Annotated in this window: 47 protein-coding genes and 1 riboswitch (2 of these 48 running past the window's edge); of the genes, 37 read left to right on the top strand and 10 right to left on the bottom strand. The window is 37.9% G+C overall.

Annotation, left to right across the window (positions count from 1 at the left end):
* The 3 genes from EV282_RS08920 to katA all read left to right on the top strand — a co-directional run.
* On the top strand, positions 1-770 hold the 3' portion of the coding sequence (locus tag EV282_RS08920) for a prephenate dehydrogenase (RefSeq protein ID WP_130295506.1). It extends 328 nt beyond the left edge of the window; 770 of the gene's 1,098 nt are visible here — the last part of the coding sequence; its start codon lies beyond the left edge, outside the window; its stop codon occupies positions 768-770.
* Between the two features lie 14 nt (positions 771-784).
* The gene (aroA, locus tag EV282_RS08915; protein WP_242611845.1) at positions 785-2,071 is read left to right on the top strand and encodes a 3-phosphoshikimate 1-carboxyvinyltransferase; all 1,287 of its coding nucleotides are present in this window, start codon (positions 785-787) and stop codon (positions 2,069-2,071) included.
* 283 nt (positions 2,072-2,354) lie between these two features.
* Positions 2,355-3,815 carry a catalase KatA gene (katA, locus tag EV282_RS08910; protein ID WP_130295505.1) on the top strand — a complete coding sequence of 487 codons (1,461 nt, stop codon included), beginning with the start codon at positions 2,355-2,357 and terminating at the stop codon, positions 3,813-3,815.
* A 64-nt stretch (positions 3,816-3,879) separates the two neighbouring features.
* Here the strand turns inward: katA and cbpA are convergent, their stop codons facing one another.
* Entirely contained in the window at positions 3,880-4,527 is a 648-nt protein-coding gene (cbpA, locus tag EV282_RS08905; RefSeq protein WP_130295504.1) for a cyclic di-AMP binding protein CbpA, read from the bottom strand.
* 621 nt (positions 4,528-5,148) lie between these two features.
* Here cbpA and abc-f point away from each other — a divergent pair.
* From abc-f to EV282_RS08875, 6 genes are all read left to right on the top strand, one after another.
* On the top strand, positions 5,149-6,768 hold the full coding sequence (gene abc-f, locus EV282_RS08900; protein ID WP_130295503.1) for a ribosomal protection-like ABC-F family protein: 1,620 nt from the start codon (positions 5,149-5,151) through the stop codon (positions 6,766-6,768).
* Between the two features lie 105 nt (positions 6,769-6,873).
* The gene (locus EV282_RS08895; RefSeq protein ID WP_130295502.1) at positions 6,874-8,415 is read left to right on the top strand and encodes an FAD-dependent oxidoreductase; all 1,542 of its coding nucleotides are present in this window, start codon (positions 6,874-6,876) and stop codon (positions 8,413-8,415) included.
* 539 nt (positions 8,416-8,954) lie between these two features.
* On the top strand, positions 8,955-10,694 hold the full coding sequence (locus tag EV282_RS08890) for an ABC transporter ATP-binding protein (RefSeq protein WP_130295501.1): 1,740 nt from the start codon (positions 8,955-8,957) through the stop codon (positions 10,692-10,694).
* A complete protein-coding gene (locus EV282_RS08885) occupies positions 10,691-12,469 on the top strand; it encodes an ABC transporter ATP-binding protein (protein WP_130295500.1) in 1,779 nt (592 codons plus the stop codon). The genes EV282_RS08890 and EV282_RS08885 overlap by 4 nt, the downstream gene beginning before the upstream one ends.
* Before the next feature lie 480 nt (positions 12,470-12,949).
* Positions 12,950-13,708, top strand: a complete 759-nt coding sequence (locus EV282_RS08880; protein WP_130295499.1) for a tryptophan-rich sensory protein — start codon at positions 12,950-12,952, stop codon at positions 13,706-13,708.
* A 25-nt stretch (positions 13,709-13,733) separates the two neighbouring features.
* Positions 13,734-14,171, top strand: a complete 438-nt coding sequence (locus EV282_RS08875; protein WP_130295498.1) for a hypothetical protein — start codon at positions 13,734-13,736, stop codon at positions 14,169-14,171.
* Between the two features lie 46 nt (positions 14,172-14,217).
* Here the strand turns inward: EV282_RS08875 and EV282_RS08870 are convergent, their stop codons facing one another.
* Positions 14,218-15,546, bottom strand: a complete 1,329-nt coding sequence (locus EV282_RS08870) for an oligosaccharide flippase family protein (protein ID WP_130295497.1) — start codon at positions 15,544-15,546, stop codon at positions 14,218-14,220.
* 135 nt (positions 15,547-15,681) lie between these two features.
* Between EV282_RS08870 and EV282_RS08865 the strand changes: the two genes are divergently transcribed.
* From EV282_RS08865 to EV282_RS08840, 6 genes are all read left to right on the top strand, one after another.
* The gene (locus EV282_RS08865; RefSeq protein WP_130295496.1) at positions 15,682-16,953 is read left to right on the top strand and encodes a M24 family metallopeptidase; all 1,272 of its coding nucleotides are present in this window, start codon (positions 15,682-15,684) and stop codon (positions 16,951-16,953) included.
* Between the two features lie 95 nt (positions 16,954-17,048).
* Positions 17,049-17,546 carry a GNAT family N-acetyltransferase gene (locus EV282_RS08860; RefSeq protein WP_130295495.1) on the top strand — a complete coding sequence of 166 codons (498 nt, stop codon included), beginning with the start codon at positions 17,049-17,051 and terminating at the stop codon, positions 17,544-17,546.
* A 100-nt stretch (positions 17,547-17,646) separates the two neighbouring features.
* Positions 17,647-18,387 carry a CBS domain-containing protein gene (locus EV282_RS08855; RefSeq protein WP_130295494.1) on the top strand — a complete coding sequence of 247 codons (741 nt, stop codon included), beginning with the start codon at positions 17,647-17,649 and terminating at the stop codon, positions 18,385-18,387.
* A 382-nt stretch (positions 18,388-18,769) separates the two neighbouring features.
* Positions 18,770-21,724, top strand: a complete 2,955-nt coding sequence (gene fdhF, locus EV282_RS08850; RefSeq protein WP_130295493.1) for a formate dehydrogenase subunit alpha — start codon at positions 18,770-18,772, stop codon at positions 21,722-21,724.
* Positions 21,717-22,271: a DUF1641 domain-containing protein gene (locus EV282_RS08845; protein ID WP_130295492.1), complete on the top strand. Its 555-nt coding sequence runs from the start codon at positions 21,717-21,719 to the stop codon at positions 22,269-22,271. Before fdhF ends, EV282_RS08845 begins: the two co-directional genes overlap by 8 nt.
* A 12-nt stretch (positions 22,272-22,283) precedes the next feature.
* A complete protein-coding gene (locus EV282_RS08840; protein WP_130295491.1) occupies positions 22,284-23,543 on the top strand; it encodes an L-lactate MFS transporter in 1,260 nt (419 codons plus the stop codon).
* 300 nt (positions 23,544-23,843) lie between these two features.
* Here EV282_RS08840 and EV282_RS08835 read toward each other — a convergent pair whose 3' ends face one another.
* A complete protein-coding gene (locus tag EV282_RS08835) occupies positions 23,844-24,746 on the bottom strand; it encodes a LysR family transcriptional regulator (RefSeq protein WP_130295490.1) in 903 nt (300 codons plus the stop codon).
* A gap of 138 nt (positions 24,747-24,884) precedes the next feature.
* On the opposite strand from EV282_RS08835, the gene gltB reads away from it, so the two are divergent.
* From gltB to EV282_RS08800, 7 genes are all read left to right on the top strand, one after another.
* Positions 24,885-29,441, top strand: a complete 4,557-nt coding sequence (gene gltB / locus EV282_RS08830) for a glutamate synthase large subunit (protein ID WP_130295488.1) — start codon at positions 24,885-24,887, stop codon at positions 29,439-29,441.
* 25 nt (positions 29,442-29,466) lie between these two features.
* Positions 29,467-30,945: a glutamate synthase subunit beta gene (locus EV282_RS08825; RefSeq protein WP_130295487.1), complete on the top strand. Its 1,479-nt coding sequence runs from the start codon at positions 29,467-29,469 to the stop codon at positions 30,943-30,945.
* A 105-nt stretch (positions 30,946-31,050) separates the two neighbouring features.
* The gene (locus EV282_RS08820; RefSeq protein ID WP_130295485.1) at positions 31,051-31,980 is read left to right on the top strand and encodes a manganese-dependent inorganic pyrophosphatase; all 930 of its coding nucleotides are present in this window, start codon (positions 31,051-31,053) and stop codon (positions 31,978-31,980) included.
* A 108-nt stretch (positions 31,981-32,088) separates the two neighbouring features.
* Positions 32,089-32,195: riboswitch (TPP riboswitch) on the top strand.
* 92 nt (positions 32,196-32,287) lie between these two features.
* A complete protein-coding gene (gene tenA / locus EV282_RS08815) occupies positions 32,288-32,995 on the top strand; it encodes a thiaminase II (protein WP_130295483.1) in 708 nt (235 codons plus the stop codon).
* Positions 32,988-33,569 carry an ECF transporter S component gene (locus tag EV282_RS08810; protein ID WP_130295482.1) on the top strand — a complete coding sequence of 194 codons (582 nt, stop codon included), beginning with the start codon at positions 32,988-32,990 and terminating at the stop codon, positions 33,567-33,569. Before tenA ends, EV282_RS08810 begins: the two co-directional genes overlap by 8 nt.
* 14 nt (positions 33,570-33,583) lie before the next feature.
* The gene (locus EV282_RS08805) at positions 33,584-35,053 is read left to right on the top strand and encodes an ABC transporter ATP-binding protein (protein ID WP_130295480.1); all 1,470 of its coding nucleotides are present in this window, start codon (positions 33,584-33,586) and stop codon (positions 35,051-35,053) included.
* Positions 35,031-35,828 (top strand): energy-coupling factor transporter transmembrane component T family protein, encoded by a 798-nt coding sequence (locus tag EV282_RS08800; protein WP_130295478.1) that lies wholly within the window; start codon positions 35,031-35,033, stop codon positions 35,826-35,828. The genes EV282_RS08805 and EV282_RS08800 overlap by 23 nt, the downstream gene beginning before the upstream one ends.
* A 32-nt stretch (positions 35,829-35,860) precedes the next feature.
* Here the strand turns inward: EV282_RS08800 and EV282_RS08795 are convergent, their stop codons facing one another.
* Both EV282_RS08795 and EV282_RS08790 read right to left on the bottom strand, forming a co-directional pair.
* A complete protein-coding gene (locus EV282_RS08795; RefSeq protein WP_130295477.1) occupies positions 35,861-36,157 on the bottom strand; it encodes a hypothetical protein in 297 nt (98 codons plus the stop codon).
* Positions 36,158-36,268: 111 nt separating this feature from the next.
* Entirely contained in the window at positions 36,269-36,889 is a 621-nt protein-coding gene (locus EV282_RS08790; protein WP_130295475.1) for a DUF2238 domain-containing protein, read from the bottom strand.
* Between the two features lie 92 nt (positions 36,890-36,981).
* Here EV282_RS08790 and EV282_RS08785 point away from each other — a divergent pair, with 92 nt between their 5' ends.
* From EV282_RS08785 to EV282_RS08775, 3 genes are all read left to right on the top strand, one after another.
* On the top strand, positions 36,982-37,851 hold the full coding sequence (locus EV282_RS08785) for a chemotaxis protein (RefSeq protein WP_130295473.1): 870 nt from the start codon (positions 36,982-36,984) through the stop codon (positions 37,849-37,851).
* Positions 37,852-37,918: 67 nt separating this feature from the next.
* Complete coding sequence (locus EV282_RS08780; protein WP_130295472.1) at positions 37,919-38,452, top strand: DUF6944 family repetitive protein; 534 nt, start codon at positions 37,919-37,921, stop codon at positions 38,450-38,452.
* Positions 38,453-38,480: 28 nt separating this feature from the next.
* Positions 38,481-38,945 (top strand): aminoacyl-tRNA deacylase, encoded by a 465-nt coding sequence (locus tag EV282_RS08775; protein WP_130295470.1) that lies wholly within the window; start codon positions 38,481-38,483, stop codon positions 38,943-38,945.
* A gap of 63 nt (positions 38,946-39,008) precedes the next feature.
* Here EV282_RS08775 and EV282_RS08770 read toward each other — a convergent pair whose 3' ends face one another.
* Positions 39,009-40,112, bottom strand: coding sequence for an AbrB family transcriptional regulator (locus EV282_RS08770; protein WP_130295468.1), 1,104 nt, complete (start codon positions 40,110-40,112; stop codon positions 39,009-39,011).
* Positions 40,113-40,197: 85 nt separating this feature from the next.
* On the bottom strand, positions 40,198-40,836 hold the full coding sequence (locus tag EV282_RS08765) for a YczE/YyaS/YitT family protein (RefSeq protein ID WP_130295466.1): 639 nt from the start codon (positions 40,834-40,836) through the stop codon (positions 40,198-40,200).
* Between the two features lie 159 nt (positions 40,837-40,995).
* On the opposite strand from EV282_RS08765, the gene aac(6') reads away from it, so the two are divergent.
* On the top strand, positions 40,996-41,439 hold the full coding sequence (gene aac(6') / locus EV282_RS08760; RefSeq protein ID WP_130295465.1) for an aminoglycoside 6'-N-acetyltransferase: 444 nt from the start codon (positions 40,996-40,998) through the stop codon (positions 41,437-41,439).
* A gap of 276 nt (positions 41,440-41,715) precedes the next feature.
* Here aac(6') and EV282_RS08755 read toward each other — a convergent pair whose 3' ends face one another.
* Positions 41,716-41,988, bottom strand: a complete 273-nt coding sequence (locus EV282_RS08755; RefSeq protein WP_130295463.1) for a hypothetical protein — start codon at positions 41,986-41,988, stop codon at positions 41,716-41,718.
* A gap of 257 nt (positions 41,989-42,245) precedes the next feature.
* On the opposite strand from EV282_RS08755, the gene galT reads away from it, so the two are divergent.
* From galT to EV282_RS08705, 10 genes are all read left to right on the top strand, one after another.
* Positions 42,246-43,232, top strand: a complete 987-nt coding sequence (gene galT, locus EV282_RS08750; RefSeq protein WP_130295461.1) for a galactose-1-phosphate uridylyltransferase — start codon at positions 42,246-42,248, stop codon at positions 43,230-43,232.
* Positions 43,233-43,359: 127 nt separating this feature from the next.
* Positions 43,360-45,036, top strand: coding sequence for a DUF6044 family protein (locus EV282_RS08745; RefSeq protein WP_130295459.1), 1,677 nt, complete (start codon positions 43,360-43,362; stop codon positions 45,034-45,036).
* Positions 45,037-45,055: 19 nt separating this feature from the next.
* On the top strand, positions 45,056-46,093 hold the full coding sequence (locus tag EV282_RS08740; protein ID WP_130295457.1) for a glycosyltransferase family 2 protein: 1,038 nt from the start codon (positions 45,056-45,058) through the stop codon (positions 46,091-46,093).
* Positions 46,047-46,475 carry a GtrA family protein gene (locus EV282_RS08735; RefSeq protein ID WP_130295455.1) on the top strand — a complete coding sequence of 143 codons (429 nt, stop codon included), beginning with the start codon at positions 46,047-46,049 and terminating at the stop codon, positions 46,473-46,475. The genes EV282_RS08740 and EV282_RS08735 overlap by 47 nt, the downstream gene beginning before the upstream one ends.
* 7 nt (positions 46,476-46,482) lie before the next feature.
* Positions 46,483-47,058, top strand: coding sequence for a hypothetical protein (locus tag EV282_RS08730; RefSeq protein WP_130295454.1), 576 nt, complete (start codon positions 46,483-46,485; stop codon positions 47,056-47,058).
* A 167-nt stretch (positions 47,059-47,225) separates the two neighbouring features.
* Entirely contained in the window at positions 47,226-48,788 is a 1,563-nt protein-coding gene (locus EV282_RS08725; protein WP_130295452.1) for a phosphodiester glycosidase family protein, read from the top strand.
* A 29-nt stretch (positions 48,789-48,817) separates the two neighbouring features.
* Positions 48,818-49,753, top strand: coding sequence for a DUF6454 family protein (locus EV282_RS08720; RefSeq protein ID WP_130295450.1), 936 nt, complete (start codon positions 48,818-48,820; stop codon positions 49,751-49,753).
* Between the two features lie 127 nt (positions 49,754-49,880).
* Positions 49,881-50,645: a MerR family transcriptional regulator gene (locus EV282_RS08715; RefSeq protein ID WP_130295449.1), complete on the top strand. Its 765-nt coding sequence runs from the start codon at positions 49,881-49,883 to the stop codon at positions 50,643-50,645.
* Positions 50,646-50,756: 111 nt separating this feature from the next.
* Entirely contained in the window at positions 50,757-51,944 is a 1,188-nt protein-coding gene (locus tag EV282_RS08710; protein WP_130295448.1) for an alanyl-tRNA editing protein, read from the top strand.
* A 34-nt stretch (positions 51,945-51,978) separates the two neighbouring features.
* Positions 51,979-52,506, top strand: coding sequence for an AAA family ATPase (locus EV282_RS08705; RefSeq protein WP_130295446.1), 528 nt, complete (start codon positions 51,979-51,981; stop codon positions 52,504-52,506).
* A gap of 157 nt (positions 52,507-52,663) precedes the next feature.
* Here EV282_RS08705 and EV282_RS08700 read toward each other — a convergent pair whose 3' ends face one another.
* Positions 52,664-54,067 (bottom strand): hypothetical protein, encoded by a 1,404-nt coding sequence (locus EV282_RS08700; protein WP_130295445.1) that lies wholly within the window; start codon positions 54,065-54,067, stop codon positions 52,664-52,666.
* A gap of 173 nt (positions 54,068-54,240) precedes the next feature.
* Entirely contained in the window at positions 54,241-55,263 is a 1,023-nt protein-coding gene (locus tag EV282_RS08695) for an acyltransferase (RefSeq protein WP_130295443.1), read from the bottom strand.
* A gap of 224 nt (positions 55,264-55,487) precedes the next feature.
* Here EV282_RS08695 and EV282_RS08690 point away from each other — a divergent pair, with 224 nt between their 5' ends.
* A protein-coding gene (locus EV282_RS08690) for a hypothetical protein (protein WP_130295442.1) crosses the window boundary here: on the top strand, positions 55,488-57,671 show its 5' portion. Its footprint extends 1,119 nt past the window's final position; the window shows 2,184 of its 3,303 coding nt (coding positions 1-2,184); it begins with the start codon at positions 55,488-55,490; the stop codon falls past the right edge of the window.

Here is a 57,671-nt window from a genome sequence, read left to right as displayed (position 1 = left end):
AAAATGACATTGTTTTTATCGGCGGCCATCCTATGGCAGGGTCACATAAAACCGGTGTAGAAAGTGCTCGACCACATTTATTAGAAAATGCATTTTATATCTTAACACCTAGTTCTATTGCTTCTGCAGCAAAAATTGAAGAAGCGAAGGACTGGCTAAAAGGAACGCATGCAAAATTTATAGTGGCTGAACCAAATGAACATGATTTTCTTACTGGTATTGTAAGCCATTTTCCTCATCTCATTGCATCGAGTCTCGTAAGACTTGCACAAAAACATGCCAATGACAATCCGCTAGTTCAGCAGCTCGCAGCCGGGGGCTTTCGTGATATAACGCGCATTGCATCAAGCTCTCCAAAAATGTGGAGTGATATTGTCAGCCAAAACAAAAACCATTTATTATCACTTTTAACAGAGTGGAAAGAAGAGATGGATCAAGTTATCAGCTTTGTAGAAAATGGTGATCAAGATCAATTGTTTGACTACTTTAATGGAGCAAAATTATTTCGTGATGGGCTCCCGGTTCGTTCCAAAGGTGCTATACAGGCGTTTTCCGATTTATACGTAGACATTTTAGATACAGCAGGTGCTTTGTCTAGAGTTACAACACTCTTAGCAGAATCCCAGATCAGCATCATAAATATTACCATTCTGGAAGTAAGAGAAGGTCTTAATGGGGTGCTGAGGTTAAGTTTTCAAAACGAAAATGATCGGGATCAGGCACAACAGCTATTACATCAAGAAAACTATTTAACTCATATCACAGTATAAAGGAGGCACTTTTTATGAAAAAACAATTCATGCCTATTCAAAGCTTAAATGGAAAAATCAAAGTGCCAGGTGATAAATCCATTTCTCATAGAGCAGTCATGTTTGGTTCTATAGCAGAAGGAAAGACAACTATAAATGGTTTCTTAACTGGTGAAGATTGTCTTAGTACAATCTCTTGTTTTAAAAAGCTAGGTGTTAACATTGTCCAGAAAGATGAACATGTAACCGTTGAAGGCAGAGGGATATCAGGGTTGCGGCAGCCATCTGAAGATCTGTATGTTGGAAACTCTGGGACGACCATCCGTTTAATGCTAGGAATTCTTGCCAACACTCCTTTTACTTCCGTGCTTACAGGTGATGATTCTATTGCAAAAAGACCGATGAATCGGGTTACAAAGCCATTGAAACAGATGGGTGCAGAAATCAAAGGCAATGAATCAGGAAATAAGGTTCCTCTTCACATAAAAGGAGGGAACGCCAAAGGAATACATTATCATTCTCCAATAGCAAGTGCTCAAGTAAAATCAGCTATTATTCTTGCAGGTCTGGAAGGTGAGGGAACAACTTCTGTAACTGAGCCTCTAAAATCAAGAGATCATACCGAACGGATGCTAGAAGCTTTTGGAGCTGAGGTGAAGTCAGAAGCATTAACAGTATCCATTGAAGGAGGACAACAGCTAAAAGGCACACATATTGAAGTTCCTGGCGACATTTCTTCTGCAGCCTTTTTCTTAGTTGCTGGAGCTATAGTTCCAGACAGCATGATTACGCTTCAAAAAGTGGGACTGAACCCAACCCGTACCGGTATTTTAGATGTTTTAAATGATATGGGAGCACAGATTTCATACCAAAATGTTAATAAGGAAGCTTCTGAACCCTATGGCGATCTTGTCATTAAAACTTCATCATTAAAGGGGACTGTTATTAAAGGGGATGTCATTCCAAGGTTAATCGATGAAATCCCGATTATTGCACTGGCAGCCACACAGGCTGAAGGGCAAACAATCATACAAGATGCACATGAATTACGAGTCAAAGAAACAGACCGTATAGAAACTGTTGTAAATGAGCTTAAAAAAATGGGAGCGGAAATAGAAGCTACAGAAGATGGTATGATCATTAATGGTAAAACACCTTTAAAAGGGGCATCTGTTCAAAGTCATGGGGATCACCGGATCGGAATGATGTTAAGCATAGCCTCTTGTGTTGCAGAAGGTGAAACTTCACTTGATCAAAGTGAAGCTGTAGCTGTTTCATATCCATCTTTTTTTGATCAATTGAATCGCCTATCCGCTCATTAATGAAAAACACTCTTTTAGCAAGGTTGATGCTTTTAATTTAATTTTCCATAGACTCACTGGAAAGTTGATTGGAGAGGAAATCAACTACTTACAAGAACAAAATAGTTTACGGAAAACCAGCATCTATCCCAGATGCTGGTTTTTTGTATATGATATTCTACCATTCGACAGATTATAACATTTTTCATATTAGAATTATTATAAAAAAGTATTGATTATCCATTGAGAAGTGATATCATTAAAGTTGTACAAGAAAACTAATAAAATAATGAGGTGATTTAGTTTGAGTAATGGAAACAAACATCTTACTACCAACTGGGGAGCACCTGTAGGGGACAACCAGAATTCTATGACAGCAGGATCAAGAGGTCCAACATTGATTCAGGACGTTCATCTTTTAGAAAAGCTAGCTCATTTTAATAGGGAGCGTGTTCCAGAGCGTGTTGTACATGCGAAAGGAGCTGGGGCTCACGGGTATTTTGAAGTAACGAATGACGTGAGAAAATATACAAAAGCAAACTTCTTATCTGAAGTAGGGAAAAGAACACCCTTGTTTGTAAGGTTTTCTACAGTTGCCGGAGAGAATGGTTCTGCTGATACAGTGAGAGATCCCCGCGGATTTGCTGTTAAATTTTATACAGAAGAAGGAAACTATGATCTTGTTGGTAACAATACACCGGTCTTCTTTATCCGAGATGCTATTAAGTTTCCAGATTTTATTCATACTCAAAAACGTCATCCTCAAACACACTTAAAAAATCCGAACGCAATCTGGGATTTTTGGTCATTATCGCCTGAATCTCTTCATCAGGTAACGATCCTTATGTCTGACCGTGGTATTCCTGCGACATTCCGCCATATGCACGGCTTTGGAAGCCATACCTTTAAATGGGTTAATGCAGAAGGTGATGGAGTTTGGATAAAATACCACTTTAAGACAGAACAGGGCGTAAAGAATCTGTCAAACGAAATAGCTGCAAAGATTGCTGGAGAAGACCCTGATTATCATACAGAAGATCTTTTCAATGCGATCGAAAATGGCGATTTTCCTGCTTGGAAACTCTATGTACAGATTATGCCTCTAGAGGATGTGAATACTTACCGGTTCGATCCGTTTGATGTTACAAAAGTCTGGTCACAAAAAGACTATCCTCTAATTGAAGTAGGCCGTATGGTTTTAAATAAGAATCCGGAAAACTATTTTGCAGAAGTCGAACAAGCTACATTTTCACCTGGAACATTAGTACCAGGAATTGATGTATCTCCTGATAAGATGCTTCAGGGACGCCTTTTTGCTTACCATGATGCACATCGTTATCGTGTAGGAGCAAACCATCAAGCACTGCCGATCAATCGTCCACGCCATGAGGTAAATAATTATCAGCGAGATGGCCAAATGCGATTTGATAATAATGGGGGAGGATCTGTTTATTACGAGCCTAATAGTTTCGGTGGCCCTAAAGAATCTCAAGAAAGTAAACAAGCTGCATTTCCAGTCACAGGGGTGGCGGACAGTGTAGGCTATGATCACCATGATCACTACACACAGCCTGGAGATTTATATCGCCTGTTAAGTGAGAAAGAACGTTTACGGCTAGTAGAAACCATTGTTGGCGCCATGAAACCGGTCGAGCATGATGAAATAAAACTGCGCCAGATACAGCATTTCTATAAAGCAGATCCAGACTATGGCACGCGTATAGCAAAAGGACTTGGGTTAGCCGTCCCGCAAGAAGTTAAATAAATCACCATAAAAAATACGTTCCCCCAGATGGCGGGAACGTATTTTAATATTGCTAGTTTACAATTTAAACTTTCGCAAAAGTTCTTAGGTCTTCTATATCCGCTACTTTAAATCCATTAGCCTCAACACGATGGACCAACTCATCGATTTCTTTGCGCGTAACACTTTTATTAAATGTGATGACTACTCTGCGCAAAAATTGCTTTCCAGCGTCCTGTGTAAACACACCTTCAATATTGTATTCCTCATGGATGGCCGTGAATAGTTTTCTAAGCGAACCTTTTCCTTCTGTAGTTGAGACAGTTAAAGAATAGCCGCCATTTTTAATTCCATATGAATCTTGCAAAATGTCCATTACTTTAGAATGAGTAATAATTCCTAAGAAATTATGTTCATCATCGACAACCGCCATGAAAGGAAGACGGCGGATCGAGAACAGCACTTTAAAATAAGCTGTATTTTCATGGATGAAGGCATCTGTTTCTTCTACAACCCTGCTTACATTGTCTTTAACAGAGCCTACATTATCAATGATATAATCGGATGTTGTCTCCTTAAAAAGCAAGCCCACAAACTTTTGTTCTTTTTCATCTAATACTGGAATACAGCGGTATCCAGATTGAATGATTGTATAACGGGCTTCACTAATTGACATATTTTCTGTTACATATGTTACTTTGGATTTGGATAGATAATTAGATTTTACTTTCATAAGACACACCCTTTTCAGAATTATATAAATATTTAAAACTAATTCGCTATAAATTGCAATATACCTGCTTTTCTCTTCGATTTACTGCAACTTTTTTCCCTGTTTGCACATTTGAAAATTCTGTCATATAATAAAATAGAAATTATTTTACATAACTATGTAAGGAGGTGTAAGGAATGCTTAAAGGTGTACAACTGTTTAGCTGGCTGGTCGTTTTTCGTTCAATTACTTATGTGATTTTTCGTAATTGGTGGAGTCTGTCCAAATTCAGCTATTCAAATATTGTACTTCGATAAGTAACCTTACCCTTTCCTTTTTCAATGTTAAAGATAAAACCATGGGCAGGTACTATTTGCTCATGGTTTTTTTATTGAAGGCTGTTTTCGCAAACTTTGTTGTTTTGAAAGTAGTTGATTTACGTTCCAGGTCGCTCGCTTTCCGCGGGGCGGGCGGTGAGCCTCCTCGCGCTTTGCACGTTTAGGAGTCTCACCTGTCCCACTCGTCCCGCAGGAGTCTCGCACCTTGCACTCCAATCAACCTATCAATGTAGCAACAGTCTTTTAGAAAAGTGCCTTTTTGAAAAAGGACAGTGGCATAACTTGATTTAAGGAGACATGTAAAATGATTATATGCACTGTTCAAAACCTAAAGAAAATGTACGGCGGAAATGAGATACTTAAAAATATATCGTTTGAAATACACGAACAAGATCGAATTGGCATTGTCGGTCAAAATGGTTCAGGAAAGACAACTTTATTTAAACTGTTAAGCGGTTTGGAGCATAGTGACTCAGGTTCAATTTTTATTAAAAAGGATGCAGCTGTAGGATACCTTGCCCAGCTGTCTGATCATGATGTTCATTCCACAGTTTACGAGGTTATCTCGGCAACATTTCAAGAAATTAAAGACATTGAAAAGAGGATCGAAGAAGTAAACCTGCAATTAAGTGATCCTTCACAAGGAGATCGGCTTGAAAAGAATTTAAACAAACTATATAAACTTCAAGAACAATACGAGAATTTAGGCGGCTATGCAATAGAATCAAAAATAAATGGTGTTTTAGTGGGGCTTGGTATATCTCATCTTACAAATCATCTATTTAAGCAAATAAGTGGTGGTGAACAAACAAAAGTGGGGTTAGCTTGTCTGCTTCTTCAAGAACCAGAACTTCTTCTGCTGGATGAACCTACTAATCATTTAGACATTGATACAATAAACTGGCTGGAAAATTATTTGCAGAAATACAAAGGTGCAGTAGTAATTATCAGTCACGACAGATATTTTTTGGATAAGGTTACTAGGAAGACGATTGATTTCGAAGATGGGGAATGCACCGTATATCACAAATCTTACTCTGGATTTGTAAAAGAAAAAGAAAACAATCTCTTGCTGGAATTTGAGAAATATCAAGAACTGCAAAAAAAAGTAAGGAAAATAAAAGAATCAATCAAACAATTGCGGGATTGGGGAGCGCGTTCAGGAAATGAAAAGTTCTTCAAACGAGCGAGAAGTATGGAAAAAGCACTTGCACGTATTCAAAATATGAAAAGACCACAGCTTGAACGTAAAAAAGCAGCTTTTGAATTTAATGTGAATAAAAGAAGCGGTCAGGATGTTGTTGTTTTAGAACAAGCAAGTAAGTTAATCGAAGATCGTTTGATTCTTGAAGATATTGACCTTCAGGTAAGGCACGGAGAAAAGATTGCTCTCATCGGTAAGAACGGTTCGGGTAAAACTACATTAATAAACTGTCTGCAGCATAACGATTTTGATTTTGGTGCTGTTAAGCTTGGATCCTCCGTTTCGATTGGATATCTATCACAAAAAGGACTCGAAGCAGAAACTGATTTGACCGTACTTGACATTTTTCGAGATAAAGTAACTATGGAAGAAGGCGAGGCCAGACATCACTTGGCAAAGTTCTTATTCTATGGTCCTTCTGTTTATAAAAAGGCTAGTGATCTAAGTGGAGGCGAAAGAACAAGGTTAAGACTCGCACAACTTGTATATGAAGGGTTTAATTTTCTTATACTTGATGAACCTACGAATCATTTAGATATTGATTCACGCGAAGCGTTAGAAATAGCTTTAGAAGAATTTGAGGGTACCGTAATGGCTGTAACACATGACCGTTATTTTATGAATAAGTTATTTAATAGAACGATATGGCTGGATAATGGCAAGATCGAAAACTATACAGGAAATTACGATTATGCTCTTGATAAAAGAATGATCAAGTAAATTTGGAACAGGCTAAATTTTAGCCTGTTTTTTCTTTTTGGGGTTGTGACTATCACATACTGGGAATAATGGATAAAAACATTGTTTAAATATAGGAGGTACTCCGTGAATAGTTTCGAACAAAATTTGCCGCAATACCCTGAACCACTTTGGAGGGATAATGTCGATTTGCCCCAATATCCTGCATTAAAAGGAAATGAACACACAGATGTTGTTGTAGTAGGCGGAGGAATCGCAGGTATAACAACTGCTTATCTGCTAGCTAAAGAAGGACTTCAAGTAATATTACTTGAAGCTGGAAAAGTCTTGAACGGAACAACAGGCCATACAACGGCAAAAATCACATCTCAGCATGGTGTCATTTATGACCGTCTCATCTCTCATCTAGGGCTAGAACGGGCAAAAATGTATTATCAATCTAACGATGCTGCAGGTCAGTTCATTCATAATTTCATAAAGAAAAATGGGATTCACTGTAACTATGAAACTCATGATGCTTATCTTTATGCGAATACAGAACAAGGAATAAACAAACTCCAAAAAGAAGCTCGAGCATATGAACAGCTTGAGATTGACGGTGATCTAACTGAAAACATGCCTTTTGATATCCCTCATAAAAAAGCACTTGTAATGAAAAACCAAGCACATTTTCATCCTGTTAAATACTTGATTGCGCTATTAAAAGAAATGGAATCACTTGGTGTAAAGATTTACGAAAATACAACAGCTTCTGATATACAGGAAGATAAGGAAGATAAAAAAGCAATCGTAAAAACAGAAAATGGAAATGAAGTGAAAGGAAATTTTGTAGCTTGCTGCACACATTTTCCGTTTTTCGATGGAATGGGTTTTTATTTTACAAGGATGATGGCAGAACGTTCTTATGTCTTAGCGGTTAAAACGAAAGATAAATTCCCTCATGGAATGTATTTGAGTGTAGATGAAACTGTAAGATCGTATAGATCCATTCTGCAAGATGGAGAACATGTAGTTCTTGTTGGCGGTGAAAGTCATCAGACTGGACAGGGAATTCCAACACATCAGCATTATGAAGCATTATTAAAAGAAGCAAAAAAATCACTTAACCTTGATAGAGTATTGTACCGCTGGTCAGCTCAAGATCTTATCACACTGGATAAAGTTCCATTCATTGGTAAGTTAACACACAAGCATGATCATATCTTTGTAGCTACCGGATTCAGAAAATGGGGGATGACAACTGGTACACTAGCTGCCCATATCATCCGGGATCATATAATGGATAGAGAAAACGAGTTCGCCGATCTGTATAAACCACAGCGTTTTCAAGCAGACCCTTCAGATATAAAGCAGTTTGTTAAAGAAAATTCCGATGTAGCAAAGCATTTTGTGTCAGGAAAGTTAGACAAGCCGTCTAAGAATCCTCGGAGCCTTAATAAGGACGAAGGCGGTGCAGTAACTGTTGACGGAAAACGATGCGGAGCATATCGAGATGCTAATGGTGAGTTGCACGTTGTTGATACCACGTGTACACATTTAGGCTGTGAAGTGGAATGGAACAGCGGTGAAAGAACGTGGGACTGCCCTTGTCACGGATCCCGCTTTACTTACGATGGAGCAGTAGTAGAAGGCCCAGCCACTAAACCCCTAAAACGTGTAAATCCTTAAACCCCAAAAATCACTCAAAAAGACGATACCAAACAGTTGCAATATAAGCGACTTTTGGTGTTGGTCTTTTTTTGTTTTTGTTCGTTATTTCTTTTTAAGAATAGGAACTATTATTAATTAGCTCTTCTCTTTAAAAGCTCTTCTCTAAAAAATTGTTGCTGGAGGCACTTTGTTCAATTCTCTTCGTAGATAAGTTGATTGGAGCGTGCAAGCTACATGAATAATCATCTCGAAAGGCATGCGACGAGGAAGCCACATCGACAGGATTTGCATGTAGACGCAGGAGCACAAATGCTTCATTGTACATAAATCTTGCGCTAGGAGGTTCACCGCACACCCCACGGAAAGCGAGCATCCTGGAGAGGAAATCAACCACTTTCAAAGAGCTACAAAGTTTATACCATCAATTTTTTTATAATTGATTAAATAAATACTTCATATATTTTTCTTATATTGAAAAAAATAACAAGTAAAAATAATGATAATTTTTAGAAAATGGTTTAAAATAAAGTGCTTAGGAGCGAGAGGGGGAAATAAATATGAAGCTTTTAAGAGAGACACTTAAGCATTTTAAACCTTATTGGAGGGGGCTTCTGCTTGCTTTTGGTTGTTCACTAATCGGAGGTGCTTTTACGGTAATACCTCCTATATTAGCCGGAAAGCTAGTGGATGAAGTGCTTCCAAATCAAATGACAGATATGATCGGCTGGCTTGTGGCAGGAGTACTGTTTGCATTTTTATTTAAAGTGGTTTTCGAATCACTTCAAGAATATATTCAGGTTCAGATTGGCTTGGATGTGATTACTGATATGCAGATGAGAGCTTTTGGACGATTGCATCGTACACCTATGTCATTCTTTACGACTACGCCTCGCGGGGATATGCTTTATCGCCTTACGCATGATGTAGAAGCTGTACAAAACTTGAATAACACTGTTGTACCTCGATTTGTCCAGCAGGTGGTCAGTGCTGTAGCTGCATTTATCGCAGTATTTGCTCTATATTGGCCTGTGGCGATCGTTATGTTCTGTGTATTCGCAATTTATTTATACCCATCATTTAAACTTGGAAATACGATGAGAAAAATGAGTGCAGTGCAGCGTGATATGCGTGCTGACATCTATCATCATCTTCAAGAAAGTATCGAATCCACAAGACTTGTTCGTACATTCCAAACACAAGAACGAGAAGTACATACACAAGATAATAAACTTACGGACTGGAAAAACTATTCGATTCGTGCTGCCTTGATCGGTAAAGTAAACTGGAGACTGGGTAATCTATTCAATATTGCAACACCTGGTGTCGTTATGTTAGTAGGAGGAATGGCTGTTTGGAACAATACCATATCAGTGGGGACGCTCGTAGCATGTCTCGGCTTTATTCCTACGATGTTTTTCCCTATTCGTTCTCTTGCAGAGAATGCATTAATCATCCAGCAGGCAATACCTGCCCTGCAACGAATCTATGAATATTTTGACCTCCCGGTTGAACATGAAGAGAACCTGCCAAAAATGAACGCAATACGTGGGGATATAGACGTTAATAATCTATGGTTCCGCTATCCTGGAAATGATGAATATGTTCTTAAAGGTGTGTCTCTTAGCATGAAATCCGGTCAGCACATAGGAATAGTCGGAACGAGCGGCGGGGGAAAATCAACTCTTATACAATTACTGCTTGGTCTATACGAACCTGAAGCAGGAACCATCGAAGTAGATCAGCAAAATCTATTTGATTACAACCGCAATTCTTTCCGTCAGCAAGTCGGAGTTGTGTCACAAGAAACTTTTCTATTAAACAACACACTTCGCATGAATCTATTATATGGAAGAAAAAATGCGACTCAGGAAGATTTAGATGCAGCATGTGCAGCATCGGGACTAACGGAATTTATTGCTGCACTCCCCAATGGATATGAAACCATAGTGGGAGAACGTGGTCTTAAACTATCAGGAGGTCAAAGGCAACGTGTTGCTTTAGCAAGGGCCATCTTAAGACATCCAGCTCTATTAATCTTTGATGAAGCAACTTCTTCTCTTGATGGTGAAACGGAAGAACGTGTTCAAGCTGCTTTAGAGAACCTTATCCCTGGCCGAACAACAATTACCATTGCTCACCGTCTCGTTACAGTTCGAGAAGCGGACAAAATTTTGCTCTTGGATAAGGGCATTGTTGCAGAACAAGGAACTCATGAGGAACTTCTTGCACAAAGAGGACAGTACTATGAACTCTATATGGCCCAATACAGTGAATTAGAAAAGGAGAGAGCGATATGAGCCAATTAGCGGCCAAACCGAAAAACCGTGACGGCAGGCGCGTTCTTGCCTTTTTAAAACCACATAAAAAATGGGTGTTCGCAGATGCTTTTGTCATTGCAGTAAGCCAAGTTTTCTCTGCGCTTATTCCAACACTGGCTCTTGGATGGTTAGTTGATACAATCCTACCTGGAGAGTCTAATAAGCTTTTATGGGGATTAATGTGGCTCCTCGTCTTTGCAGCTGTTGCTGACTTAATCTTAATGGTAATTGATGAATACTTTTGTCACCAGGTTGCTAAATCGGTAACGAACTGGCAAAAACTTCGTTTGTTTAAACATCTGCAGATCTTGCCGTTCTCTTTTTACCAGAACAATCAATCTGGGGAGATGATGGCAAGGGTATCTGACGACCCTGATACCCTACACAATTTCCTTGCATGGGAAGGTTCTACCTTCATGGCTTCCGTTCAAGGAGTAATCCTTTATAGCATCGTTTTGCTTTGGATTCATCCATACCTTATGATAACAAGCGTAGTGTTAGGGGTTATCTTCTATTTAACATCTAATGCAGTGGGGCAAAGAACACGCCAAGCATCAGCAAACGCCAGAAAAGAAGCATCTCGTTATCTTGAAAGACTTCGTGAGTCTGTTACAGGCATCCACCTATCAAGAGTTCTTGGTGTTTCTGACGGAGAAGTGCAAAGTGTTGCTGAAATCCGCAAATCGTTCATAAAAGAATCTCGGTACGAATTAAAAGCACGTATGCAATCAATCGTCGTTATCGGGAGTTATAATGGACTTGGTTTAGCGGTTGTTTATGGGCTGAGCGCTTATTTAATCTGGAATGATAGATTGACTGCAGGTGAGATGCTTACAGCTGCTGGCCTTGTTGCAATTGCTGCAAATGAAATGCAGAAAATGCTCAGAAACTGGCTATCTGTAAGAAGGACCGGGCCAGCTCTCGATCGTTCTGAGATTTTATTAAGCGAAAAGACTTCAAATGCAGAAACCGAAAAAGGTATAACCTTGCCTCAAGTAGTGGGGTCGATTGAATTAAGGGATGTAGCGTTTGGCTATCCTGAAAAAGATGAACAAGTGCTTAAAGGCTTATCATTTATCGTACAGCCTGGTGAAGCGATCGCACTTGTCGGTCCTAGCGGTTCCGGGAAATCTACGATCGTCGATTTATTACTCCGTCTATATGAACCAGACAGCGGTTCTATTCTTTTAGATGGCAAAGATATTTCATCTATTAATGCTGGGTGGCTTCGTTCACAGATCGCTATTGTTTCACAGGATGTTCAGCTGCGGAACGGTTCACTTGCTGATAATCTCCGGATAGCGAAGCCTGATGCTACTGATGAAGAGTTATTAAGTGCAATAAATGACAGCGGTCTAGGAGATTTTATCCAAACACTGCCTGAAGGCTTAAACACATTGGTAGGAGAGCGGGGAAGTTTATTATCTGGCGGTCAAAAACAAAGATTGTCTCTTGCCAGGGCTCTTGTGAAGGATGCGGCTATTCTTATCCTGGATGAAGCAAGTTCTGCACTTGATCCTATTACAGAGGTTCAGGTTAATGAAGCGATCAACAAGAGAAAATTGAAGCAAACTGTTTTTATCATCTCACATCGATTATCAACGGTCCTTGCTGCAAATCGCATTATCGTTATTGAAAACGGCAGAATGATTGAAACCGGGAAACATGAATCACTGCTTGAATCAGAACATGGTGTTTACAGCCGCTTATTCAAACGTGAAGCAGAAATTGGCACTCAGGCATTTAGCAATTAACCTTCTGGAAAGGCAGTCCAAATAAGGATTGCCTTTTCTCATAAGGCTCATTTCTAAAGCTTGTTGTTTTTGAATGATTCTTTTCTCTACCTATGCAAGTTGATTGAAGAGCAAGGTTGCCGACTCCTCGAAAATGGAAAGTCACATTTTCTTCGTAAGATGTTTCGCTGCCGAAGCCTTCCTTGTCCTATGGGACGAGCGTGCCTCCTACTTGAGTATTCTTCTCGCAAGGCATCCGACGAGGAACACACTTCGTCAGAATTTACTTTTAGACGCAGGAGCACAACAACTTCTTTGAATGTGAGACTCCTAATGGCGTGTAGCGGCAGGAAGCTCACCGCACGCCCCATGGAAAGCGAGCCAACTGGAGTGGAAATCAACTACTTACTAGAGCAACAATGTATAAAAAAACAGCCTCTCATAAACAATCTCTAAATGGGGTATATAAGATTAAAGAGATCCTATTAGGAGGTACAACAGATGTCCGAAAAGTTTAGAGCGTATTGTAATATATTGGCTCTAGGAGCAGTTATTTTAGTTAATTATCTGGCAAACGCGTTACCGTTAAACGGGAATACAACAGGTGCACTGTCAGCTAAGTATAATGTCCTTATTACACCAGCAGGATATGTATTCTCGATTTGGGGATTAATCTATACGTTGCTGGCTATATGGGTATTTTATCTAGCCATGCCTAAACATATTAATCAACCTGCTTTCAAAAAAATAGGTTATTGGTTTGTTATTAGCTGTTTATTTAACTGCCTTTGGATTTTTGTGTGGCACTATGAAAAACTGATTTCCTCACTTATTGTAATGATAGGATTACTGCTTTCTTTAATCATTATTTATTCAAAAATCCAAAGCGATGAGAATCGCCCAAGATTTGTTCTGGCTCCTTTTTCAATCTATCTAGGATGGGTAAGTGTAGCTACTATCGTTAATACTTCCGTTGTACTTAAATATTCGGGATGGAATGGTTTCGGGCTTTCTTCAGAAACTTGGACGATTACTATGCTTATAGTTGGAACGATATTAGCCATTGTTTTTGCTTTTAAAAAGGATGATTTCATTTATCCGCTCGTTTTCGTTTGGGCGTTTATCGGTATTGGTATAAGGCATATGGGTGATCTAGATATCATTGCTAATTTAAGCTTCTCTTTAGCTGTATTGCTTTTGTTATTCATTATTTGGAGAGCATCAAAACGGACAAATATTTTAAGACCAATGCGTACTTAATTTATTTAAAAATTGGGGGATTAGTATGGTGAAATTATCAATGCCAGCCGGCTTATTACTTGAAGCTGCAATTGCTGGAGGGGTTGACGGAGATCATTTGGTAGATGTTATTAGACAAAAAAATATTAGTGCTTTGCGTCATATAGGTAAAGAAGAAGCTAGCTTGCTCAACTTCTTTCAATACGCTGAAGAGCATTGGGAGGATATTGTACACGCTATTCATAATGGCTATATGTTTAAGTTTATTACAATTAGAGGGTTACAAAATTTGCTTCAGACAAGATTTTCTTTCAAGGAAGAGGAACATTTTAAGATCGGTGACTCATGGCTTGAGCTAGGTTTGAACGAATCACAGCTTGAATTTTTACAATCTCGTATTCCTAATCAATGGGCGTTCGTAAAACAAGAAAATAGCCCTTATAACTTTCGCGCAGTCCTTGCTCATACTCACAAAGTTGTCTGATAAAAAGCATCTCTTAAGGAATTTCCCTTTAAGAGATGCTCTTTTTTTATTCTTGAAAATTGTTCCTTGCACTCAGCCAAAAGGTAATTCCGATCGCTTTGCAGACTGAAAAGTAATGAAGCAGCATAAGAAGAACGGAACCTGCATTCATACCAATGATAACACCGTGCATTCCAAATGAAGGCTGTGAACCAAGTAAATACATAAGAAAAAAAGAAATAACTGTTGACCATATAGACTGGATAAAAGCAGTAGTGATCAATCCTAGACCAATTAAATATGCCTGAAGAGGGATTAAAAAAAACGTAAATAAAAAGCATGGCCATAATAGCTCAAGATAGACTGCAGCCGAAGCAGAGTGAAAGAACATCACCGTCAATTTCTCAGAAAACAAAAGAAAAATGATAACTGCAGGAAAACCATAAGCTGCAGTAATTTTCATAACCCTTATTAGAAGCATTTTCAAAGTATCTACATCTTTTTTTGCAGTCGCTTCTGAGACAGTCGGGATTAAGACCACGAGCAAAGAGTGTGCGATAAATGCAGGAAAGAAACCAATCGTGATAGCAACACCTGCAAGAAGCCCGAACTGTTCAGTTGCTGCCACATCAGATAGTCCGGTCAACGTAAGTGAGTATTTAATCAAAAAAGGCTGAACTGCATTTGTAAATGCATGAAAAAGCCGCAGTCCTGTCGTTGGGATTGTCACGGCCATTAAACTTTTTGTAACTTCACCTGCACTTAAATCTTGGTTCGATTGATATTTCATTTTCCTGAATTGCAGCAAATAAGCGGTAAACAAATAAACAAAGACAACAAGTTCACTGCCAACGAAAGTAGCTAATGCAATTAAGATAGCTGTTTCTCTATCAAAAGAGAACAATTGATAAATACCTGCCAGCAATACGAGCTGTACAAATTTACGAAATAAATTTGAAAAAGCGAGTTTTCCCATCTGCTGTTTCCCCATGAAAAATCCTCTTGCGATCGAGGTCAGTGAGATAAGGGGAATTAATAACACCATCAACCATCTTACAAGCGGATGATAACTGTTGAACACTGGGATATAAGGCAGTATAAATACAGCAATAATAATCATAGCTGCCGTTAGAATAAGTGTTAGCTTAGTCGCATGCTTCAGCATACTGTAATGCTGATTTTCTTCTTTTTCGGCTACAAACTTAGATATGGAGATCGGCAGCTCTAGACTCGCGATGATAATAATTAGAATCACAGTTGGAAAAATTGACATGTAATGTCCTAATCCTAGTTCTCCTAACTGACGTGCAAGTATCATATTCACAATGAATTCTATGCTTTCTCCCACTAATGCAGCAGCTGCAAGTAAAAGGACTCCCCGAAAAAATATATTCATATCATGGTGCATCTCCTTGTACACTTTGTCCTCCTATTCATATGCATCAAATTATAAAACAAGACCACGAAGGACTTTGCATAGAGAAAGGAGAACAGTGTAATCAGACATTGATAGAGAGGACTGAGAATTATCGTGACAATCCAAGCAGATCAAAGAACTTTTAAAATAAAATCCCTAATTGAAAGAGATAAAATAACAGATGAATGGCTGCTCACAAGGCTAGAGGATCTATTGCCTGTTCTAATGAATAAGCATAAATTTGATATGTGGATTACACTAGGCAGAGAATATCATGAAGATCCAGTAGCTCTTACTCTTTTTCCTTCCTCAATAGACAGCTCGAGGCGTTTAACGATATTTGTATTTATTAGGGAAAAGAAAACAGAAAAAGTAAAAAGACTGGTAATTTCATCAAATAAACGATTTGAACCTTATTATACCTGCTGCTTAGGGATGAAAGGTGAAGGTCCGTTTGAAATACTCCGAAAACTAATGGATACCTATCAGCCAGATCAAATCGCGGTAAACGTTTCTCCCTATTATTCATTCTGTGATGGGTTAAGCCATTCCTTTTATCAGACGATGACAGATACGATTGGAAAGGAGCACTCATCTAAATTAGTGTCTTCAGCACCATTGGCTATTGATTGGCTTCAATTACGAACAGAATCTGAACTGGAAGCATTTAAAGAACTGGCGTCAATTACCCGTGAAATAGCTAAACAAGCTTTATCTGATCAAGTGATTACCCCAAATCAAACTACAACTCGAGAAGTAGTGGAATGGATCAGGCAAAAAACCTTTGATCTTGGATTAAAAACTTCTTTTTATCCTACAGTTGACATTCAAAGAAAAGGGTCCTCTGCTGACAGGATTGAAGACACTATACAGCCTGGCGATATTGTTCACCTTGATTTCGGCATTGAATACTTAGGTCTTTGTTCCGATACACAGCAGTTAGCCTATGTCCTGTATCCAGAAGAGCATGAAGTTCCAGAAGGACTCCGGAAAGCTTTAATCATAGCTAATAAATTTGAAGATCTCGTTATGGATACGGTAAAACCTGGAATGTCAGGTAATGAAGTCTTTGAAAAAATAATAAAAAAAGCTGTTGCCTGCGGCATTTCACCCATGCTATATTCTCATCCAATTGGTTACCATTGTCACGCCGCAGGTCCATTAATAGGGTTATTTGATAAGCAAGAATCCATTCCTGTTCGTGGAGAATTAGAGATTTTGAATAATACGTGTTATGCATTAGAGTTTAACATTAGAGAATTTATACCCGAATGGAATAAGGATATTCCTATATACCTTGAGGAATCAGTGTGTTTCAAAGGTCGTAAATTACATTATCTAACAAAAAGGCAGACTGAATTTTATGTGATACCTTATCAATCTTAATGGCAGGCAACAATTTACAATTGAAATATCTCTTTACCTTTAGTAAAATGGGAAACTGTGTGTTTCTGTAAAAGTAATCTAAAGGGGGGAATTACATGTTGCTGCTTGGACTTGAAAAAGAAACAGAAAACAAACTTGACCGGAATGAACTAGAGTTTCAACTTCTTCGATTACAGAACGATATGAAACAAATAGCGAAAGACTACAATGTAATCGGTGTTGACCAAACAAAAGAGGATAACCTTGTTATCGTATATAAAACAGAAGAAATGGATCAGTGCAAAATCATGCTAAACGATTGTGAATCAAGATATGATGGCTGGGATTTTGCCATTGATGCGATTTATGAAGATGATCATACACTGCATATTGGTGATATTAAAGGACCCGCTAATAAAGGATATGGATCGATCTGCATGGAGTATTTAAAAGAAACTGCATCAGATAATAATATTCCAATAATTAAAGGTTACATTGCTAAAAGAGATTGGGATCACGTTGACCGTTTAATTCACTTTTATGAGAAGCATGATTTTGAAGTAGAAATAGATGTTGAAAACAAATGTGGAAAAATTGAATGGAAAGATTTTTAGAAAAAGTTGTGTATCCTGTGATGCGCTTCTTTTTTTTTGTTTATAAAATAGCTGTTTGCGGGTAGAAAGAGTGTAGTGGATATATAAGGAGAGATAGAACATGACCGTGACCCATTTAAAACCCAATAAAGAAAATGCTTTGTCAGAACGTTTTGAGATCGCATTTAATCAAATTCATAAGTGTCTTATAGATAAAGTTAAGGATATAACGGATGATCGGTTTAAAAATTTAGTTGAAGTTGGAATGAAAAAACATTCTCTAATCAGGTCGTTTTATAATGAGCTTTGCCAGTTTGCGAAGCTTCGTAATGCGATCGTTCACGAAAAAGTTGATCATGATTATTATATTGCAGAACCGCATCTTGATATTGTGGAGCGAATAGAAAAAATAGCAGGTTACTTTCAAAAGCCCGAAACCGCACTAAGTATTGCTACAAAAGATGTTCACCATTTTAAAGAAAGTGACAAATTAGCAGATGTACTAAGCTGCATTAGAGAAACGTCTTATTCACGATTCCCCGTATATAATGAAAAGGGTGAATACCTTTGGCTGTTAACTGCAACCTATTTATTAAATTGGCTAAGCGACCGGCTGGCAGATCAGGTTATTGATCTAAGCAATGCAAAAATATCTGATATCACAAGAAAAAAAGGAAAACAGCTAGTGGCATTTATTTCAAAAACATCAAGTATCTTTAAGGCAGAAGAAATATTTGAAACGTTCCATAAAGAGGATAAAAAACTTGAAGCGATCATCATCACACTAAACGGGAGTGAAAATGAAAAACCGCTTGGGATCGTTACTTCTTACGACTTAATCGAAATTGATTTAGATAGCTGAATTACTTAGACACTTCATAGGTGTCTTTTTTTGGCGTTTTTCGTGAACTTTGTTGTTTTAGAAAGAGGTTGAATTTCCGCTCCAGGTTGCTCGCTTTCCGCGGGGCAGGCGGTGAGCCACATTCGTACGTTTCACTTTTAAGTGTCTCACCTGACCGCCAGTCCCGCAGGAGTCTCGCACCTTCCACTGCAATCAACTCTTCAATGAAGAACTTCAATGCTCATTGTAGTAACATCTTTTAGAAAAGAGCCTTTTTTGTGTTTATATCGCACCACAGGATTTGAATAACAGAATTTGTTTAAGGAGATAACGATTAGGGAATCGGCATTTTTAGATGACTGAATTTTTTGTAAGTAACTTTTATTGAAAGGGTGAATTCATTTTGTCCGATTATTCGATTAGAATTAATGGTTCTGAAGTAAAAGCCAACAAAGATCAAACCATTTTAAACCTTCTTACTGACAGTCCTGATCAAGTTCCTCATGTTTGCTATCATCCTAGTTTAGGACCGATTGAAACCTGTGACACTTGTATTGTAAAAGTAAATGGCGAGTTTGTCAGAGCTTGTTCCACCACCGTCAAAGATGGAGACGAGGTTGATACGAACTCTGATGAAGTGAAAGAAGCTCAAGTTATCGGGATGGACCGGATCCTATTTAACCATGAATTGTATTGTACAGTTTGTGATTATAACAATGGGGGATGCGAAATACATAATACCGTTAAAGAGATGAAGATTAACCATCAAAGTATTCCTTTTGACCACAAACCCTATGAAGTAGATCATTCCAATCCATTCTACAGATATGACCCTGATCAATGTATTTTGTGCGGACGATGTGTTGAAGCATGTCAAGATGTGCAAGTAACTGAAACCCTTTCTATTGATTGGGACCGTGAAAGACCTCGTGTAATCTGGGATAAAGATGTGCCGATCAACGAGTCTTCATGTGTTTCTTGTGGACATTGTTCAACGGTATGTCCTTGTAATGCCATGATGGAAAAGGGAATGGAAGGCGAAGCTGGCTACATGACAGGCATTAACCGGGAAACCTTGCGTCCTATGATAGAGATAACAAAAAGTGTAGAAACCGGTTATGGCTCTATATTAGCTATTTCTGATATGGAAGCGGCTATGCGTGAACAGCGCATTAAAAAAACAAAAACTGTGTGTACATATTGTGGAGTTGGATGTAGCTTCGATGTGTGGACAAAAGGAAGAGAAATCTTAAAAGTGGATCCTCAGATCGAGGCTCCGGCTAATGGTATTTCTACATGTGTAAAAGGCAAGTTCGGCTGGGATTTTGTAAACAGCGAAGAGCGCTTAACAAAACCCCTCATCCGTGAAGGAGATTCATTTAGAGAAGCTTCTTGGGATGAAGCATTGAATCTTATAGCATCCAAGTTTACAGAAATCAAAGAAACATACGGCTCACAAGCATTAACATTTATCAGTTCTTCTAAATGTACGAATGAAGAGTCCTATTTAATGCAAAAATTGGCGCGTGGTGTTATTGGAACGAATAACATCGATAACTGCTCACGATACTGCCAAACACCTGCGACGATGGGATTGTTCCGTACCGTAGGACATGGAGGAGACTCAGGTTCCATTAAAGATATTGAAAAATCAGAGCTTGTAATCGTTATCGGATCCAATACATCTGAGTCCCATCCTGTACTCGCTACAAGAGTTAAACGTTCTCACAAGTTAAATAGCCAGAAACTGATCGTCGCGGACCTCCGTAAACATGAAATGGCTGATCGAGCTGATCTGTTTATTCAGCCTAGGGCAGGTTCCGATCTAGTATGGCTTTCAGCTGTCACAAAATATATTCTTGATCAAGGCTGGGCTGATAAAGAATTTTTAACGAATCGTGTAAACGGTTTAGAAGATTTTAAACAAAACCTTGAAAAGTACACGCTTGAATATGCCGAAAAAGCAACTGGTCTCACTCAAGAAACCTTAATTAATATTGCAGAAACGATCCATCAATCAAAAAGTGTTTGTGTACTTTGGGCGATGGGTGTTACACAGCATATGGGCGGAAGTGATACGAGTACAGCTATTTCAAACATGCTGCTTGTTACAGGAAATTATGGACGTCCCGGAGTAGGATCTTATCCACTTCGCGGTCATAATAACGTCCAAGGCGCAAGTGATTTTGGAAGTATGCCTGACCGTCTTCCATCTTACGAGAAAGTAGCTGATGATAAAGTTCGAGCGAAATATGAGCAAGCCTGGGGTGTGAAGATTCCTGAAGAGCCTGGTCTGAACAATCATGAAATGGTCACTGGCATTCATGATGGACATGTTAAAGCAATGTATTTAAAAGGAGAAGACATGGGGATAGTGGATTCTAATATCAACCACGTCCATGATGCCTATGAAAAGCTTGATTTCTTCGTCGTGCAAGATATTTTCTTAACGAGAACTGCTCAGTTTGCAGATGTCGTGCTCCCAGCAAGTCCAAGCTTAGAAAAAGAAGGTACCTTTACAAATACTGAACGAAGAATCCAACGTCTATATCAAGTGTTGGAACCATTGGGTGATTCAAAGCCTGATTGGCAGATCATCCAGGACATCGCTAACCGTTTGGGGGCAAACTGGAACTACACACATCCAAGTGACATCATGGATGAAGCTGCACAGTTGGCACCGCTGTTTGCAGGTGTTTCTTATGAAAGACTTGAAGGATACAAAAGTCTTCAATGGCCGGTTGCTCCAGATGGGACAGATACCCCGATTTTATTCACAGAAGGGTTCCCGTTCGATGACAGAAAAGCTAAATTATACCCTGTTGATTGGACGGAACCGAAGGAATTTGGTGAAGAATACGATATCCATGTTAATAATGGAAGACTTTTAGAACATTTTCATGAAGGAAATATGACGTATAAATCAGAGGGGATCACATCAAAGACTCCTAATACGTTTCTTGAGATCTCACATGAACTTGCTGATGAAAGAGGAATTAAAGACGGGACTCTCGTACGTCTATCTTCTCCATATGGTAGTGTTAAAGTTCATTGTTTGATCACAGATCGAGTGAAGGGCAAAGAAGTTTATTTACCGATGAACGACAGTGGAGAAGCAGCGATAAATCTATTAACCAGCAGCTATTCAGATAAAGATACTGATACGCCAGCTTATAAAGAGACAAGTGCAAAATTAGAGATCCTGCAAGAAGAAGGTGTTAATCCTCTTCCAAAAACAAACTTCAGATACGGAAACCCTCAACCCCAGATCGGTGTAGCAGTTGAAAAGAAATGGGCAAGAAAAGATTATATATTCCCTGGAGATGTTGTGAAAAAGGAGCGAAACCAACATGGCTAAGGCGATTAAGAAAGTCCAAAAATTTACCGTATCAGAAGAAGAACAGCGAACGAAAGATTTAAGGGAAGTGGAAGATGCTCTAGTAAAAAATAAACAAGCGATTTTGCAAACACTCGAGATAATGAATCATATGCAGGACAAGGGAATCCTTTCGCTGTTAAACGGGTTGTTTGGGCAAGGTGATAAAGTACTGGATATTGCCGTAAAAGCAATGGACAAACCTGAAAACACAAACACGATGAAAAATCTTCTGCTGCTCTTGGGTACGCTTGGGATGATCAACGTGAAACAACTCGAACCATTTTTGTTGAAGATCGATGCTGGAATAGCTCGGGTAGCGGACTATAAAGATACAGAAGAGAAAACCGGTTATTTTGATCTTGTTAAATCACTAAAAGACCCCGAAATAAATAGAGCGGTCACCATTCTGATGCAATTTCTAAAAGGCATGGGTCAAGAAACGGAACCTTATGAAAAAACAACTCAAGATACACCTGAAAAACGAGCAAATCAAACAAAAGAGAAAACGTTAGAGAAAAATGAGTGAAGGAGCTAAACAATGGCGAATAAAGTGAAGAACCGCTGGTTGATTGCTGCGGCTGCAGTTGGAATTCACATATCAATTGGTTCCGTCTATTCCTGGAGTGTATTTACGAATCCACTCCGGGAAAAACATGATTGGGGACTTAGCGAAATCTCGTTAACTTTTAGTATCGCAATCTTATTTTTAGGTCTATCTGCTGCCTTTATGGGACATTTTGTAGAACGTTACGGCCCTCGAATATCAGGTATGATTGCCTCTGCTTGTTTCGGGGCAGGTCTTTTAGGAGCAGGGTTTGCTGACAGTATAGGTTCCTTATATATGCTTTATTTCTTTTACGGAGCACTTGGGGGAATAGGACTTGGAATCGGTTATATTACACCCGTTTCATCTCTCGTTAAATGGTTTCCTGATCGAAGAGGACTTGCTACAGGATTAGCGATCATGGGCTTCGGTTTCGCCTCGCTGATCGCGAGTCCTGTCATCGCGAAACTGATAAATGGAATAGGCATTTCAAACACCTTCTATCTATTAGGCGCCATTTATTTTGCCCTTATGTTTTTATCTTCACTCTACCTCGCCCCGCCTCCAAAGGATTGGCAGCCTGAAGGAATGAAGGATCAAGATCAAAAAGAAGAAAAGAAAACAAAAGACCTAGCGCAGCTAACTGCCAATGAAGCAGTAAAAACAGTTCGTTTTTGGGCACTTTGGTCAATGCTCTTTATAAATGTAACTTGCGGAATAGCTGTTATTTCGGTAGCCTCACCAATGGCCCAGGATATTGCCGGTCTGAGTGCTGGAGCAGCAGCTACCATGGTGGGAATCATGGGTTTATTTAATGGATTTGGAAGAATTGGATGGGCCACAGTTTCAGATTATATCGGACGTCCTAATGTGTATACCACTTTCTTCGCATTACAAACCGTTGCATTTTTGCTGCTGCCAAACGTTACAAATGCGTTTGTATTTCAGATCTTGATTTATTTAATCCTTACGTGTTACGGAGGCGGATTTGCTTCCATACCGGCATACATTGGTGATCTATTCGGAACAAAGCAGCTTGGTGCAATCCACGGATATATATTAACAGCATGGGCGGCAGCTGGTCTTGTCGGTCCATTAGTAGTCTCATGGATTCGAGAAACAACGAACAGCTACTCGCTTACACTCTACATCTTTACAGGTGCTTTTGTGGCAGCATTGGCTATATCACTATTAATCCGTATTAATATCCGCAACATCAGAAAAGCGAATAATAGAACACAAGCCGCAGGATGAAATAATAAGAAAGAGTGACCCAAAATATTCGTTTTTGGGTCACTCTCTTTTTAAATAGAAGCATGATTAGACAGATTAGGCTAACGCCAATACAGATACATTTGTTTAGTGATGCCGCGAAGGGAGGAATAGCTATGATAAAAAGCTTAGTTAACCGTAATTCCACAAAAAAACAGTCATGAGTCCACGAGTTTTGGTATCGAATCCAAAAATTTTAGGTCTGAATCCAAAAGTTTAGACTCTTTATCCACGAGCCTACAATCCTCGACAAATTTCGATCTCCGCCCGTTCTCTATTTTACTATTGATACTGTTCGAGCACAGAGAAGAATTTAATAACAAATTCATAAAACACTTGCTCAGCCGGTGCAAGTTCTCTGCCACGGGGTGTGATGATTCCTACTGTTCGTTTTACATCTGGAATCTCTATAGGGATTTTAACCGTGAAACGAGGTTTCGTTTCATAAAAGGAACTATCGGGTAAAAGGGTTACACCCATACCAGCTGTGACTAAACCTTTTATCGCATCAAGATCTTCACCTTCACAAGCAATTTTGGGTATGAAGCCTGATTCTTTACATGAATTCACAACAACTTCTCGTAAAATGTACCCATCAGGAAATAGAACAAAATCATCATTTCTTAAATCACTTAATAAAAGAGTTCTTTTTTCAGCTAAAGGGTGCTGTTCGGGCAATAATGCAGAGATTTTTTCAGTGAACAATATAAAGCCTTCCAAATCAGGATCATTCGTAGGTACAGGGCCAAGAAAAGCTAGGTCAATGTCACCGTTCTTAACACTTTCCGTTAAAAATCGATACGATCCTTGTCGTAGATGAAAGGCAATATTCGGATGTTCTCTTTTAAAAGCAGAAACTACTGTCGGAAGCAGGTGACCGGCAAGACTAGTCGGAAATCCAATCTTAATCGTACCTCTTTCAGGATCCAAGTATTCATCTATCTGTTTTTTGGCATGTTCGATCGCTTTCATAGCAGTCTTTGCATGTGTTAGAAACAATCGGCCTACAGGTGAGAGTTTGATATTTCTGCCTTCCCGCTCAAACAGTTCGACACCTAATTCTGATTCTAAATTTGCTATCTGACGGCTTACGGCAGACTGTGCAACATGCAATGCAAGTGCAGCTTCTGATACGTGTTCTCGTTCTGCAACTTCAATAAAATAAGCCAATTGACGAATCTCCATAACATTCCCACAACCAATCATTCTCAATTTGAGATTGTTTTAATCTAAATTATATATTGTTTCGATTAATTATAAACCTTAAACTAATTGAAAGAAAGTTTTGAACATTAAGTTGAAAACGTGAAGGGGGAGTAACCGATGACCTACAGTCAATTTCCAGAACCACAAGGGTTATATAGTCCGAACTTTGAACATGATGCTTGTGGAATTGGTCTATACGCTCATCTTAAAGGGCATGCTACCCATCAAATAGTAAAAAAAGGACTTCATATGCTATGCCAGCTTGACCATCGCGGAGGACAGGGAAGTGACCCGTTAACAGGTGATGGAGCTGGCTTGATGACTAAATTGCCGCATCTTTTCTTTAAAAAAGTAACTGACTTTGATTTACCGGAACAAGGCCGATACGGTGCTGGAATGATTTTTTTTCCTAACGATAAAGAAGCTCAAATGAAACTCGAAAATCAAATTAATTATTTTATTGAACAAGAAGGACAGAAACTTTTAGGCTGGAGAACTGTGCCGATTGATCGTTCTTCAATCGGCGAGAAAGCTCAAGATACATGTCCGGTTATCAAGCAGGTGTTTATTGCTTGTGATGACTCCATTATTGATGACCTTGTTTTTGAACGGAAACTTTTTGTAATTCGAAAACAAACAGAACACTGGGCAAGACAAAACGGTCTGCAAACCTATTTTGCAAGTTTGTCTACACAGACCATCGTCTATAAAGGACTTTTAACACCACAGCAAGTTGATACTTTTTATATTGACTTGCAGGATGAGGATTTTGTGTCCCCATTTGCTTTAGTGCATTCCCGTTTTAGCACAAATACATTTCCAACTTGGGAGCGCGCACATCCAAACCGTTATATCATTCATAACGGAGAGATCAACACTCTTCAAGGCAATATGAATTGGATGAAAGCACGTGAAAAACAGTTTGTATCTGAAGCATTTGGTGATGATATCCAAAAGCTTCTTCCGATTTTAGATGCTGATGGAAGTGATTCTTCTATTTTAGATCAGGCATTTGAATTTTTTGTACTTGCAGGAAGAAAGCCTTCACATACAGCTATGATGCTGATACCAGAACCATGGAGTGAGAATCCGCATCTCGAACAAGAAAGACGTGCCTTTTATGAATACCACAGTTGTTTAATGGAACCGTGGGATGGACCTACAGCCATCTCATTTACAAACGGTAAACAGATAGGAGCGATCCTCGATAGAAACGGATTACGTCCAGCAAGGTATTACGTAACTAAAGATGATTATATTATCTTCTCTTCAGAAGTAGGTGTCATTGATGTTGAAGAAGAGAACATTCTTTACAAAGAGCGTCTAAGTCCTGGAAGAATGCTTCTTATCGACATAGAAGAGGGACGCATCATTACAGATAATGAAATAAAGACAGAAATGACAAATGAGCAGCCTTATGAAGAATGGCTGACAAACGGGTTACTTCAATTAGAAGATAACGGGGAAGAACCTGTTGTTGATTTAGATGATATTAGAAGAAAACAAAAAGCTTTTGGATACACGTATGAAGATATTCATAAATATTTAATTCCTGTAATTACAGAAGGAAAAGACCCAATAGGATCAATGGGCAATGATACACCTCTCGCTGTGTTATCAGACAGACCACAATCATTATTCAACTATTTTAAACAGCTATTTGCACAAGTGACAAATCCGCCAATCGATGCGATTCGAGAAAAAGTCGTTACTTCAACGATGACATTACTGGGTGGAGAGGGTAATCTTCTGCATCCTGGACCGGAGAACGCCCGCAGAATTCAATTGGATTCTCCAGTATTGACAACAAATGAATTTAATCAAATAAAAGAAAATAACATTACTGACTTTAAACCCGCTATATTGCAAACACTTTTTTCAGAAGATTTGGAAACCGATTTGATCTCTTTTCAAAAGAAAGCAGAAAAAGCCATTTCCGATGGTGCAAGTATCCTTATCTTATCGGATCGAGATATGAATCCTTCTCAAACACCAATGCCGGTCCTGCTTGCGGTGAGTTCTTTACACCATTATCTTGTACAGAAAGGCTTACGTACAAAAGTTAGCTTGATCGTTGAAGCTGGTGAGGTAAGAGAAGTCCATCACTTTGCTGCCTTAATTGGATATGGTGCAGATGCAATCTATCCATATCTGACTTATAAAACGTTTGAAGAAGCAATTGAAGAGGGGCATATTAAGCTCTCACTTCAAGAGACAGTAAAAAAGTATAAAAAAGGTGTAACTGACGGAATTGTTAAAGTGATGTCAAAAATGGGTATTTCCACTGTTCAAAGTTATCGAGGTGCTCAAATCTTTGAAGCGGTGGGTATTGGAAAAGAAGTAATTGATCGTTATTTTCCTGCAACTGCCTCTCAAATTGATGGCATCACACTGGCTGAGATCCAAAAAGAAGCCCAGCTGCGACATCAAGAAGGGTTTATGGAAACGATTGAGGACACTTTAGATTCAGGAAGTGACTTCCAATGGAGAAACTCAGGTGAACATCATGCCTTTAATCCAAAAACGATTCATACCCTGCAATGGGCTTGCCGTAAGAATGACTACTCATTATTCAAAACGTTTTCTAAACTAGCCGATGATGAGCGAACAACATTCTTAAGAAACTTATTTTCGTTCAAACCTGAAGTGAAAAGTATTCCTCTTGATGAAGTTGAACCTGTAGAAACCATCGTTAAGAGATTTAAGACCGGAGCGATGTCATTCGGATCACTGAGTGCTGAGGCGCACGAATCACTAGCGATTGCCATGAACCGGTTAGGCGGCAAAAGCAATAGTGGTGAAGGCGGAGAACATCCAGCCCGGTTCATCCCAGATGAGAATGGAAACCACAGAAGAAGCAGCATCAAACAAGTTGCTTCAGGAAGATTCGGAGTGAAAAGTCATTACTTAGTGAATGCAGATGAACTGCAGATCAAGATGGCTCAGGGGGCTAAGCCTGGTGAAGGAGGTCAGCTGCCTGGCAACAAAGTTTATCCTTGGGTTGCTGACGTTCGTGGTTCAACTCCTGGTGTCGGTCTGATCTCACCACCGCCGCATCATGATATCTATTCGATTGAAGATATGGCTCAGCTTATACACGATTTAAAGAATGCAAACCGCGCCGCAAGAATCAGTGTAAAACTTGTAGCAAAATCAGGTGTAGGTACGATTGCTGCAGGTGTAGCAAAAGGCGCTGCTGATGTTATCGTAATCAGCGGTTATGACGGAGGAACAGGTGCATCTCCTAAAACGAGTATCAAGCATACTGGACTTCCATGGGAGCTCGGTCTTGCTGAAACTCATCAAACGCTTATGTTGAACGGACTTCGTGAACGTGTGACGCTAGAAACAGACGGTAAACTAATGACTGGTAAAGATGTAGTACTTGCTGCTCTACTAGGGGCTGAGGAATATGGATTCGCGACTGCTCCGTTAGTTGTCTTAGGATGCGTGATGATGCGTGCCTGTCATCTCGATACTTGTCCGGTCGGAGTCGCTACACAAAATCCAGAACTTAGAAAGAAATTTATGGGTGATCCTGATCATGTTGTGAACTACATGATGTTTGTTGCAGAAGAGATCCGTGAAATCATGGCACAGCTTGGATTTAGGACAATGGATGAAATGGTTGGCCGCACTGACGTATTAACTGTTGGTGAGCGTGCGGCTGCACACTGGAAGGCAAAACACTTGGATCTTTCAAGACTTTTATATCAGCCTGAAGGTGTACGAACTTGCAAGACTGTTCAAAATCACAAGATTGATCAATCATTAGATATACAAGAAATACTTCCTAAACTAAACCCTGTACTTGAACAGCAAAAAGCGGTATCTATAAACCTTCCAATAAAAAACACAAACCGTGTTGCCGGTACGATTGCAGGCAGTGAGATTACTAAACGATTTGGAGAAGAAGGATTACCTGAAGATACAGTTACCCTTAACTTTACCGGATCTGCGGGACAAAGCTTTGGTGCATTTATTCCGCGCGGGATGTCTCTATACCTGAATGGAGATAGCAATGATTATTTTGGGAAAGGTCTGTCAGGCGGAAAGATGATCGTTGCTCCTCCAAAAACAGCAGAATACCTTGCGGATGATAATGTGATTGTAGGTAATGTTGCGTTCTATGGCGCAACGAGCGGAGAAGCTTATATCAATGGTCTGGCTGGTGAAAGGTTTGCTGTCAGAAACAGCGGCGCAAACATTGTCGTTGAAGGTATTGGCGACCATGGCTGTGAGTATATGACAGGCGGAAATGTCGTAGTTTTAGGAGATGTGGGCAAAAACTTTGCAGCTGGAATGAGCGGAGGGATCGCCTATATTTACACTCATCAGCCCCTTATGTTTAAGAGGCTTTGCAATAAAGAAGGTATTGAGTTTGAAAGACTGGTTGACCATCATGAGACTGAATCAGTTAAACAATTAATTTTAAACCACTTTTCATATACACAAAGTAGAAAGGCTGCAGCAATTCTAGAGAACTGGAAATCAGCTCAATCACACTTTGTAAAAGTAATACCGAAAGATTATAAGGAAATGATTAAGAGAATCGAGGATGAGAAACAAGCCGGTTTATCAGATCAGGAAGCTGTTATGAGTGCATTTGAAGCAAGATCTGCTGCTAAAACACCAGCAGGGAGTCCTGGTCCAACAAAATTGATTCTAAAGTAAGCATAAGATGAAAGGAGAGATAATCATGGGTAAACCAACCGGATTTTTGGAATTCCCGCGAGAAGATACAAAAGAGAGAAAACCTCTCCACCGTCTGAAGGATTGGAAAGAATATACAGAAAAACAGCCGGAAGATATGCTTAAAAGACAAAGTGCAAGATGTATGGATTGCGGTACACCATTTTGCCATATCGGTATTGAAATCAACGGGGCAGCATCAGGCTGTCCCATCAATAATCTGATTCCTGAATGGAACGATCTTGTATACCGCGGAAAATGGAAAGAAGCACTAGAACGTTTAATAAAAACAAATAACTTCCCTGAATTTACTGGACGAGTTTGTCCTGCTCCTTGTGAAGGATCATGTACGGTCGAATTAGCGGGGCCAGCCGTTACTATTAAGAATATTGAACGAGCTATTATTGATAAAGGCTTTGAAAATGGGTGGATTAAACCGAGAATTCCTAAAAAACGTACAGGAAGAAGAATTGCTATTGTCGGCTCTGGACCAGCTGGACTTGCGGCTGCGGATCAGTTGAACCAGGCAGGACACGCTGTAACTGTTTTTGAGAGAGATAACCGTGCTGGAGGCCTTCTCACGTATGGTATTCCAAACATGAAGCTTGATAAAGATATTGTGAAGCGTAGAATCACACTTTTAAGACAAGAAGGCATTGATTTTGTTCTGAATACGGAAATCGGAAAAGATGTTATGCCCGAAGATCTTCAAGCTGACTTTGATTCAGTAATTCTTTGCACTGGTGCTCAAAAACAAAGAGATCTGGATCTTGAGGGAAGAGAAGCAAAAGGCGTACACTTTGCCATGAAATATTTAACTCAATCCACTAAACGATTATTAAATGATAAAATCAGCGAACCGCTAATAGACGCAAAAGATAAAAATGTTATTGTAATCGGCGGCGGTGATACTGGTGCAGACTGTGTCGCGACTGCTTTACGCCAAAAATGTAAAAGTGTTGTTCAATTCGGAAAGCATCCTAAGTTACCGGATGTAAGAAGCAAAACAAACATGTGGCCAGAACAGCCTTATATCTTCACGATGGATTACGCTTATGAAGAAGCAACTGCACAATTCGGATCAGATCCAAGAGAATATTCGGTTCAAACAAAAAAATTGGTTGCTGATGAAAATGGAAATTTAAAAGAACTCCATACGATTCAAATGAAAAGAACATCAGATGAAAATGGTAATCTTTCATTTGAAGAAATTCCAGGTACAGAGAAAGTATGGCCTGCAGACCTTGTGTTTATTGCAATTGGTTTTGAAGGAACGGAACAACCAGTATTGAAACAATTTGGTGTGGAAACAAAGAATAATAAAGTAGATGCGAACCATGGGGATTATAAAACAAACGTAGATGGTGTATTTGCAGCTGGCGATTCCAGACGGGGGCAAAGTTTAATCGTCTGGGCAATCCAAGAAGGACGCGACTGTGCCAAAGAAGTTGATAAACATCTAATGGGCAGTACGGTTTTGCCTTAAGTGTTTTTTCCATGCTACAATAAACTCTAAAAGCCAAAAGCGTTTATTCTATGATAAAATAAGGGCTGGCTATGAAAATTCTATTTATAAATAAGGAGTAGAAGCATGGAAAAAGTACTTATTTTTGGTCATAAAAATCCCGATACTGACACAATAACATCTGCAATCGTTTATGCAGATCTAAAAACAAAACTTGGACAAAATGTTGAGCCTGTTCGCTTAGGCGAGATCAATGGTGAAACAAAACATGCACTTGATTATTTTAAAGCAGATCTTCCTCGCTTAGTGGAAACTGTTTCCGATGAAACAAACGCTGTTATCTTAGTAGACCATAATGAACGTCAGCAAAGTGCTAATGACATTGATAAAGTACGTGTGTTAGAAGTTATCGATCATCACCGCATCGCCAACTTTGAAACAAGTGACCCATTGTATTACCGCGCTGAACCTGTTGGGTGTACAGCCACGATCCTAAATAAGATCTATAAAGAAAAAGGAATAAAAGTAGAAAAGAACATTGCTGGATTAATGCTTTCTGCTATTATTTCTGATTCTCTATTATTCAAATCCCCAACATGCACAGAAGAAGATGTTGAAGCAGCTCGAGAGCTGGCTGAAATCGCTGGCGTTGATGCAGAGACTTACGGTCTTGAGATGCTGAAAGCAGGAGCAGACTTAAGCGATAAGTCCATTGAAGAGCTAATCTCTCTTGATGCAAAAGAATTTAACATTGGTGCAAGCAAAGTAGAAGTTGCTCAAGTAAATACAGTAGATGCAAGTGATGTATTGAAACATCAAGACGACCTAGAAACGGCAATTTCGAAAGTAATTGATGAAAAAGATTTGGACCTGTTCATGTTCGTGGTAACAGACATCTTAACAAATGACTCAACTGCACTTGCACTCGGAAAAAGAGCCCAGTCTGTTGAAGACGCATATAATGTAAAGCTTGAAAACAATACAGCAGTATTAAAAGGTGTAGTTTCACGTAAAAAGCAGATTGTACCTGTATTAACAGAAGCAATGAGCAAATAATATCAAAATTAAAAGATGGAGAGATCCATCTTTTTTATTTGCTATTTTAGTTGACAATTATAACTAGCCTGTTATGATTTAAAACATAATACCAACTTAATAATTTTACGAAACCACTAGGGGTGCCTTTTAAAGGCTGAGATTGAAGTTTGACTTCGAGACTCTTAGAACCTGATCTGGATTATACCAGCGTAGGGAAGTGGCTGTTACGGAAACTATTTGACTTATTAGTGTTTCTATACAACCACTTTCTATTGCTGAAAGTGGTTTTTTTGTTGGTTAAAAACTATCTTGAGGAGGATTTTTTATGCCTGCATTTACTGAAGAACTGCGTAAACAAGCTGACCAAATCTGGGAAGCCAATCTTAATCACCCATTCGTAACAGGAATTGCAGAGGGAACTCTGCCTTTAGAAAATTTTAAATATTATGTGCTGCAAGATTCTTATTACTTATCTCATTTTGCAAGAATTCAAGCATTAGGGGCTGCAAGAGCTGAGGATTTATATACAACTTCCAGAATGGCTGCACATGCTCAAGGGACGAATGAGGCAGAGTTAGCGCTGCATGAAAAGTTTATTAAACAACTTCATATCACTGGAGAAGATCTAGCCAAATTTGAGCCTGCACCAACCGCTTATAATTACACTTCACATTTGTATCGAGTTGCTGATTCTGGAAGTTTAGGAGAAATAATTGCTGCTATTCTTCCATGCTATTGGATTTATCATGAAATCGGAGAAAGATTTGATGGAGCTGAGCCAAAAGAACCTATATACCAGGAATGGATCGCCGCATACGGAGGAGAATGGTTTGGCCAGCTGGTTCAAGAACAAATAAACCGATTAGATAACTTAGCAGAGAATGCTAGTCACGCTGAAAGAAAAAAAATGACACAGCACTTTTTACTCAGCTGCCAGTATGAATATTTGTTTTGGGAGATGGCTTTCTCATTGGAAAAATGGCCGGTTCCAACGCGTACTTTAAGCAATGAAAGGAGAACTGAAAATGTCTAACAGATTAAAGTTGACTGATATATTAGTCACAATTGTAATTTCGATCGGTTTTGGAATTCTTTATAAAATATGGGGACCTCTCTATTATGCTGTTAAGCCGTTGGGTATTCACATTGATCAATTAATCTATGGAATGTGGTTTATGGCTGCAACAGTGGCATTTTTGATCATACGTAAGCCAGGAGTGGCTCTTCTTGCAGAAGTTGCTGCTTCTTCAGGAGAATTTCTAATGGGATCAGAATTCGGGCTAGAAGTTTTATTATATGGAATCATTCAAGGTTTATTTGCTGAACTCTTACTCATGGCATTTAGATATAAGCGTTATGATTTATTAGCGGTTTCTATGGCAGGGATAAGTTCTTGCATAGGATCTTTAATTTTGGACTTTTATAAAGGATATATTGGAGATTTATCAACTTGGAATCTTATCCTCTATATGGCATTCAGATTTATCGGAACCATTCTTTTTACTGGAGTATTAGCAATTTCCATCGTTAAGGCCCTTGAAGCTACTGGTGTAACCAATCTCGTCAGATCTTCGTCACAAAAGGATTTTAATTCATTGGATCAATAAAGAGGTGTTATTGTATGGAATGTATTGCATCCGTTAATAAGTTAAGATTAAAGTTTCCAGAAGAGAAAGGATTATTATTTAAAGATTTATCGATTTCATTTCAAGAAGGAGAAAAAGTATTATTACTTGGTCCGTCGGGATGCGGAAAATCTACTCTTCTGCAAGTCTTATCTGGTCTTATCCCTCAATCAATTGATATTCCCATTAAAAGTGAGAGCATTCAAATCCCTTATTCATGGGGATTTGTATTCCAGGATCCTGATTCTCAGTTTTGTATGCCATATGTTGATGAAGAAATTGCGTTTGTTTTAGAAAATCTTCAAATACCTAGGGAAGAGATGACAGTCAAAATTAAAGAGCTTCTAACTACTGTAGGCCTCTGCCTGGATGACATTCATACGGAAATTCAAACGCTTTCTGGTGGAATGAAACAGCGTTTAGCACTGGCAACGGTTTTAGCTTTAGATCCTGAGGTGATATTTTTAGATGAACCAACTGCTTTAATTGATGAAGAAGGTACTGCCGAAGTATGGGATACAGTTAAAGCTATTTCAAAGGATAAGACGATAATCATCGTTGAACATAAAATTGATCAGATTATAGATGTTATCGATCGAGTTATCGTGTTTACACATGATGGAAAGATCATGGCGGATGGAAATTCAACTTACATTTTTTCTAATTTCAAAGAAGAGCTTAAAAGATTTGGAATTTGGTATCCGAGTGCATGGGAGGAATATAAAAAAGAAAAAGTCCAAAACACTCTTACGAAACATAGTGATAGTCTGCTCCGTTTAGAAAACTTTCGAGGATACAGAAAAAAAGAGAATGCGATTACTTTAGAAAAAGCTGCTGTTCATTCAGGAGAATGGATTGCCGTTACAGGAGCTAATGGTGCTGGGAAAAGTACACTCTTATTATCATTGATGCAATTACTAAAAACATCTGGTGATTACAGGATCGATGGATGTTCCATAAAAAGCTTTGCTGACCTGAATAACAGAGCATATTTTGTTTTTCAAAATCCTGAATATCAGTTTCTAACGAATAGTGTTTTAGAAGAGATTACTTATGAACTAAGGCAAAGAAACGAAGAGAGTCATGCAGATGTTTTTAAAAAGGCAAATGATCTCTTAACAATATTCGGGTTGAAAGATAAACAGAAACAACATCCTTATCATCTGTCTCTTGGTGAAAAAAGGCGTTTAAGTGTGGCCACTGCTTTTATACAAAATCCACAGGTACTGCTATTGGATGAGCCTACTTTTGGTCAGGATTCTAAAAATACATTTAAGCTGCTCGAATTGTTGCAAGAAGAGAGCCAAAAGGGAACGATCATCATCATGGTTACACATGATTTAAATATCATACATCATTTTGCCACAACAGTATGGAAAGTGAAAAATGGAAAAGTGATCACCGACTGGAAGAAGGATGATATGAAAACAGGATCAGAGGGTGATGTGTATGAATATATCTTTTGAAGAAAGTTGGCTGCATAAGGTTAACCCTGCTCTTAAACTAATAACACTCACATTTTTGTTTGTATTTGTTGTAATGATCCATCATTTAAATGATATGATAACTTTTACATTTACCGTTTCTATCTTGTTCTTCTTTTGTACAGGTCACTCCTATAAACGGATCTTACTTTTTCTCATACCTTTTCTACTTGTTTTTTTTTCAACGGCAGTTTCAATGATTTTATTTGGAAAAGGGGAAACAACTCTCTTTAAATTGGGAATTGTAAACGTTACAGAGGAAAGTTTATTTCGCGGTTTACACTTAGGTTTTAGAGCGCTTGTATTTGCGATGATGGGTATGACATTCGTTTTGACGACAAAGCCAGTCCTGCTATTTTATTCACTGATGCAGCAGCTTAAATTGCAACCAAAGTATGCTTATAGTTTTATGGCAGCGATTCGGTTGATGCCAATCATGTTTGAAGAATTACAGACCATTCTAGATGCACAGAAAGTACGAGGAGTTCACAGTCAAAAAGGAATCAGGAGTTTATTGAAGGATATTAAATCACTGCCGATTCCTCTGCTTTCACAAAGTATACGAAGAGCTTTTCGTATTGCAGTTGCGATGGAAGCAAAGAGGTTTAACTCGACAAATGAAAGAACTTATTATTATCATTTAGGGTTTTCAATCTTTGATCTATTATTTATTGGTTACTTTATTTTAATGATAAGTTTAGGTTATTTATTTGCAACGGAATTCCCGCTGTTTCCAGTGACAGATGTAAGATATTAAAGCACACTCCAGCAAGCCGGGTGTGCTTTTTGCTATGGAATTATAATACGATCGTTTTGTTTTAACAAAACGGTATATTCACCTTTATTTAATTTTTGATAAATGGGAAAAGGCACTGTTAATGCTTCCCCGGTTGAAAGAACAATCTTGTAATTCGGCTCTACAGTGAAGACAGTTCCCCTATCTATGACTTGTTCAGATCGAATTTTGTTAACGATGTGACCTTTATATTCGGTAATCTTAAATTCTTCTTCTACATAATCCGTCCACGCAAAATAAAGAAGAAAACCTGATAAGAATGTACTAATGATAATCAGAATACCTTTCATAATTCCACCTCATTCTAGTATGAATCAAAAGCCTAAAAATTATCGAAAGAGGGAAGGAGTATTTAAAGGGATTTGCCATTTATTTAATTAATATAACTATCATTAATAAATTCATGACCAGCTTTTATGATTCAAGGATTTTATGAATCGATTATGCAATCTCGTTAATAGGAGTAAAGCAATGATCGAACCCATTAAAGTAAGGGACATGTCCCATTGAGCGTCCCAAATATCTCCCTGGGCACCAACAAAGTCTTTTGTTTCTCTATTTGAAATTCTGCTTGCGATCCATTCCACAATTTCGTAAAATCCAGACAGCGAAAGAGTCATATTAATCGCTATAAATTGAACCCACTTTCCTATGGGCAAAGCAGTTTTCAAGATTAATATTTCACGAAAAACAATGAAGATTAGTCCTTTCAAAAAATGTCCAAAGCGATCATAGTGGTTACGTTCTAAGTCGAAATTTTTCTGAAACCAATCAAAAAGCGGAACATCATCATACGTAAAATGACCGCCAATAAAAGTCATTATCGTTAATAATGCAATGATGCTATACGAAAGATTAGTCAGCCTTACTTTGTTATAAAAATAAAGCACAGCCAAAATGAGAATTACAGATGGTCCTACCTCTAATATCCATATGGGATAATGCGCAGGCTTTATGAATGACCAAGTAAAAAAAGCGATAACTACTATTAGTATAAATATATGAAAGTAATTTCTATTCATATTAAAAATCCCTCACAATCTACTATCAGTATTGATTTTCTTTAACGGTCGTATACGTTTTGAGCATAATTTTAAAAAAGGATGTGAACATCATGTCAAAAAAGATCGCTGTAGTTGTCCTGCATGGTATCGGGGACCAAAAAGAAGATTTTTCAGATATATTTTCAGAAGAACTGACTAAAAGATTTACTCAAAATCTAAAACCTTATTTACCTGCCCCAGAAACAGAATTAGTTATTCAGCCTATCTATTGGGGCAGTGTGTTCAATGGACGGGAAAATGAGATGTGGGAAAAACTCTCAAAAGCTGCAGAATTAGATTTTGTAAAGTTGAGACATTTTGTAATTAACTTTTTCGGCGATGCAATCGCTTATCAGCCGTCTGCAAACCACAATCCAAATTATATAAAGGTTCATGAGGTCTATGCGAAGGGACTTCAAAAACTGAGTGAAAAAGCAGGTCAAGACGCACCGCTATTCGTAATTGCTCACAGTTTAGGAACGGTGATAACAAGTAATTATTTTTATGATCTGCAATACATACCTGACAGAGTTCCTAAGAAAGTACAAGAAAGTATGGCTGATACACCTCTTGAACAAGGAGACACACTAACAGGATTTTATTCATTAGGAAGCCCGCTTGCTTTATGGAGTTTAAGATATGCTGACTTTGATGTGCCGATCAATGTACCTTCACCTAATCTAAAAAAATATTATCCCAGTCTGAGCGGAAATTGGATAAATATGTACGACAGAGATGATGTCTTTGGGTACCCGCTTAAACCGCTTAATGATGCATATGATAAAGCGGTTGCCATTGATGTTGAAATAAACAGTGGGAATCTATTCAGCAGCTGGTCACCTTTATCACATATGCATTATTTCACAACTAACGATTTAATCAATAGAATAGGTGATGATCTTGCTAATACATGGAAACAAATTAATTTAAAGAACAGCTAATACAAGAGCAACCATTCAAGTCCAAGAATACACTGAAAAATGAACTTGCGAATTGGATGGGAAACAGATGAATAGTGAGGAAAAACAAAGGATCGGTTCTATCATTCAGGCCATTGGAACTGTCATATCTGCTTATGCGAATACCCCTAATCAATACCTTAACGATACATTCCTTGACGATCTTGACTTAATAGGGAATGCTCTGCAAGCTACAGGAAATGCATTAATAGCTGATGGACAGGAACCATTCACACTGAGCAGGATCGGAAATGAGGTACAAGCTGCGGGAAACACCACCGTGATTGCGGGAATGATTATGCCATTTAAAGATAGAACGAAACAAGTGCTTAATATAAAAGGAAACTTACTGCAATCATTTGGGGCTGGGATTGAACTTGGAGATGAGTTAGATGAGAAACCTTCATTAAATAAAGCCATCAATGTGATCTCAAATGTTTTACAGGTGGCAGGAAATGCCTTACAGGCTCTTGGAGGGAAATATGAGCTGGATTACCCTAATGGGGACACCGAATACAGTCAGTCTTTAATATTAGCAGGGAGCTGGATTCAAGCTGTCGGTGCTGTCCTTTCAACATTATAATAACCGTGGGAAAGAAAGGAACTCTAATATGGAAAAGTATGAAAACATGTTGAAAAAGTACATACAAGAAAACAATCTATCAGCAGAGCATTATCGTTTATCAGGGTCTTGTCATTCAGTAGAAGAAGCCGCACAAGCCATGCAAGCTCCTTCCGATTTATTTGTAAAAAACATTTGTCTAATCGACGAAAATAAACGTTTAATTGTAGCAATTGTAAAAGGAAAAGATCGAGCTAGCACAACCCTTGTGGGAAAAGTATTAAATATCTCTAAGCCAAGGTTAGCAAATGAAATTGAGATTTTAGAGTATACTGGATTTCCTGTAGGAGGTGTTCCATCTTTTGGATATAAAGCTGTCTTCTTAGTAGATCCTAAAGTAACAGAACAGTCATACATATACACTGGAGGGGGATCTGCGAATTCCCTAATAAAAATAAGTGTTGAAGAGATGCTAGAAATTAATGAGGGACTAGTCGTAAAAATCAGAAGGTAAATGATTCACTAACAAACCCCCAACGTTTTTTAACGTTGGGGGTTTGTTTAATAAAGTGAAATATTATTTACCATTGAAATCCTTTTTCTTTAAACTTAATCCTAAGATTACTTTTAACAGGGGAGGTACTACAAAGAAGATGAATAGGATTCTGAATAGTTGATAACCCGAAATCATTGATACGTCGGCTTCTAATTCATGTCCTATAACACCCATTTGATCCGCACCGCCAGGGGCAAGGCTTAAGAAACTTGTTATAGAAGAAAAGTGATACTGCCATACAAGCAAGAAGCTCAGTCCTAATGAAATACACACTAAAATTAAACTGCTGAAAAGAGCTACAGGAATAATTTTCGCTTTATGTTTTAATTTATCAGGTTTTAATAATAAACCTATATAACCACCAATCATAAATTGAGAGATATCCAGAACTACAGAGGGAAGTGGCGGTCCTTGAACACCTGATACATTCAAAAAAGCGATACCTAGTATGGGTCCTAATAAAAAGGCTGTTGGCAGTTTTATCTTTTTTCCTATAAGAGCAACTATCACAGAAAATATCGCAAATAAAATGATCTGGGGAAAGAACTCCTGCTGCACATTACCGCTAATAACCTCTGGAGCAGTTTCCAATCCTTCTTTGGAAAACAGGGGGCTGAAGATAAGAAAGGGAACAAAAAAGATAATCATAATCACTCTGATTACTTGAAAGAAAGTAACCGTGGTAATATCAATTCCTTTTGTTTCTTCCGCAAACGTTATGATTTGCGAGAGACCACCTGGAATACTGCTAGTCAAAGCAGTGGGGAAATTAATGTCGGTAATACGTGAAATTAAAAAAGCCATTCCGGTACATAACAATATAAGTAGGATCGTCATAAAAGCCATCGATGGAAGCTTTGATATCATCGTAAAGAGTGTATCCCGTGTAAATGTAAGACCGATTGAATAACCAACAATAATCAACCCTGTATTTCGTATATATATTGGCCAATGAAGCTTTATGATTCCTAGATTAGAAACTATTAAAACTGCCGTCATCGGTCCCAAAAGCCAAGGGATAGGGAGTTTAAAAATAGAAAAAAAGAAGCCACCAATTAAAGCCGACAATAAAGCTATGGATATTTGAGGGAGTTGATTAGTTTTATAATCTAATATACTCTTCATCACAAAACCTTCTTTTGTTACTACTGTTCTTATGTTTACTTACTATAGTGTAGCACAGTAACTCTAAGAACTGTAAGGTGTAAACTCAACTAGCTGCTTTCTTTTTACCCTTTATTGACTCTAACAAACTATCGATCCATCTCGAACAAAAAAGAAAGGAACGCTGAAAGATAGGGCTCTGAATAAAGGTATAGATGAAGGTGAAAATGAAGACGGGTCCACCGATTAATAATCCCAGTAATAGAACAAGACATTCCATCAAAATTCTGACTCTACTGATGGAAATACCCGTTTTCTCTGATATTGACAGCATGAACCCATCCCTTGGTCCTGCTCCAATTCCAGCAGCAGAATACATACCGCCGCCAATCCCCATCAAAACTATGCCTATGAATAATATCAGAACATCAAAAGGAAGTCCTGATGAGCTTGGAAGCAGTTGAAAATAAAGAAAAGTATCTACCATTACACCAACTAAAACAGCGTTTAAAAAAGTACCCACGTTTATGTATTTTCTATTAACCTTTAAAGTTATTGAGATCAGAAGGAGTCCCACAATAATGTTCCATGTGCCTATCGTAAATCCAAACTTATCAAAGAGAGCGATATTTAAAACATCCCATGGGCTAACCCCTAAATATTTCACTTGTATGGCTAAAGCAATTCCATAGCTGAAGATACATAACCCAATTACAAAAAAGGAAACCCTAACTCCATATCTCATCTGCTTTCCCTCTTTTCCATGATTTAGTCTATAAATTAATTAGACTATATAGGAAAGATATATAAAAAGAAAATTAAAAGATTTATCATTTATTAAGAAGGAGTCATCCGATTTTGTCGAATGACAAGAGATAAATAAAAAAAGAGAGGTATATATTATATGGAATCTATCATTGAAGCAAATGAACAATATTTAGACCGGGTAACAGAGATGGGTGTAGATCTTTGGCCTAATAATGATTTTCATGATTTGAAAAAGGAGTTTTCAGATCTTATTTATTCGCCAAAAGATAAGGTGTTCTTGTACATAATAAATGAAATCGCTTCGGCTTTTATTCATGTCTCTATTAGGAGTGATTACGTAGAAGGGTCAGAATCAAGTCCAACAGGTTTTGTTGAAGGTATTTACGTGTCGCCTAATTTAAGAAGAAGAGGCATATCAAAAAAACTCTTGGATAAAGGAGAAACATGGCTTAAGAGTAAAGGATGTACTCAAATCGGTTCAGATATTGAGCTTAACAATGAAACAAGCTACTTGTTTCATACTCAAGTTGGATTTAAGGAAGCTAACAGGCTGATTGCATTTATAAAGGATATTAATTAAGGCCCTCCATAAAACTTTGCTGTACTTGAACGTGGTTAAGTTCCGTTTCAGGATACTCGCTTTCCGAGGGACGTTACTTATAGACGCAGGAACAAAGATAATTTCTTAGAGCGGGACAGGTGAGATTCCTAAGGGTGCATGCGCCTAGGATGCTTACAGCACTTCCTCTTCGCATGCCAAACTAGACGTTTTTCAAGCGGTGGGCACGCAACTTGCACTCCAATTCACTATCCATTGAAGAGAATAAACATTAGAACCAAAAATCAACAACCTTAATTAAAGAATGAATAATAAAGAGGGCAGCCACATGGAAAGAAACACAATAAACAGGCCAGCAGCAATGAGTAGGAAAACGTTCAGCCTAAACTTACTCCTTTTATGTGAATAAAGCAGTTTCCATGTTCCCAAAAAGATAAACACGAATCCAGTTAGAAAGATAATCAAAGAAATCATCCCGCTTGCTTTTAAAACTTGGCTGCCTGCTGATACAGCAGATGCAGAAAATAAAAGAATGAAGATCATGGGATTAACTTTACTTTTCACTTTCATAATAGCTCCTCCAACAAGACATGAGAAAAAGTTCTCATGTTTTTTTATACATCACTGTCATTCTACTTCTGTGCAATTCTGTAAAGAAGAGCATAAAGTACCTATTAAACTTGGATAGAGGCTACACTCTTCCAATATTTAAATCATTCATTTTCTTTAACTGCCTATAATAAAATCAAATAAAGGCCAATATTTTATAACCTAAAGGATACCACTCGCATTTTACATCATACGTATTACTTCTGGGGGTGACTCGAATGGCTGAACTGCGTTACAATCCGCTTTTGGACAGCTGGATAATGGTATCCGCAAAGAGACAATTCAGACCTTATTTACCAAAAGACCATTGTCCCTTTTGTCCAGGGTCTGGAAAAGTTCCTGAAGACTATGATGTTCATGTTTTCCAAAATGATTATCCTGTACTAAGAGCAGAACCTTCAGAACCTGACGATGTAGGAGGAAACTTGTATCAGACAAGAGAAGCTGCGGGAAGGTGTGAGGTTATACTTTATTCTTCAGACCATCATGCTACGCTCCCCGATCTTACAAGATCACAGATGAAGCGGGTGATCGATCTTTGGACTGAAACTTTTAACAAATTGGATAAGGATGAAAAGCACCAATACGTAATGATTTTTGAGAATAGAGGAGAAGAAGTAGGAGTAACCATTACACATCCCCACGGTCAAGTTTATGCCTATCCATTTATTCCTCAAAAAGTGAAGATCGAATTAGATAACTGTAAGAAGTACTTACAAAAGACTGGAAGAAACATGTTTGATGACATGATTAAAGAAGAGAAACGATTTGGCCAAAGAGTAGTTTTAGAGAATGATTATTTTATTGCATTTATTCCTTTTTTTACTGATACTCCTTTTGGTCTTTTTATTGTAAGTAAGGAGAATAAAACAGCTTTAACGGATTTTACCGAAGAGGAAAAGAACGCTTTAGGGGATATTCTTCAAGAAGTAATAGGTGGCATGGATCACTTATTTAATTGTACGTTTCCATTTATGATGGGCATACACGGAAGACCGAGCAACTCAGAAAATGTTGAAAGCTATTATCGATTTCACATAGAGTTTTATTCCCCAATGCAAACAAAGGAAAAATTAAAACTAAATGCTGCTTCTGAAACGGCAGGATGGGCAGTAGCTCTCCCAACAAGAGCAGAAGACAACGCTGTTTTACTTAGAAAAGCCATTCAAGTATTTTGGGAAAATGGCGGAATTAAAAATAATTAATCTATTACGATCATTCAATTCCGGGCACTTATTTAAGTGTCTTTTTTTATTGAGTACATATAGGGTATACAATATTTTTTTTATGTTAAACCTGAATACGACTCTATTTTAGTGATGGGGTGTCCTTATGGCGTTTAAAAATATTGCTTCAAATGAACAAAAGCTGCTGTACATTGCGCTCTCAATCATTCTTCTCTATTTATCTCCTTTATTCATTTTAGGAGAAAATGCACATATTCGTGTACATGATAACCTTGATTCAAACCTTGCCTGGTATAAAGTTTTAAAGGAAAGCGGGCATATGTTTGGCGGGGTAAATTCAACAATTCCTCAGATCATTAATGGACTTCCCAGGAATGCACTCGGAACAGAGTTTAGCGGCATCGTCTGGCTTCACGCAATATTTCCGACAATGATTGCTTATGCGATCAGTCAAAGCATAACGAGGTTTTTTGCCTTTTTAGGCATGTATTTATTATTTAAAAAACACTTCTTGCATGAGAAAAAGTATACATTGATCACCATTGGAGCTGCTCTTGCTTTTGCTCTCACTCCATTTTGGCCATCCGGGATGTTGAGTACTCTTGGCATGCCATTAGCATTATGGGCTTTCTTAAATATTCGGAAAGGTGAAAAAGGGTGGAAGAACTACTTAGTCCTTGGTCTTTTGCCATTTTATTCGAGTTTTGTTTTAGGTTTTTTCTTCTTTTTATTTGCCATGGGTATTTTTTGGATTTCGGATGTACTGCGTAAAAAAGCCTGGAACTGGCCGTTCTTTCTTTCGATTTTGTTTATGACTTCCATTTTTATGTTAGTCGAATATCGATTAGTGTACTCGTTTATTTATGACGATGACCCGAATACAAGAGACGAGTATTTTCATGCAAGATTGCCTTTTTGGTGGGTCACCAGGCTTACATTTAAGAACTTTGTACTTGGACATACTCATGTAATGACTGTTCATGGTTTGTTTGTTTTGCTGGTTACCATACTAGCTTTCATAGTTGTCATTTGGAAAAAGCTTTGGCAGAAAGAAAAAGTCTTCGTTTTCCTCTTAGTACTAAATTTTGCACTATCTGCATGGTATGCGTTTTGGTTCTATAAAGGCTGGCTTCCGTTAACCGAAAGATTTCACTTTATGGATACATTTAATTTCGCGAGGTTTCACTTTTTACGTCCTTTAGTGATCTATATGGGCTTTGCTTTAGGTCTTAAAATTATTTGGGACCATAAAGCACTTAAGTATACAATTCCGTATTTTATCTTAGGACAGATTGTCTTGTTATGTTTATTTAACGACGAGTTGATTTATCGTAAAAAACCTACGGTAAAAGAATTTTATGCAGAAGAACTCTTCCAAGACATTGAAAAGTATATTAACCGTCCACTCGATAGCTACAGGGTCGCAAGTATCGGCATACATCCAGCCATCGCACAATACAACGGATTCTACACTTTGGATACCTATAACAATTTCTATCCATTAACATACAAATACGCTTTTCGGGAAATAATGGATAAAGAATTAGCAAAAAACAAACGGCTGCGTACCTACTATGATGAGTGGGGAGGACGCTGTTACATATTTACAGATCAGCTAGGAAAGCATTATATGTTCAAAAAGAATTCCAGTAAAACGCTAAAGAACGTTGAGTTAAATATGGGACCTTTTAAGGAGCTTGGCGGGGAATATATTTTTTCTGCCCTTCCTATAGAGAATGCTGCTGAAATAAAGCTGGAGTTAGAGGATGTTTTTGAATCCGATACGGCCGCATGGAAAATCTATTTATATAAAGCAATGTAATCAGCCAGGAGGTACTTACATGAAACAGCCCGCTTTAACAATTGTTGTTCCTTGCTACAACGAGGAAGAAGTATTGCCGATTACGATAGATGCCCTTGATATTCTGCTTAAAAGAATGATATCTGAGGAACTGATATCTGATGATAGCAAGCTATTATTTGTAGATGATGGCAGCAAGGATCAAACATGGGCCATTATTCATAAAGAAAGTTTAAGAAACGGAAATGTTAAGGGTTTAAAGCTTGCAGGAAATGTAGGACATCAAAACGCATTGCTTGCTGGACTTTTTACAGCAAAGGAAAGTTCAGACTGTGTTTTATCTATCGATGCAGATCTGCAAGATGATGTCTCAGTAATCCCTCAATTTATTGAGCAATTTAATAAAGGCTGTGATATTGTCTATGGCGTTAGAAAAAAGAGAGACTGCGATACATTTTTTAAAAGGAATACAGCTGAATTCTTTTATAAGTTCATGAACAGGATGGGTGTAAATCTAGTTTATAACCATGCAGATTTTCGACTGATGAGTAAAAGAGCTTTAATTGAATTGGAAAAGTTTGAGGAAGTAAATATGTTCTTAAGAGGGATTGTACCACTTATCGGTTTTAAGTCTTCTTCCGTCTATTATGAACGTAAGGAAAGACTGGCTGGAGAAACAAAGTATCCTCTCAAAAAGATGCTTTATTTTGCTTTTGATGGCATTACTTCATTTTCTGTAACTCCTATTCGTTTTGTCCTCCTGACAGGGTTGATTTCTTTTTTTGTAAGCTTATTGTTTGGCGTCTATTTCTTAGCCTTAAAGTTTATCGGAAATACCGAAACAGGTTGGACATCCCTAATTACATCCATTTGGCTGATCGGAGGGCTTCAGCTTATTGGGATCGGATTAATTGGCGAATATATCGGTAAAATCTATAAAGAATCCAAGAGGCGACCAAAGTATATCGTTGAAACTGATCCAAATCATCTTTCAAAACCGCTTCCTTTAAAAAATACACAGAGAGTTAAAGATGAATCATATAATCTCAACCTTCGAAAACTTCCTGAAACCAACTAATTCCTTTTTTAAGTTCGTCATTGTTGGAATAATAAATACATGTATTGGAATTTCCATAAGCTTTATTCTACTGAATGGATTTCATACTGGTTATTGGCCCTCAACTTTTATAGGCAATGCAGCAGGTGCTGTTGTTAGCTATATTTTGAATCGGAAATTCACATTTCAAAGTAAAACTTCTGTAGGTGTCAGCAGTATCCGTTTTTTGGCAGTCATTCTGATTTCTTATTTTGTGGCATATAGCTTGAGTTCTCAAATAATAAACGCTCTCGACCTTCAAATTCTTACAAATAAAGAATCATCTGTTTTATTGGGTGCTTGTTTATATACTTTCGCTAATTACATGGGGCAAAAATATTTTGTTTTTTACCCGTTGAGGTGACCTAACTATGAAACGAAAATTCCTTTTAATATTAAGTATTGCATATACCGTATTTATGGCTTACCTTTGTTTTTACTATTTCACAAAAGGTGAAACCCACAGCTATCAGGTTGCTTTTGGCGGTATCTTCTGTGGTCTTGTGCCATTAAGTTTAATTCTTTTTACAAAGATTAAATTTAATATGCCAATCATGCTTTCTTATTTTGCTTTTCTTTTCGCCTCACAATATTTAGGTTCCATCATAGGATTTTATCATCTTGGCTGGTGGGATACCTTTTTACACCTATTAAGCGGAGCTTTATTAGCATTTGTCGGAATAGCACTTTATGAACGTATGACACGCCAACATGCAAGGAGTGATATTTCATATTGGCTTGTATTTCTTTTCGTACTTTCCTTTTCAGTTTTTGGCGGGGTCGTATGGGAAATCTACGAGTTCAGTATGGATCAGATCTTTTCGATGACCTTACAGGGCGGAGGGAATTTCGATACGATGGTTGACCTTATTGCCGATACTGCTGGAGGCTTAGTAATCGCAGTCATTGCATCTGTAAGAACAAAAAGAAGGTTTAAAATGTCATAAAAACCAAATCAATTATCCAAACCACTGTTGGGAAACAGTGGTTTTTTTTGTGTTTAAATTTAAATGTTGGCTATGTCATTGTTTTTTAACAAACTAAAAACGCTACATTTACTTAATCTTAATAACGATTTAGTAAGGTAAGGAAGACACTTACAAAGGAGGATTCAATGAAAAAATTAAAAAAAGCTTCAAATATAACTCTATCAGTACTAATGATGCTTACTATCACATCTTTTGCAGAAAATGACTCAATAGTAAAAACTGCAGAAGCTGATACACAATCACTATTTAAAGATATTGAATATCAAAACTCTCAAAAATTACAAAAAGGTATAAAATATTCTCGTATTGTTTACGGAAAAACAAGTCAGGAAGCGGACTACATGGTAAACATAGATTTTCTTACTGAAAAAGAAGAAGCGAACAAATTGAGAGAAGAACTAGCATCTCTAGGCTATTCTTCCTTTATAAAAACCATTAACGAAAGAGCTCAAGATGATCCAGAACATACGCCACTCGGATATTTAGTAAGAATTGGTCCTTACCAAGAAGAGTCAAAAGCTAAAATCATAAAGGAAGAACTGCTGTCAAAAGGCTATAAGGATACTAAGGTTATTTTTACTGAGGAAGACGGGGAACCTACCACAGGGCCTTGGACCGTTAATGTTCTTGAAATTGATCCTAACACGTTTAAAGGACAAATCTCTCCCATTATTTCAAATGATAAAATTCCTGAAAAAGAAACACTGACTAGTATGTCTAAGAGAACAAATGCAATCGGCGGAATAAATGGCGGATATTTTGTGATGGGGCAAAAAGATGGAACAGAAGGTGATCTTGCAGGTGTATCAATGGTAGATGGCCAGCTTTCTAGTGAAGCTGTGAATGGTCGTTCAAGTTTTATTATTAATGATGAAAACAATGCTTCTATATCTACTGTAAGTACAAAGGTTCAATTAATATCGTCTGATGGTGATAAAAAAGAAATTGACGGACTAAACCGAGCACCTGGATTGATTAGAGGATGCGGCGGGATCGGAGATAATGAAACAAATCTGCCTAAACATGATTTCACTTGTACAGATCCAAGTGAACTGATTGAATTTTCCTCACGTTTTGGGATAAAAACTCCTTCAGGAGATGGTGCTGAAGCCGTAATTAATAACAAAGGAATAGTTACTGATATTAGGGAATCCAGAGGAGGCACGATTCCTTTTGGCAGTACAGTTGTAGCTGGTACAGTTGAAAACGCTGACTGGATAAAAGAACATTTAACAACTGATGAAATAGTACAAGTTAAGAAAAAGGTCCTTGCAAATGATTCGGAATTTTCGATTGATAAAGGGACAGGAATTATTAATGGCGGACCACGGCTACTAAAAAACGGCAAAATTGATATTCCTTCAACTGCAGAAGGATTTCACCAGCCTGATAATCCAGAATTCTTTTATCAATTCGGTCAAAGACGTCATCCTCGAACAGTTGCAGGAATAAAAGGTGATGGAACAATCCTTTTAGTTACGATTGATGGCAGAAAACCTGGTTATAGTGTAGGAGCTAACTTTAAAGAAAGTGCCCAGCTTCTTAAATCTCTAGGGGCAGTTGATGCATTAAATCTTGACGGTGGAGGTTCTACTACTATGACAGTGCATCAAAAAATGGTAAGCTCTCCGTCTGATTCTACCGGTGAACGGCCTATCGGTGACGGTATATTGTTATTACCACAATAAAGATAATGAATGAAGGAGAGGAAAATATTATGAAAAAAATAATGCTCACATTAGCCGCAGCTGCCACGATTGGCTCAGTTACCACGGCATATGCAAATCCTGATGTTCTCCAAATAAGTTCAGACGGAAAACACTATGAAGAAAGATTTAAAGAGCTTTCCCGTGAAACAGCGTGGGAAGAAAAAGAAAAGGTTGATTTGCAGTTTAACACCTATCATCCTCAAGGAATGACCAAGATTGGGAACTTATTCTACATGTCTTCTGTTGAAATCATAGAAAAACCAGTAAAATACGATCAGCCTCGTGAGGGTTATGACCGTACTCCAGGAAAAGGAATCGGCCACCTTTTCGTATTCAATAAAGAAGGAAAGCTTTTAAAAGATATTGAACTTGGTGAAGGGAATATGTACCATCCTGGAGGTATTGCTTTTGATGGAGAGTCAATTTGGGTTTCTGTTGCCGAATATCGACCAGACAGTGAATCCATTATATATAAAGTTGATCCTAAAACAATGAAATCAAAGGAAATGTTTAGAACGAATGATCACATCGGTGGAATATTACGCGACGTTAAGAAAGGAAACCTCAAGGCAGTAAGCTGGGGTTCAAGAACATTTTATGAGTTTGATCAAAATGGCAAAGTTGTAAACAAATCCAAGAATCCCAGTCACTTTATTGATTATCAGGATTGTGAGGATACCGGAAAGGAAAATATGATTTGCAGCGGAATTACAGAACTTCCTCAGAGCGGAACTAATTCTGAAAAATTTGAATTAGGTGGATTAGCTTTATTAAATAAGAAAACCATGAGAATCGAACACGAACTTCCAATTTCGCTATTTTCAGCTCAAGGACACACCGTTACTCGTAATCCTGTTTATTTAGAAAAAAGTGATCAAGCATTTAACTTATATGCTGTACCAGATGATGACAAGTCTTCAATGCTAGTATATGAAACAAAATAAATATATTAAAGTACTATATCCAAAACACTTTGAGAACTTCAAAGTGTTTCTTATTATAAATAAACAAAAAACCATTGACCTTCACGCAACGTAAAGGTTTAAAGTAGAATTGTCAGGAGGTGAGCACATGGAATACACCGTACAGAAGCTGGGCTTGCTAGCTGGTGTCAGTACTCGTACATTACGTTATTATGATGAGATTGGAATTCTTAAGCCGGCAAGAATCAACTCATCGGGATATCGCATATATGGGCAGACAGAAGTTGATAAGCTCCAGCAGATCCTATTTTACAAGGAACTTGGAATCCATTTAGACAAAATAAAAGATATCGTCAACTCTCCTTCTTTTGATGCTGCAGCTGCTCTAAGCGAACACCGTGAACAGCTCCTCGACAAACGATTACAATTAGATAAGTTAATCGCTAATGTGGAAAAAACGATTGCTTCTAACGAAGGGAGAATTACGATGAAAGATAAAGAAAAATTTGAAGGCTTCAAACAAAAAATGGTGCAAGATAATGAAAACAAATACGGAAAAGAAATCCGCGAGAAATATGGTGACGATGTGGTCAACAAATCCAATGAGAAAGTTCTAAACATGACTCAAAGTGAACATGACGAAGTAACTAAACTCAGTGTAGATCTGCTTACAACATTAGCTGAAGCATTCAAAACTGGAGATCCAGCTGGTAAGCTGGCTCAAAAAGCCGCTGAATTGCACAAGCAATGGTTAACCTTTTATTGGAATGAATACAGCAATGAAGCACATGCAGGACTTGCACAGATGTACGTGGATGACGAAAGGTTTACCGCTTATTATGATAAAGATCAGCCAGGAACAGCAAAATTTCTAAGAGATGCTATTTACATTTATACAGGCATGAAGCAGTAATTGAAATGGGGAAGGTATTTAATTTTAAGAGATGACCTTGGTTATCTCTTTTTTATTTTATCAATAGATAGTTTACACTGAACAAAGAGACTTAGAAGGAGATGGCAAATCATGACGAAAAAAATATACTACTCTTCACCATATACAAAAGAATGGGAAACAATCATTAATAAAACCTTTATAAAGGAAGATAAATATTTTGTGATCTTAGAAGAAACCGCTTTTTATCCAACTGGTGGAGGACAGCCTCACGACACTGGAACGATAAACGGTATTGAGGTTCTTGATGTATTCACTGATGAATTTGGTGAGATCGTACATATGACAGAAAGGCTGCCAGATACAATACAAGCATTCTGTTCTTTGAACTGGAGAAGAAGGTTCGAACACATGCAGCATCACAGCGGACAGCACTTATTGTCAGCAGTATGTTACACACTTTTTAACGCAAAGACTGTTAGTTTTCACCTTGGTCAAGACAATGTAACAATTGATCTTGAAATATCTGAACTTAACCATTCACAAATGGAGAAGATCGAACAAATCGCCAATGAGGAGATCTATCATAATAAATCAATACATACTTATTATGTTACAAGTGAGAAATTAGCTAAAATCCCTCTTCTAAAAATGCCAAAAGTAACAGAAAATATTCGAATTGTAGAGATTGAAGGTATAGAGTACAACGCATGTGGCGGAACTCACGTTTTAAGAACCGGCGAGATTGGAATTATAAAGCTAATAAAAGCCGAAAAACAAAAAGGAATGGTAAGACTCTTTTTCAAATGTGGGTTACGGGCACTTCAAGAACTCAATGAAGGACAGCAAATATTAGGAATGATAGCGGCAAAATTTAATACAGGACGGAAGGAAGTTATTGACCGGATTGATAAGTGGGAAGAGGAAAAGAAAAGGTTGGAATCAGAACTTTCAAAAGCCAAAGATGAAAATAATGCCTACCTCGCAAAAGAACTTCTTTTAAAGAAAGAAGAAGATTTTCTTTTCCATGTTTTTGAAGACAAAACCTTAAATGAGATAAAAGACCTCGCCATAATGATGGCAAATGACCATAATTTATTTATACTATTTGCTTCATCCTTGGAAAATAAGGCAGTGGCCGTTCACAACGGAACTAAAAACGTTTCATGCGGAAAATTTTTAAAAGAACACCTGGGGTCATTTAACGGAAGAGGTGGAGGCAGCGATAAATCTGCACAAGCTAGTTTTCCAACTCTTGAAGATACATTGAATTTTATTGATGCAAGTCGCCGGGAATTATTAAAAAATATATTGGATTAAACAAATAAAAGGAACAGTAAGGGTGGTATTTTAAATGTTTGAAAAATTTAATTTTGACATCATTTATCATGAACGAGATGAAATCACCCCTTTAGTAGTAATGATGTGCGGTGTAGCTGGTTCTGGCAAAACTACGTTCGCACAACAATTAGAAAAAGAAGGATTTGTTCGACTTTCTATTGATGAAGAAATATGGGCTACCAATGGTCGTTATGGAATTGATTTTCCAATTGAAAAGATGGATGAATATAAGAAAGTTGCAGAAAGTAAATTGTGCAATCGTCTCGTTAAATTGATCCACGATAAGCAACAGGTGGTAATTGACTTCAGTTTTTGGGATAAAGTAAGAAGAGACCACTATAAACAGCTTATCGAAAAGTCAGGAGGTAAATGGAAACTCATATATTTGAAAGTTTATCCTGATGATCTGCGTGCTCGGCTGAAGATACGAAATAAACGTTTTGATGCAAATGCGTTCCCTATAACAGAAGAACTTTTAACTTCCTACCTTAATGGGTTTGAAATACCAAAAGGGGAAGGAGAAATTGTGGTCGAAAATTAGGCTTATCAGATACTTACTGTTGAGACTTACTCCAAAGTAATAATACTTTCTCTATTCTTAATGGAATAAAGGGATGAGAAAAAGACCAGACACAAGAATCTGGTCTTTTTTCTCTTCCAAAAGAGAGTCCGTTAAGTTAATTGCCTGGGTTTATTTATCATATTAAAAATATCGCGACAATGGTTGTAACTGCTAACCCGATTGTAACAGGCTTCAGATTTCTTCTTGCAAGCTCAAATGGGTCTACACCGCAAATTGCAGCTGCTGGAATTAATGCCCATGGCACCAACGTTCCACCTCCAACCCATATTGCGGCAATCTGTCCTAAGGCTGTTAAAGTTGCCGCACCAGCTCCGATTGCTGTGCCAAAGATATTGGCTACAGAACCAGCTAACGAAATCCCAGAGAAACCTGACCCGTCCAGTCCTGTGATCGCACCGACTGCAGTTAATGTAAGAGCTCCTATCTCCTTACTTAATGGTACGACTGAAGCAAGCGCTAGGCCAAGATCGTTTACGATACCTTGTGAAGTTTTCGGTAAGAATTCACCAATAATCTTCGTAAATCCTGAGTCACCTAAATAAAAGAATGCAGCAATGGGTATTACAGGGCCGAAGACTTTGAAACCAAATTGAAATCCGTCAATCATGTAGGAAGTCGTTTTCTCAAGTCCCTTATTTTTATGGCTGACCATTGTGATTAGTAAAAGAATAAAAACAGATGTTCCGCCAATTAACGCTGTCGCATCTCCGCCTTGAAGCTTTAGGATGGACATTGCTGCAACATCAAGTGCAAACATGACTGGGATAAATAGAGCAAAGAATTTTTTCTGACCCTCAGATAAAAGATTCTTTTTTTGTTCAGTCGCAAGTTCTTTTACCGATTCATCTGTCACTCCAGTGGCCGACGTAAGTTTTCCAGTTTTCATATCCCGCTTTAAAAAATAGAAAGCAGCGACTGTTGTAACTAACCCCATTACAAAAACAAGCGGAATGCTGGCACTGATGACTTCGCTTACCGGAAGCCCCGCTGCATCAGCAGTTAATTTAGGAGCTGCTTGAATAATAAAATCACCCGATAAAGCTATACCGTGCCCAAATAGGTTCATAGCCATTGCTACCCCAAGTGCGGGCAAACCTACTCGTATGGCTACCGGTAGTAGAACTGCACCCATAAGCGCCACCGCAGGCGACGGCCAGAAAAACCAAGAGATCACCATCATTAATATCCCAATAGTCCAATAAGCAAGTGCAGGTGTGCGGATCAGCTTAGAAAATGGCGATATCATCACATCGTTAATACCTGTTGTAGTTAGGGTTCTGCTCATAGCAACGATAATAGAAATAACAAGTATTGTTGGAAGAAGCTCTGTAATAGCATAGATAAAACTATTAAATATACTACTGATCGAACCGCTTAACGAACCAGTTGCTGCTATCGCAATTAAGAAAATACCTACGATGCAAATTAGAGTCGTATCACGTCTTTTAACCATAAAACCAATGATTAAGCCTATAAAAACTACATAAATCCAATGCAGCGCTGTTAATTCAACGCCCATTATAATACCTCCCCTGTGAACGGGTTATTAGCCCTTTCGTAATGTAATACAGAATATGTTGGGAAGGGGAAGTGGTGAGAGTGATTAGAAGAAGCTTATTGATGATTTAGACGGTAGAACGCTGTTGCTAGACATCAAGCCTTTGGGTTCTGGCTCTCAGCTTTCGTAATTTATTATTCTTTCAATTCCTTTTTAACGATCTGAAGAGATTGATAGGTGTAATACGAAATAAAAAATATAAGAAGGGTATAAAATACGTTCCAGATGAAATTCTCAGATAGCAGCTGTTTAATGTCTAAATATTTTAACACGTTATTTATCAGGTCTAAGAAAAATACATGGATAATATAGATGCCAAGCGCGTTACCGCCAACTTTTGTAATCCACATTCCTTTACCAACCTTTTTATTATTCAAAGCAAAAAAGAAAAGAAAAGCAGTAACAAGAATGGTTGAAAAAAAGTATTCACCATGGCTGCCATCTAACACTTTATCTAACAAATATCCCTCCATTACTTGAATGACAGTACAGATAATCGCTAGACCGAGATAGGTTATCCCGGTTATTTTTCTTATTTTTTTAAAATGTATGTTAACTGCGAAAACCACTCCTAATGTTGTATAAAACAAACCAAAGAAAAGAGCATCGCGTGTAGTGCTGACAGGCAGATCAAAGAACATCGTATATGCCTGCCCTAACAGACCAATTAAGTTCAAAATGATACTTAGGACAAACAGAATACTTATCTTTTTAAATCTAATGAATATATAAACAATGATGGTACTCCATATTAACGCCGTTAGGAACCAAAGCTGATACCCGCTTGTTCCTTTGCCGTAATAAAATACATTTAATAACGTAAATTTATCAAAGTATTTATTAAGGTCTTCCTGAATATCGTTGCTCTTAAGAAGGATCAGCAGAACATCATATATAGCATAAAAGATCAGCCAGACGAAATAAATTTTCGACAGCTTCTTTACATAGCCTTTCAAATAGTAAAAGGATGCATCCTTTTGTATCATTTTCTGAGCAAAGAAATAACCTGACGCAGCAAAGAAAAAGGGGACAGCGAACCTGGCAATGTTATCAATCATAAAATAGCCGGTAAAGCCATCTAACGGAAAAATATGTATGATAACGACTGCTAAAATGGCAAAAAACTTAATAAAGTCTATCGAATAAATTCGTTCCATTCATTTAATCCCTCCTACTGCTGACGATGAACATTATCATTATTCACCAAACCTCTTGTATTCAAAATGCTTACAATCAAATTAAATAGAAATAGTGACACAATTTAGCAGTTACTGTAAAATAATGACTATCATAATTTTATAATTTCGAAGAGATAACCCATTGTTATCTCTTTTCTTTTTTATACATACATTCAACAAAGGAGCATTAAGGGGGATACATAATGGATGAGCCTAGATTTATCAGGGATTTGAATGCGCTGAAGAAAGGCGGGTATATCAAAGAAAAAGACTACCTGACAATAGTGGATGGATATCACAGATATACTGATGATCTTAAATTAGAGGAAACGTTGATAAAAGCTGAACCAATAAATCAAAAACCCGTTCAGTCAAAACCAGTAAAGCCGATCGTTCAGTCAAAACCTAAAATTGAATTAACACCAGAACAGAAGAGAGAAAAGAATATTACTTCATTAATGGCAGCTGGTGTTATCCTCCTTTTATTAGGAGGGTTAACACTTGCGACAAGTAATTGGGAAGTGTTCAGTTCACTTACTAAAACAATGCTCGTTGGTGGAATCGCCGTTTTGTTTGGAGGTCTAGGAGCACTATCTGAAAAAGTGCTAAAGATCAGGAAAACAGCTTTTACTTTTTTTGTATTGTTTGCTTTATTCATTCCGATTACAATTTTGTCTGCTGGATATTTTGAGTTGTTTGGCAGCTGGCTTAGTTTTTACGGAGAAGGAAGATATGTTCTAGGAGTCCTCACAACCGTATTGTGTGTTCCGGTCTATTTTGGATTCGGCCGCTATTTTCATTCAAAACTGTTTAGCTGGATTACTTTTATTGCGAGTTCGATAGGATACGCTTATGTATTATTGGCTCTTGGCCTTACAAAGCATGCCTTCTATTTTGCTTATGCTTTTGGTAATGTCGGATTTATTGCACTTTATCACATGAACCGATCGAAACAGCAAAATGTATTTCTCAAAATCCTGCCAGTCTTTATTCAAGCAAACTTGATTTTATCGACTGTATTAATTCTTGTTTTATTCGATAATCAGCTTTCCCAAAGCTTTAATATTATACTGACAGCTATTCTTTATTTAGCAATGAGAATGGTTAATCAGAGGAAAGAATACGAATTTATATTCATTGGATTCATTTCGTATGGACTGTTTCAGCTCATACAGAATTCTTTCCTATTCGATTACAGCCTTTTATTGGTCGTCATGATTCCGATTGTTTTACTATTAGTAGGCAAGTTTTCGGATAATCACCTAACCAATTACTATCAATTGGCAAACGCAGCAATATCGGTACTTTCATTCATTTTTATTACCGTTAACGGAGTTTTATTATCGGTTGGTGGCGGCAGCATTTGGCTCTTTTTAGGGTACTTAGTTCTTTCAGGAAACTTTATATATTTAAGCTATCAAACTACATTTTCTTTCTTTAAATACTTAGCACCTTTTTATGTAATTTGTACATTTATGGAATTGTATCATTTGATGGAGAGCCCTTTAAGTGAATACTGGGGGTTAGCAATTGGAATATCCGCTGCTTTAGCTTATGGAGTAGGGCAGTTCCTCAAACCACTGCAAAGATCTAGCTTGATCGTAGGAGGGGGAGGTATACTTCTAAGTTTTCTAATGACCTCTTTAACTCAACTTTATTTACAGGCAGCTATTATATCCTTGCTTTTGGTAGGTTTGGCACTACGCCATTACTTTTTCGAAAGTGGTCAAAAGAAAAGAATTTCAGCTTGGCTAACATCTTTGTTTCTTTTTAGTTCAGTATTTTATGCAGGAATGGAATTTTTGCAGGAGTCTAAGCTTTCTTTATCAATCGTATTAGGGAGTATCGTATTGCTTGGTTTGTATATTCTTAAAAAAAATCATGTGATACTTTCTGCAGCATTTATTTCTGTTGCAGTGATTTCTGCGATTGTTAATTTCATTGTTGCACCTTTTGTTGATAGCTTATCTTGGGTTAAATGGTCCTCTTCAATTCTAATGATGGTAGCATTGTGGTTTGCTACACAGCATTTCAAAGTCAAAGCCGGTTATGCGGGTATACAGTTTGGTTTATTTTTCGCATTGTTCTATACAGCAGATTTAGCGGGACTTTCGTTAACAGATAGAAGCTCGGTTTATATTTATATAGGAATTGCTTTTCTTTTATTTGTAAGCGGCGAACTTTTTAAAAGGGTAGAAGCAAGCAGTGAATACCCGATTAAAGCAGTTTCACATTTTTTCTTACTATTGACGATTGGTTTTTCCGTATTGGTGTCACAAGACGTATTGCCGTTTACACTTTTAGCCATTCTTTATGGGATGTATATGATCCGAACGTTACAAGAATATGAACTTAGATTTTACTTTTATTCAGGTTTAACAATGCTC

Source organism: Fictibacillus sp. BK138 (assembly GCF_004216955.1).
Lineage (GTDB): Bacteria > Bacillota > Bacilli > Bacillales > Fictibacillaceae > Fictibacillus.
Note: the sequence above shows the minus strand (reverse complement) of the source record. Positions and strands in the feature narration are given on the sequence as shown.

Coding starts and splice junctions, on each gene's coding strand:
- EV282_RS08840 (WP_130295491.1), top strand. CDS start 22,284: ATGGCGAATAAAGTGAAGAACCGCTGGTTGATTGCTGCGGCTGCAGTT.
- abc-f (WP_130295503.1), top strand. CDS start 5,149: ATGATTATATGCACTGTTCAAAACCTAAAGAAAATGTACGGCGGAAAT.
- EV282_RS08740 (WP_130295457.1), top strand. CDS start 45,056: ATGAAACAGCCCGCTTTAACAATTGTTGTTCCTTGCTACAACGAGGAA.
- EV282_RS08730 (WP_130295454.1), top strand. CDS start 46,483: ATGAAACGAAAATTCCTTTTAATATTAAGTATTGCATATACCGTATTT.
- EV282_RS08785 (WP_130295473.1), top strand. CDS start 36,982: ATGTCAAAAAAGATCGCTGTAGTTGTCCTGCATGGTATCGGGGACCAA.
- EV282_RS08720 (WP_130295450.1), top strand. CDS start 48,818: ATGAAAAAAATAATGCTCACATTAGCCGCAGCTGCCACGATTGGCTCA.
- EV282_RS08885 (WP_130295500.1), top strand. CDS start 10,691: ATGAGCCAATTAGCGGCCAAACCGAAAAACCGTGACGGCAGGCGCGTT.
- EV282_RS08700 (WP_130295445.1), bottom strand. CDS start 54,067: ATGGGCGTTGAATTAACAGCGCTGCATTGGATTTATGTAGTTTTTATA.
- EV282_RS08875 (WP_130295498.1), top strand. CDS start 13,734: ATGGTGAAATTATCAATGCCAGCCGGCTTATTACTTGAAGCTGCAATT.
- EV282_RS08780 (WP_130295472.1), top strand. CDS start 37,919: ATGAATAGTGAGGAAAAACAAAGGATCGGTTCTATCATTCAGGCCATT.
- EV282_RS08855 (WP_130295494.1), top strand. CDS start 17,647: ATGACCGTGACCCATTTAAAACCCAATAAAGAAAATGCTTTGTCAGAA.
- EV282_RS08845 (WP_130295492.1), top strand. CDS start 21,717: ATGGCTAAGGCGATTAAGAAAGTCCAAAAATTTACCGTATCAGAAGAA.
- gltB (WP_130295488.1), top strand. CDS start 24,885: ATGACCTACAGTCAATTTCCAGAACCACAAGGGTTATATAGTCCGAAC.
- EV282_RS08735 (WP_130295455.1), top strand. CDS start 46,047: ATGAATCATATAATCTCAACCTTCGAAAACTTCCTGAAACCAACTAAT.
- EV282_RS08770 (WP_130295468.1), bottom strand. CDS start 40,112: ATGAAGAGTATATTAGATTATAAAACTAATCAACTCCCTCAAATATCC.
- EV282_RS08820 (WP_130295485.1), top strand. CDS start 31,051: ATGGAAAAAGTACTTATTTTTGGTCATAAAAATCCCGATACTGACACA.
- EV282_RS08725 (WP_130295452.1), top strand. CDS start 47,226: ATGAAAAAATTAAAAAAAGCTTCAAATATAACTCTATCAGTACTAATG.
- cbpA (WP_130295504.1), bottom strand. CDS start 4,527: ATGAAAGTAAAATCTAATTATCTATCCAAATCCAAAGTAACATATGTA.
- EV282_RS08710 (WP_130295448.1), top strand. CDS start 50,757: ATGACGAAAAAAATATACTACTCTTCACCATATACAAAAGAATGGGAA.
- EV282_RS08890 (WP_130295501.1), top strand. CDS start 8,955: ATGAAGCTTTTAAGAGAGACACTTAAGCATTTTAAACCTTATTGGAGG.
- EV282_RS08805 (WP_130295480.1), top strand. CDS start 33,584: ATGGAATGTATTGCATCCGTTAATAAGTTAAGATTAAAGTTTCCAGAA.
- EV282_RS08860 (WP_130295495.1), top strand. CDS start 17,049: ATGTTGCTGCTTGGACTTGAAAAAGAAACAGAAAACAAACTTGACCGG.
- galT (WP_130295461.1), top strand. CDS start 42,246: ATGGCTGAACTGCGTTACAATCCGCTTTTGGACAGCTGGATAATGGTA.
- EV282_RS08790 (WP_130295475.1), bottom strand. CDS start 36,889: ATGAATAGAAATTACTTTCATATATTTATACTAATAGTAGTTATCGCT.
- EV282_RS08775 (WP_130295470.1), top strand. CDS start 38,481: ATGGAAAAGTATGAAAACATGTTGAAAAAGTACATACAAGAAAACAAT.
- EV282_RS08755 (WP_130295463.1), bottom strand. CDS start 41,988: ATGAAAGTGAAAAGTAAAGTTAATCCCATGATCTTCATTCTTTTATTT.
- EV282_RS08705 (WP_130295446.1), top strand. CDS start 51,979: ATGTTTGAAAAATTTAATTTTGACATCATTTATCATGAACGAGATGAA.
- EV282_RS08810 (WP_130295482.1), top strand. CDS start 32,988: ATGTCTAACAGATTAAAGTTGACTGATATATTAGTCACAATTGTAATT.
- EV282_RS08765 (WP_130295466.1), bottom strand. CDS start 40,836: ATGAGATATGGAGTTAGGGTTTCCTTTTTTGTAATTGGGTTATGTATC.
- EV282_RS08870 (WP_130295497.1), bottom strand. CDS start 15,546: ATGAATATATTTTTTCGGGGAGTCCTTTTACTTGCAGCTGCTGCATTA.
- EV282_RS08800 (WP_130295478.1), top strand. CDS start 35,031: ATGTGTATGAATATATCTTTTGAAGAAAGTTGGCTGCATAAGGTTAAC.
- EV282_RS08695 (WP_130295443.1), bottom strand. CDS start 55,263: ATGGAACGAATTTATTCGATAGACTTTATTAAGTTTTTTGCCATTTTA.
- aroA (WP_242611845.1), top strand. CDS start 785: ATGAAAAAACAATTCATGCCTATTCAAAGCTTAAATGGAAAAATCAAA.
- EV282_RS08835 (WP_130295490.1), bottom strand. CDS start 24,746: ATGGAGATTCGTCAATTGGCTTATTTTATTGAAGTTGCAGAACGAGAA.
- EV282_RS08825 (WP_130295487.1), top strand. CDS start 29,467: ATGGGTAAACCAACCGGATTTTTGGAATTCCCGCGAGAAGATACAAAA.
- EV282_RS08745 (WP_130295459.1), top strand. CDS start 43,360: ATGGCGTTTAAAAATATTGCTTCAAATGAACAAAAGCTGCTGTACATT.
- EV282_RS08715 (WP_130295449.1), top strand. CDS start 49,881: ATGGAATACACCGTACAGAAGCTGGGCTTGCTAGCTGGTGTCAGTACT.
- tenA (WP_130295483.1), top strand. CDS start 32,288: ATGCCTGCATTTACTGAAGAACTGCGTAAACAAGCTGACCAAATCTGG.
- EV282_RS08795 (WP_130295477.1), bottom strand. CDS start 36,157: ATGAAAGGTATTCTGATTATCATTAGTACATTCTTATCAGGTTTTCTT.
- EV282_RS08880 (WP_130295499.1), top strand. CDS start 12,950: ATGTCCGAAAAGTTTAGAGCGTATTGTAATATATTGGCTCTAGGAGCA.